Annotated in this window: 51 protein-coding genes, 1 tRNA gene and 1 pseudogene (2 of these 53 running past the window's edge); 35 read left to right on the forward strand and 18 right to left on the reverse strand. The window is 66.7% G+C overall.

The window, feature by feature from the left end; translation table 11 throughout:
- The 3 genes and pseudogenes from ACJH6H_RS00285 to ACJH6H_RS00295 all read left to right on the forward strand — a co-directional run.
- A pseudogene (locus ACJH6H_RS00285) lies at positions 1–121 on the forward strand (MBL fold metallo-hydrolase); it begins 669 nt to the left of the window's first position.
- Between the two features lie 148 nt (positions 122–269).
- Positions 270–1,259 carry an IS481 family transposase gene (locus ACJH6H_RS00290; protein ID WP_406774000.1) on the forward strand — a complete coding sequence of 330 codons (990 nt, stop codon included), beginning with the start codon at positions 270–272 and terminating at the stop codon, positions 1,257–1,259.
- Between the two features lie 105 nt (positions 1,260–1,364).
- Positions 1,365–2,606: a DUF222 domain-containing protein gene (locus ACJH6H_RS00295; RefSeq protein ID WP_406774001.1), complete on the forward strand. Its 1,242-nt coding sequence runs from the start codon at positions 1,365–1,367 to the stop codon at positions 2,604–2,606.
- Between the two features lie 27 nt (positions 2,607–2,633).
- Here the strand turns inward: ACJH6H_RS00295 and ACJH6H_RS00300 are convergent, their stop codons facing one another.
- The 3 genes from ACJH6H_RS00300 to ACJH6H_RS00310 all read right to left on the reverse strand — a co-directional run bounded on the left by ACJH6H_RS00300 (position 2,634) and on the right by ACJH6H_RS00310 (position 6,552).
- Positions 2,634–5,441 (reverse strand): RND family transporter, encoded by a 2,808-nt coding sequence (locus tag ACJH6H_RS00300; RefSeq protein ID WP_406774126.1) that lies wholly within the window; start codon positions 5,439–5,441, stop codon positions 2,634–2,636.
- Between the two features lie 68 nt (positions 5,442–5,509).
- Positions 5,510–5,908 (reverse strand): MmpS family transport accessory protein, encoded by a 399-nt coding sequence (locus ACJH6H_RS00305; protein WP_029119092.1) that lies wholly within the window; start codon positions 5,906–5,908, stop codon positions 5,510–5,512.
- Between the two features lie 179 nt (positions 5,909–6,087).
- Positions 6,088–6,552 carry a hypothetical protein gene (locus ACJH6H_RS00310; protein WP_029119091.1) on the reverse strand — a complete coding sequence of 155 codons (465 nt, stop codon included), beginning with the start codon at positions 6,550–6,552 and terminating at the stop codon, positions 6,088–6,090.
- Between the two features lie 127 nt (positions 6,553–6,679).
- Here ACJH6H_RS00310 and ACJH6H_RS00315 point away from each other — a divergent pair, with 127 nt between their 5' ends.
- From ACJH6H_RS00315 to ACJH6H_RS00325, 3 genes are read left to right on the forward strand one after another with little or no spacing between them, the layout of a single operon-like run.
- Complete coding sequence (locus ACJH6H_RS00315) at positions 6,680–7,660, forward strand: phosphotriesterase (protein ID WP_064857778.1); 981 nt, start codon at positions 6,680–6,682, stop codon at positions 7,658–7,660.
- 11 nt (positions 7,661–7,671) lie between these two features.
- A complete protein-coding gene (locus tag ACJH6H_RS00320; RefSeq protein ID WP_064857777.1) occupies positions 7,672–8,163 on the forward strand; it encodes a metallophosphoesterase in 492 nt (163 codons plus the stop codon).
- Positions 8,164–8,194: 31 nt separating this feature from the next.
- Positions 8,195–10,072, forward strand: coding sequence for an alkyl/aryl-sulfatase (locus tag ACJH6H_RS00325; protein WP_406774002.1), 1,878 nt, complete (start codon positions 8,195–8,197; stop codon positions 10,070–10,072).
- 18 nt (positions 10,073–10,090) lie between these two features.
- On the opposite strand, the gene ACJH6H_RS00330 is transcribed toward ACJH6H_RS00325, so the two are convergent.
- Positions 10,091–11,536 carry a carotenoid oxygenase family protein gene (locus ACJH6H_RS00330; protein WP_406774003.1) on the reverse strand — a complete coding sequence of 482 codons (1,446 nt, stop codon included), beginning with the start codon at positions 11,534–11,536 and terminating at the stop codon, positions 10,091–10,093.
- Between the two features lie 70 nt (positions 11,537–11,606).
- On the opposite strand from ACJH6H_RS00330, the gene ACJH6H_RS00335 reads away from it, so the two are divergent.
- Positions 11,607–12,269 carry a TetR/AcrR family transcriptional regulator gene (locus ACJH6H_RS00335; RefSeq protein WP_406774004.1) on the forward strand — a complete coding sequence of 221 codons (663 nt, stop codon included), beginning with the start codon at positions 11,607–11,609 and terminating at the stop codon, positions 12,267–12,269.
- 1 nt (position 12,270) lies between these two features.
- Here ACJH6H_RS00335 and ACJH6H_RS00340 read toward each other — a convergent pair whose 3' ends face one another.
- Positions 12,271–13,029, reverse strand: a complete 759-nt coding sequence (locus tag ACJH6H_RS00340; protein ID WP_406774005.1) for an SDR family NAD(P)-dependent oxidoreductase — start codon at positions 13,027–13,029, stop codon at positions 12,271–12,273.
- A 188-nt stretch (positions 13,030–13,217) separates the two neighbouring features.
- Between ACJH6H_RS00340 and ACJH6H_RS00345 the strand changes: the two genes are divergently transcribed.
- The 3 genes from ACJH6H_RS00345 to ACJH6H_RS00355 all read left to right on the forward strand — a co-directional run bounded on the left by ACJH6H_RS00345 (position 13,218) and on the right by ACJH6H_RS00355 (position 16,635).
- Positions 13,218–14,363 (forward strand): TIGR03364 family FAD-dependent oxidoreductase, encoded by a 1,146-nt coding sequence (locus ACJH6H_RS00345; protein ID WP_406774006.1) that lies wholly within the window; start codon positions 13,218–13,220, stop codon positions 14,361–14,363.
- Positions 14,364–14,406: 43 nt separating this feature from the next.
- A complete protein-coding gene (locus ACJH6H_RS00350) occupies positions 14,407–15,105 on the forward strand; it encodes a phosphonatase-like hydrolase (RefSeq protein WP_064857771.1) in 699 nt (232 codons plus the stop codon).
- A 195-nt stretch (positions 15,106–15,300) separates the two neighbouring features.
- Complete coding sequence (locus ACJH6H_RS00355) at positions 15,301–16,635, forward strand: MFS transporter (RefSeq protein WP_406774007.1); 1,335 nt, start codon at positions 15,301–15,303, stop codon at positions 16,633–16,635.
- A 24-nt stretch (positions 16,636–16,659) separates the two neighbouring features.
- On the opposite strand, the gene ACJH6H_RS00360 is transcribed toward ACJH6H_RS00355, so the two are convergent.
- The gene (locus ACJH6H_RS00360; RefSeq protein ID WP_346417050.1) at positions 16,660–17,631 is read right to left on the reverse strand and encodes an IS481 family transposase; all 972 of its coding nucleotides are present in this window, start codon (positions 17,629–17,631) and stop codon (positions 16,660–16,662) included.
- Positions 17,632–17,741: 110 nt separating this feature from the next.
- The gene (locus ACJH6H_RS00365; protein WP_064857769.1) at positions 17,742–18,473 is read right to left on the reverse strand and encodes a GntR family transcriptional regulator; all 732 of its coding nucleotides are present in this window, start codon (positions 18,471–18,473) and stop codon (positions 17,742–17,744) included.
- An 87-nt stretch (positions 18,474–18,560) separates the two neighbouring features.
- Here ACJH6H_RS00365 and ACJH6H_RS00370 point away from each other — a divergent pair, with 87 nt between their 5' ends.
- Both ACJH6H_RS00370 and ACJH6H_RS00375 read left to right on the forward strand, forming a co-directional pair.
- A complete protein-coding gene (locus ACJH6H_RS00370; RefSeq protein WP_064857768.1) occupies positions 18,561–19,169 on the forward strand; it encodes a histidine phosphatase family protein in 609 nt (202 codons plus the stop codon).
- A gap of 9 nt (positions 19,170–19,178) precedes the next feature.
- Positions 19,179–20,201 (forward strand): phosphotransferase family protein, encoded by a 1,023-nt coding sequence (locus ACJH6H_RS00375; RefSeq protein WP_406774008.1) that lies wholly within the window; start codon positions 19,179–19,181, stop codon positions 20,199–20,201.
- A 163-nt stretch (positions 20,202–20,364) separates the two neighbouring features.
- Here ACJH6H_RS00375 and ACJH6H_RS00380 read toward each other — a convergent pair whose 3' ends face one another.
- Complete coding sequence (locus ACJH6H_RS00380; RefSeq protein WP_406774009.1) at positions 20,365–20,760, reverse strand: lipopolysaccharide assembly LapA domain-containing protein; 396 nt, start codon at positions 20,758–20,760, stop codon at positions 20,365–20,367.
- 106 nt (positions 20,761–20,866) lie between these two features.
- Here ACJH6H_RS00380 and ACJH6H_RS00385 point away from each other — a divergent pair, with 106 nt between their 5' ends.
- Genes ACJH6H_RS00385 through ACJH6H_RS00405 form a run of 5 tightly spaced genes read left to right on the forward strand, consistent with a single transcriptional unit; the run spans position 20,867 to position 24,848 of the window.
- A complete protein-coding gene (locus ACJH6H_RS00385; RefSeq protein ID WP_406774010.1) occupies positions 20,867–21,796 on the forward strand; it encodes an ABC transporter substrate-binding protein in 930 nt (309 codons plus the stop codon).
- Complete coding sequence (locus ACJH6H_RS00390; protein WP_406774011.1) at positions 21,793–22,902, forward strand: ABC transporter ATP-binding protein; 1,110 nt, start codon at positions 21,793–21,795, stop codon at positions 22,900–22,902. The genes ACJH6H_RS00385 and ACJH6H_RS00390 overlap by 4 nt, the downstream gene beginning before the upstream one ends.
- On the forward strand, positions 22,887–23,531 hold the full coding sequence (locus tag ACJH6H_RS00395; RefSeq protein WP_061004978.1) for an ABC transporter permease: 645 nt from the start codon (positions 22,887–22,889) through the stop codon (positions 23,529–23,531). Before ACJH6H_RS00390 ends, ACJH6H_RS00395 begins: the two co-directional genes overlap by 16 nt.
- Positions 23,528–24,229: an ABC transporter permease gene (locus ACJH6H_RS00400; RefSeq protein WP_061004976.1), complete on the forward strand. Its 702-nt coding sequence runs from the start codon at positions 23,528–23,530 to the stop codon at positions 24,227–24,229. The genes ACJH6H_RS00395 and ACJH6H_RS00400 overlap by 4 nt, the downstream gene beginning before the upstream one ends.
- Before the next feature lie 4 nt (positions 24,230–24,233).
- Complete coding sequence (locus ACJH6H_RS00405) at positions 24,234–24,848, forward strand: putative glycolipid-binding domain-containing protein (RefSeq protein WP_061004974.1); 615 nt, start codon at positions 24,234–24,236, stop codon at positions 24,846–24,848.
- Here ACJH6H_RS00405 and ACJH6H_RS00410 read toward each other — a convergent pair.
- Entirely contained in the window at positions 24,811–25,755 is a 945-nt protein-coding gene (locus ACJH6H_RS00410) for a prephenate dehydrogenase (RefSeq protein WP_061005072.1), read from the reverse strand. The two genes, ACJH6H_RS00405 and ACJH6H_RS00410, sit on opposite strands and share 38 nt — an antisense overlap.
- 94 nt (positions 25,756–25,849) lie before the next feature.
- On the opposite strand from ACJH6H_RS00410, the gene ACJH6H_RS00415 reads away from it, so the two are divergent.
- From ACJH6H_RS00415 to ACJH6H_RS00425, 3 genes are all read left to right on the forward strand, one after another.
- Complete coding sequence (locus ACJH6H_RS00415; RefSeq protein WP_029119076.1) at positions 25,850–26,368, forward strand: tRNA adenosine deaminase-associated protein; 519 nt, start codon at positions 25,850–25,852, stop codon at positions 26,366–26,368.
- Positions 26,365–26,820 (forward strand): nucleoside deaminase, encoded by a 456-nt coding sequence (locus ACJH6H_RS00420; protein ID WP_061004972.1) that lies wholly within the window; start codon positions 26,365–26,367, stop codon positions 26,818–26,820. Before ACJH6H_RS00415 ends, ACJH6H_RS00420 begins: the two co-directional genes overlap by 4 nt.
- Positions 26,821–27,111: 291 nt before the next feature.
- Positions 27,112–27,202, forward strand: a tRNA-Ser gene (locus ACJH6H_RS00425).
- A 126-nt stretch (positions 27,203–27,328) separates the two neighbouring features.
- Here the strand turns inward: ACJH6H_RS00425 and ACJH6H_RS00430 are convergent.
- Both ACJH6H_RS00430 and ACJH6H_RS00435 read right to left on the reverse strand, forming a co-directional pair.
- Entirely contained in the window at positions 27,329–28,054 is a 726-nt protein-coding gene (locus ACJH6H_RS00430; protein WP_406774012.1) for a hypothetical protein, read from the reverse strand.
- A gap of 227 nt (positions 28,055–28,281) precedes the next feature.
- A complete protein-coding gene (locus ACJH6H_RS00435; protein ID WP_406774013.1) occupies positions 28,282–29,547 on the reverse strand; it encodes a PucR family transcriptional regulator in 1,266 nt (421 codons plus the stop codon).
- 105 nt (positions 29,548–29,652) lie between these two features.
- On the opposite strand from ACJH6H_RS00435, the gene ACJH6H_RS00440 reads away from it, so the two are divergent.
- The 3 genes from ACJH6H_RS00440 to ACJH6H_RS00450 are packed head-to-tail and all read left to right on the forward strand — an operon-like array spanning position 29,653 to position 34,322.
- A complete protein-coding gene (locus ACJH6H_RS00440; protein WP_406774014.1) occupies positions 29,653–31,113 on the forward strand; it encodes a class I adenylate-forming enzyme family protein in 1,461 nt (486 codons plus the stop codon).
- 27 nt (positions 31,114–31,140) lie between these two features.
- Entirely contained in the window at positions 31,141–32,907 is a 1,767-nt protein-coding gene (locus ACJH6H_RS00445) for a DUF3556 domain-containing protein (RefSeq protein ID WP_406774015.1), read from the forward strand.
- Positions 32,907–34,322 (forward strand): NAD(P)/FAD-dependent oxidoreductase, encoded by a 1,416-nt coding sequence (locus tag ACJH6H_RS00450; protein WP_133426130.1) that lies wholly within the window; start codon positions 32,907–32,909, stop codon positions 34,320–34,322. Before ACJH6H_RS00445 ends, ACJH6H_RS00450 begins: the two co-directional genes overlap by 1 nt.
- Here ACJH6H_RS00450 and ACJH6H_RS00455 read toward each other — a convergent pair whose 3' ends face one another.
- The gene (locus ACJH6H_RS00455) at positions 34,323–35,069 is read right to left on the reverse strand and encodes a pirin family protein (RefSeq protein WP_346415881.1); all 747 of its coding nucleotides are present in this window, start codon (positions 35,067–35,069) and stop codon (positions 34,323–34,325) included.
- Positions 35,070–35,118: 49 nt separating this feature from the next.
- Here ACJH6H_RS00455 and ACJH6H_RS00460 point away from each other — a divergent pair, with 49 nt between their 5' ends.
- From ACJH6H_RS00460 to ACJH6H_RS00470, 3 genes are all read left to right on the forward strand, one after another.
- The gene (locus tag ACJH6H_RS00460) at positions 35,119–36,042 is read left to right on the forward strand and encodes a PHB depolymerase family esterase (RefSeq protein WP_346415879.1); all 924 of its coding nucleotides are present in this window, start codon (positions 35,119–35,121) and stop codon (positions 36,040–36,042) included.
- Between the two features lie 114 nt (positions 36,043–36,156).
- Positions 36,157–37,047, forward strand: a complete 891-nt coding sequence (locus ACJH6H_RS00465) for a carbon-nitrogen hydrolase family protein (RefSeq protein WP_346415878.1) — start codon at positions 36,157–36,159, stop codon at positions 37,045–37,047.
- Positions 37,044–38,390 (forward strand): APC family permease, encoded by a 1,347-nt coding sequence (locus tag ACJH6H_RS00470; protein ID WP_346415877.1) that lies wholly within the window; start codon positions 37,044–37,046, stop codon positions 38,388–38,390. Before ACJH6H_RS00465 ends, ACJH6H_RS00470 begins: the two co-directional genes overlap by 4 nt.
- Here the strand turns inward: ACJH6H_RS00470 and ACJH6H_RS00475 are convergent.
- Positions 38,376–39,863, reverse strand: coding sequence for an FAD-dependent oxidoreductase (locus ACJH6H_RS00475; protein WP_212807415.1), 1,488 nt, complete (start codon positions 39,861–39,863; stop codon positions 38,376–38,378). The genes ACJH6H_RS00470 and ACJH6H_RS00475 overlap by 15 nt on opposite strands.
- Before the next feature lie 82 nt (positions 39,864–39,945).
- Entirely contained in the window at positions 39,946–40,968 is a 1,023-nt protein-coding gene (locus ACJH6H_RS00480) for a helix-turn-helix transcriptional regulator (protein WP_346415876.1), read from the reverse strand.
- Positions 40,969–41,403: 435 nt separating this feature from the next.
- Here ACJH6H_RS00480 and ACJH6H_RS00485 point away from each other — a divergent pair, with 435 nt between their 5' ends.
- The 3 genes from ACJH6H_RS00485 to ACJH6H_RS00495 all read left to right on the forward strand — a co-directional run bounded on the left by ACJH6H_RS00485 (position 41,404) and on the right by ACJH6H_RS00495 (position 47,311).
- Entirely contained in the window at positions 41,404–44,151 is a 2,748-nt protein-coding gene (locus tag ACJH6H_RS00485) for an AAA family ATPase (RefSeq protein WP_346415875.1), read from the forward strand.
- Between the two features lie 67 nt (positions 44,152–44,218).
- Positions 44,219–44,500, forward strand: coding sequence for a hypothetical protein (locus tag ACJH6H_RS00490; RefSeq protein WP_212807413.1), 282 nt, complete (start codon positions 44,219–44,221; stop codon positions 44,498–44,500).
- A 54-nt stretch (positions 44,501–44,554) separates the two neighbouring features.
- Positions 44,555–47,311: a LuxR C-terminal-related transcriptional regulator gene (locus tag ACJH6H_RS00495; RefSeq protein WP_346415874.1), complete on the forward strand. Its 2,757-nt coding sequence runs from the start codon at positions 44,555–44,557 to the stop codon at positions 47,309–47,311.
- Between the two features lie 7 nt (positions 47,312–47,318).
- On the opposite strand, the gene ACJH6H_RS00500 is transcribed toward ACJH6H_RS00495, so the two are convergent.
- Positions 47,319–48,872: a PE-PPE domain-containing protein gene (locus ACJH6H_RS00500; RefSeq protein WP_406774016.1), complete on the reverse strand. Its 1,554-nt coding sequence runs from the start codon at positions 48,870–48,872 to the stop codon at positions 47,319–47,321.
- Positions 48,873–49,014: 142 nt separating this feature from the next.
- Positions 49,015–49,506 carry a lipoprotein LpqH gene (locus ACJH6H_RS00505; RefSeq protein ID WP_212807411.1) on the reverse strand — a complete coding sequence of 164 codons (492 nt, stop codon included), beginning with the start codon at positions 49,504–49,506 and terminating at the stop codon, positions 49,015–49,017.
- Between the two features lie 180 nt (positions 49,507–49,686).
- Here ACJH6H_RS00505 and tgt point away from each other — a divergent pair, with 180 nt between their 5' ends.
- The 3 genes from tgt to ACJH6H_RS00520 are packed head-to-tail and all read left to right on the forward strand — an operon-like array spanning position 49,687 to position 53,048.
- The gene (gene tgt / locus ACJH6H_RS00510) at positions 49,687–50,913 is read left to right on the forward strand and encodes a tRNA guanosine(34) transglycosylase Tgt (protein WP_212807410.1); all 1,227 of its coding nucleotides are present in this window, start codon (positions 49,687–49,689) and stop codon (positions 50,911–50,913) included.
- A gap of 42 nt (positions 50,914–50,955) precedes the next feature.
- Positions 50,956–52,185: a cytochrome P450 gene (locus ACJH6H_RS00515; protein ID WP_212807409.1), complete on the forward strand. Its 1,230-nt coding sequence runs from the start codon at positions 50,956–50,958 to the stop codon at positions 52,183–52,185.
- Between the two features lie 23 nt (positions 52,186–52,208).
- Positions 52,209–53,048, forward strand: a complete 840-nt coding sequence (locus ACJH6H_RS00520; RefSeq protein WP_212807408.1) for an SDR family NAD(P)-dependent oxidoreductase — start codon at positions 52,209–52,211, stop codon at positions 53,046–53,048.
- Positions 53,049–53,104: 56 nt separating this feature from the next.
- On the opposite strand, the gene gluQRS is transcribed toward ACJH6H_RS00520, so the two are convergent.
- Entirely contained in the window at positions 53,105–53,992 is an 888-nt protein-coding gene (gluQRS, locus tag ACJH6H_RS00525; protein ID WP_346415868.1) for a tRNA glutamyl-Q(34) synthetase GluQRS, read from the reverse strand.
- 58 nt (positions 53,993–54,050) lie between these two features.
- On the opposite strand from gluQRS, the gene ACJH6H_RS00530 reads away from it, so the two are divergent.
- Both ACJH6H_RS00530 and ligD read left to right on the forward strand, forming a co-directional pair.
- Positions 54,051–55,103 (forward strand): ATP-dependent DNA ligase, encoded by a 1,053-nt coding sequence (locus ACJH6H_RS00530; RefSeq protein ID WP_406774127.1) that lies wholly within the window; start codon positions 54,051–54,053, stop codon positions 55,101–55,103.
- On the forward strand, positions 55,103–56,128 hold the full coding sequence (gene ligD / locus ACJH6H_RS00535) for a non-homologous end-joining DNA ligase (RefSeq protein WP_064859843.1): 1,026 nt from the start codon (positions 55,103–55,105) through the stop codon (positions 56,126–56,128). The genes ACJH6H_RS00530 and ligD overlap by 1 nt, the downstream gene beginning before the upstream one ends.
- A 10-nt stretch (positions 56,129–56,138) precedes the next feature.
- Here the strand turns inward: ligD and ACJH6H_RS00540 are convergent, their stop codons facing one another.
- Positions 56,139–56,285, reverse strand: a complete 147-nt coding sequence (locus tag ACJH6H_RS00540) for a hypothetical protein (protein WP_165605559.1) — start codon at positions 56,283–56,285, stop codon at positions 56,139–56,141.
- 216 nt (positions 56,286–56,501) lie between these two features.
- Here ACJH6H_RS00540 and ACJH6H_RS00545 point away from each other — a divergent pair, with 216 nt between their 5' ends.
- Positions 56,502–56,625 carry the 5' end (the start) of a GAP family protein gene (locus ACJH6H_RS00545; RefSeq protein WP_135355629.1) on the forward strand. 566 nt of this gene lie beyond the right edge of the window, so 124 of the gene's 690 nt are visible here — the first part of the coding sequence; its start codon is at positions 56,502–56,504; its stop codon lies beyond the right edge, outside the window.

Genomic DNA, 56,625 nt, shown 5'->3' on the forward strand with positions numbered 1-56,625 from the left:
TTGGAAGCGCGTGCAGGCCAATCATGAACGGCTGAGCGAACTTTGGGCTTTGGGTGAACCTGATCTGTCCCTCGTCAACGCCCATGATCCGCAGCTGCTGCGGGAAGCGGTCGGCAGCTAGGCCGGTTGGGCGTCGCGATCGGCGCTTGCTCTCTCGCCTAGCTGTACTGACCATGGACGTTAGGTACGGCGTGGCGTGGTGACATGAAGAAGACCTCCGAGTGAAGTGCGAGCTGTCTAGGAACGCACCAACTCTCTCGGAGGTCTTCGTGTCCCACCGTAATGCCCCGCTGTCAGAAACCGGTCGTCTGCGCCTGGCCCGTTGTGTGGTCGATGAAGGCTGGTCGCTACGCCGGGCTGCTGAGCGGTTCCAGGTCGCCGTCACGACCGCCCGGCGTTGGGCCTGCCGATATCGCGAACTGGGACCGGCCGGCATGGTTGACCGCAGCTCTCGACCCCACCGCAGCCCCAACCAGACACCGACCCGGACCGAACGCCGGATCATCAAGGTTCGGGTGACCCGTCGCTGGGGCCCAGCCCAAATCGGTTACCTGCTGGGCATTCACCCCTCGACTGTGCATCGGGTGCTGACCCGTTACGGCATCGCCCGACTGCGTTGGTTGGACCGCCCTACTGGCCGGGTCGTACGCCGCATCGAGTCCGCAGCGGCCGGCGATCTGGTTCATGTCGATGTCAAGAAGCTCGGCAAAATCCCTGCCGGAGGCGGCTGGCGGATGCTTGGCCGCACCAAAGGCGGCCACAACTCCAACCAAGACAAGAGCAGCGGCGTCTTCAACAAATCCCGACAACCGCTGCGCGGCTATCACTTTCTGCACACAGCCATAGACGGCCACTCTCGATTGGTCTACAGCGAGATACTCGCCGATGAACGCAAAGAGACCGCGGCCGCATTCTGGATCCGCGCCAACAATTGGTTCCACCAATGTGGGATCACGGTCCGAAACGTATTGACCGACAATGGCTCTTGCTATCGATCGCACGCCTTCCGTGATGCGCTCGGGGATAAAGTGCACCGCCGCACCAAGCCCTATCGACCCCAGACCAACGGCAAAGTAGAACGATTCCACCGCACCCTGGCCGACGAATGGGCCTACGTACGCCTCTATACCAACGACGCCGAGCGCTGCGCCGAATACCCACGCTGGCTCCACACCTACAATCACCACCGCGGCCACACCGCACTCGGAGGCCACCCACCCGCCAGTCGCGTGCCTAACCTCTCAGGTCAGTACACCTAGCGCGCAGTTACCTAGCCGCCACTTCGCGGCTCGCCCTCTGGCATGCCGGAAAGTTCGGAGCGATATATCCGTTGCCTTTCGAACGTATGTTCGATACGATGTGTTATGGGAATCTCACCGGATCTCAATGCTCTTCTCGATCATCTGCGTGGCGTGGACGTCCCCGACGACATGCCCGCGGGCGACGCCCTGGAGGCGCTGACGTACGTGGTGAAGCTGCGCAATGTGCTCGATCATCTGGCGGCGATGCTGACAGGAGTGCTGGATCGCTGCGGGGTGGCGTCATCGCAGGGGCGGTCGCCGCGGGAGTTGTTGATGGCGTTGGGGTGTGCGCCATCGGTGGCCGAGCGCTTTATCCGGGTATCGGGAGCCTTGTCGGTGTTGCCCACGCTCGCGGCGCATGCCGCCGACGGTGCGATCTCCGGGGAGCATGTCGATGCGATCGTCAAAGGCATCAACCACATCCAAGCCCGCGCACCCGGTGAGGTAGACGAGGAGACCCGGTTCGCGCAGGTGACCGATCTGTTGGGACAGTTCTTCTCCGGCGCCACCCCCGCCGACATCGACAAACGCGCCCGCCGGTTGGGCAACCGGGTCGCCGCCGCTGAAGGTGGGTTGCCGGCCGCCGAGGACCGGTCGATCAACACCGCCGACCACCGCATCACCAGCGACGGGCGGGTGCAGATCCGCGCAGACCTGGACGCCGAAGTCGGGGCCAAATACATCGCGGCGATCGAACAAGGATCAGCGCCGCGGCCCGAACCCGACGGCAGCCCCGACACCCGCACGGCGGGCAGGCGGCGGGCGGATGCCCTGGAAGCGGTGCTGGACATCGCCGCCCGCGGCGGGGACGTCGCCTCAGCGCCGCGCACCCAACTGCTGATCACCGTGCCCGCCGACACGCCAGACCTGGCCACGCTGGAATTCATCGGATCGATCAGCACCATGACCCTGGAACGACTCACCTGCGACACCACCGTCACCACCATGATCGTCGACGGCGAACACGTACCCCTGGACATGGGGCGCGAGAAGCGGCTGTTCCCGGCGCACCTGCGCAAAGCGCTGTATCTGCGGGATCAGTGCTGCATCAAATGCGGCGCACCACCCGGACGCACCCACGCCCACCACATCATCCACTGGACCCACCACGGTGAGACATCACTAGCCAACGGGTGTCTGCTGTGCCCGGCCTGCCACGCCAACGTCCACCACGACGGCTGGGATGTGGTCATGGGACTGGACAAACATCCCTGGCTCATCCCACCAGAGACCGTCGACCCACACCGAAAACCCATCCCCGCATACAACCGCCGCACCATGCGCCTCGACCACGCGGCCGCATAACACCTAAAGCGTTGCGCACCTTGACAACTACACAGTGTTAGCCGGGGTCAAGGTGGCCGGCGTGTACGGCCGGAGTGGCCGCTGCCGGACGAACGTCGGCCACCAGAACCAGGGGCCCAGCAGTCGCACCAGACACGGCACGATGAACGACCGCACCACCAGGGTGTCGAGCAGCAGGCCGATGCAGACCGTCGACCCCATCTGGCCGATGGTCCGCAGATCACTGGAGAGCATGGCCAGCATGGTGAACGCGAACACCAGGCCCGCGGACGTCACGACGCCGCCAGTGCTGCCGAGGGCGCGGATGAGGCCGGTGTTCAGGCCGGCGTGGATTTCCTCCTTGAGCCGGGCGACCAGCAGCAGGTTGTAGTCCGAGCCGACGGCCACCAGCACGATGAAGGTCAGCGGCAGGATCAGCCAGTGCAGGGGTAGCCCGATCAGGTGCTGCCAGATCAGCACCGACAGCCCGAACGCGCCGGCGTAGGAGAACGCCACCGTGCCGGGAATCACCAAGGCGGCCACCAGGGATCGCGTGATGATCATCATGATCAGGAAGATCAGGACGAAGGCAGCGATGGCCGCGATCATCAGGTCGTTCTTGGCGTACAGCTGGATGTCCTTGTTGTTGGACCCGGATCCGCCGATGTAGATCTTCGACCCGGCCAGCGACGTCTCCTTGAGCGCGATCTTGATCGCGTCGGGGAACTGTTCGACGTGCTCGATGCCCTCGGGCCCCATCGCGTTGCCCTCGTGGGTGACGATGAAGCGCGCAGCATGCCCATCGGGCGACATCATCAGTGACATACCGATTTTGATGTCGTCGTTGTCGAACGCTTCGCGGGGAATGTAGAAGAAGTCATCACTGCGCGACGCGTCGAAGTCGTTGCCGACGTTGATCATGTCGTCGAAGGTCTGGTCGGTATTCCGGTTCTGAATGTCGGTGGGGCCGTAGTTGTTCACGATGATCGCGAGCAACGCCTGATTGTCGGCGACCGTCTGGCGCAGCAGCGACACCATCTGCGGCATGAGGCTGTCGATCACCTCGAAGGATCCGACGGCCTTGCCGATGTCGGCCGCCAGGTTGTCGACCTTGTCGATCACGTCGAACAGCGACCGGAACGACCAGCACACCGGGATATCGAAACAGTGTGGTTCCCAATAGAAATACGCGCGGAGCGGGCGCATGAAATCGTCGAGGTTGGCGACCGCGTCGCGCATGTCGTTGGTGACCTGCTCCATGTCCTCGAGGGTCAGCACGGTGTTGTGCAGCTCGTCGGCGAGGGTCTGGGTCAGGTCGGCCGTCTTCTTCAGCACCTCGATGCTGTGCGCGGTGATCTTCGCCTGCTTCGCGGTGTTCTCGTTGTTGTGCTGGGTGAACGGCAGCTGCTGACCGTTGCCGCTGCCCTGTGTGGTGAAAAGGTAAGGAATGGAGGCGTGTTCGAGCGCCCGTCCCATGGGGCGGGTGATGCTCTGCACCATCGCCACACCGGGCAGACGGATCAGGGCCTTGGCCACCCGGTCCAGCGAGATGAAGTCGGCCGAGTTGCGCATGTCGTGGTCGGCTTGGACCATCAGCATCTCGCTGAACAGCTTGCTCTTGGGGAAGTGCCGGTCGGCGGCCTGAAATCCCTGGTTGGCCGGGGCATCTGGCGGCTGGTAGGTACGGTCGTCGTAGCTGACGCGGTAGGTGGGCACAAACACCGCGCCGACCGAGACGACCGCGACACTGGCGACGAGGATCGGCTTGGGCCAGCGCACCACGGCGGTGCCGATGCGCCGGTACAGCTTCGCCTTGACTTCCTGTTTCGGGTCGAAGAGCCCGAAGAGGCTGCCGACGCTGAGCAGGGCGGGTCCGATGGTCAGGGCGCCGGCGATGGTGATCAGCATGCTCACCGCGACGGCGGGGCCCATGGTGTGGAAATAGTTCAGCCGAGCGAACGTCAGACACGCGCAGGCGCCGGCGATGGTCAGACCCGAGCCGACGATGACATGCGAAACACCCTTGTAGGCGGTGTAATACGCGTCCTCACGACTTTGTCCGGCCAGGCGGGCCTCGTGATATCGGCCGATGAGGAAGATGCCGTAGTCGGTACCCGCGCCGAGGGTCAGCGAGATGACCATGTTGGTGGCGAACGACGACAGCGGGATGAAGCCGTAGTGCCCGATCGCCGAGATGACGCCCTTGACCGACAACATCAGCAGGATCACGCCGAAGAACGGCACCAGCATCGTGACGACGGAGCGGTAGACCAGCAACAGCATGAAGATGATCAGGAACATCGTCGCGATGGTGATGTTGTTCAGGCTGGAGTTGGCGATCTCGACGGTGTCGGCCGCCAGCGGCGCCGCGCCACTGACGTAAACCTTCAGTCCGGCAGGCGGATTGGAGTCCTTGACGATCTTCCTGACGGCGTCGACCGAATTGTTGGCCTCCATCTGCCCGATGTCGCCGGCGAGGCGGAGCAGGACGTAGGCGGATTTGCCGTCGAGGCTCTGCGCGCCGGCGGCGGTGATCGGCTTGCCCCACGTGTCCATGACGTACTGGACGTGCGTGGTGTCGGCGTTCAGCGTGCGGACCAGGCCCGCGTAGTAGTCGCGGTCCTGCTCGGTCAGGCCGCGATCGGCTTCCAGCACCAGCATCGTCAGGCTGGTGGAGGTCGACTCGTGGAATTCCTTGCCGATGGCCAGCATGGCCACCTGGGACGGCGCGTAGGTCGGCACCATCGGGCCGGCGAGTTCCTCTGCGACATCTTCGATCTTCGGCACGAAGGTATTGGTGACCACCGCGAGCAGGGCCCAGAAGACGATGATCGGAATCGCCAGCAGGCGAACCATTCTGGGGACGAAGGGGCGCTTTGCCGCGCTGTGCGCCGGGCGGGCGATCGGGGCGGTGTCGGTGTCGGTCACGCGGACTTCACCCGGCAGGCGACGTCGGCGTTGCCGTGCTCGTCGGACTGTTCGTCGCGGACAACGTCATTCACCTTCATCCGGCAGCCGACGGTGCCGCCGTGCACCTGGACCGAGATGCTGCCGGAGACGACGGTGAGGGTCGTGGTCTCGGTGTGCGACCACGGCAGTTCGGTGAGATCGACCTTGTGGGGGTGTCCGCTGATGTCGACGTAGGACAGCAGGCCGCCGGACCCGAGGGTGCCGAACACCTCGTAGGTGAGCGTCTTGGGGGTGAACTCCGGGGGCGCCTGCGGCGGGTTGACGGCCAGCACCGGCCCCGGCTCGGAGAATTCGTGGACCTTGACCATGCACAGCACGCCGACGCCGATCGCGATGAGGGCGATCAACGGCATCCAGGCTCGTGCGAGGAATCGTCGGGCGGTAGAGCGTTGGCTCACTCGATCACCTTTCGACGTCGGCGAGTTGTATATCAATTAACTTGAGATGAATCGGCGTAAACACTATCAGTGATTGGACACGCACGGCTTTCCACATATTCCGTGGAATAGAAAGACGAGGTGAGAGCGTCCAGCTAATTCCCAGAATCCACCAAGGTGACGTTTCCGAGCCGCTTTTTCAGCTTGATCACGCGGAAGATCTGGGTGGTCACATTGATGGACGAGATCATGGCGATGACCCCGAGAAAGGTTCGCTCCGAAGGGGTTGCGCCGTGGAGTTGCTCGAGACTGCCGAGCACGTAGAAACACCCCAGCGAAAAGATCGTCAGGGGAATTGCGAATGTCATCAACGTCCGCTGATTGTCGATCACCTGGGTGGCATATTCGAGCTCTTCAGCGGTCATCGGCTGGCGCTTGCGGACCTTCGTGAGCACCGTCTGCTTGGCCCGGACGTTTTCGGCGATCGGCAACTGCGGTTGTTTCCGCAGGCGCTGGATGTAGAAGAACATCACCGTCGCGGCGAACAGCAGTGTCAGCAGGGCGACGTCGGCCAGCTTGCCGAACAGGTGCCAGTCGGTGCCGAGGAAGTTCCAATCCATGGGGCACTCCTTTGCAGTTCGCAGATGGGTGGGACGTTACCTCAGCTAACTGGCAACACGCGGTACTTGTCAACTCAGTTGATATAGGGTCTTGATGCTCGACCGCTCATGACACAGACTGGCCGTGATGACGCACGTGCAGACCGTCAGGGGCCCGGTGCCCGTCGACCGCCTCGGGGCCACGCTCATGCATGAGCACGTGTTCATCCTGAGTGACGAGATCCGGCAGAACTTCCCGGACTATCCGTCGCGATGGGACGAGGACGCCCGCGTCGCCGACGCGATAGACCAACTGCGCCAATGCAAATCGCGTGGCATCGACACCATTGTCGACCCGACGGTGATCGGGCTGGGCCGGTACCTGCCCCGGATTCAGCGGGTCAACGAGCAGGTCGACATCAACATCGTTGTCGCGACCGGCATCTACACCTACAACGACGTGCCGTTCCAGTTCCTGCACACCGGACCCGGCCTGCTCTTCGACACCCCCGAGCCGATGGTCGAGCTGTTCGTCCGTGATATTCGGGAGGGCATCGGCGGTACCGGCGTGCGCGCGGCCTTCCTGAAATGCGCCATCGAGCATCAGGGACTGACGCCAGGCGTCGAGCGGGTCATGCGCGCAGTCGGCCAGGCCCACGTGCAGACCGGCGCGCCGATCACCGTGCACACCGACGTGCACAGCCGCTCCGGGCTCGTCGCGCAGAGAGTGCTGGGGGAGGAGGGCGTCGACCTCACGAAGGTGGTGATCGGGCACTCGGGCGACAGCACCGATCTCGACTACCTGTGCACGCTCGCCGATGCCGGTTCGTACCTCGGCATGGACCGCTTCGGGCTCGACATCCTGCTGCCGTTCGAGCAGCGCGTCGACACCGTGGCGGAGCTCGCCAGACGCGGATACGCCGAGAAGATGGTGTTGGCGCATGACAGTTCGTGTTTCATCGACTGGTTCTCGCACGAGGGCAAACTGGCCGCGGTGCCCAACTGGAACTTGACGCACATCAGTGACGACGTACTGCCCGCGCTGCGCGAACGCGGCGTCACCGACCAACAGATCACCACCATGCTGGTCGACAATCCACGCCGGTATTTCGGCGGCGAGATCAGTTGAGCCGCAGCGTGATGCGTCTACTACTGATCTCCGACACCCACGTGCCCAAGCGCGCCCGCGACATGCCGGCGCGGGTCTGGGACGAGGTGGCCCGTGCCGACGTGGTGTTGCACGCCGGCGACTGGGTGGACGTCGCACTGCTCGACGAACTCGAGCAGCGAGCGACACGGCTGGTCGCCTGCTGGGGCAACAACGACGGTGCAGAGCTGCGGGCCCGCCTGCCCGAGCGGGCCGACGTGACGCTCGAGGGCGTCCGGTTCACCGTCACGCACGAGACCGGCGCGTCGTCGGGACGCGACGCGCGCATGGCCCGCCTGTACCCCGACACCGACGTACTGGTGTTCGGGCACAGCCATATTCCGTGGGACAGCACCGCGACAACCGGACTGCGGCTGCTCAACCCCGGCTCGCCGACCGACCGCCGACGCCAGCCGCACTGCACCTACATGACGGCCTCGGTCGGCGATGGCACGTTGTCGGACGTAGTGCTGCATAAGCTCTGACCCGCGGGAAATTGACGCTAGGTTGGTCGGCATGGAGCAGAAGCCGCCCACCGATGCCATTGCCGCCGCCAACCGCGCCCACACCGCGACGCTGCCGTTCGCGGACACCCGGGACTTCGAGGACGCCGACCGCGGCTTCATCGCCGCGATGGAACCGTGCGTCGTCACCGCGGCCGACGGAAGAGTGGTGTGGGACAACGACTCCTACAACTTCCTGAACGGCGACGCGCCGGACACCGTGCATCCGAGCCTGTGGCGGCAGTCGCAGTTGTGCGCCAAGCAGGGCCTCTACGAGGTGGTGCCGGGCATCTATCAGGTGCGCGGCCTGGACCTGTCGAACATCAGCTTCATCGAGAGTGACACCGGCATCATCGTCATCGACCCGCTGATCTCCACCGAGACCGCGGCGGCGGCGCTGGCGCTGTACCGCGCGCACCGCGGTGACCGTGCGGTCCGGGCCGTCATCTACACGCACAGCCACGCCGACCACTTCGGCGGCGTGCTGGGCGTGACGTCGCAGGCCGAGGTCGACGCCGGCCACGTCGTGGTCATCGCGCCGGAGGGTTTCACCGAGCACGCGGTACAGGAAAACGTCTATGCCGGAACGGCAATGGCGCGGCGGGCGGGCTACATGTACGGCGCGGCGCTCGACCGCGGTCCGCAGGGGCAGGTCGGCTGCGGCCTGGGACAGGTCGGGTCGACGGGTGAGGTGGCACTGATCGTGCCGACGCTCGACATCAAGGTGACGGGCGAGACCCACACCATCGACGGCGTCGAGATCGAGTTCCAGATGGCGCCCGGCACCGAGGCGCCCGCCGAGATGCACTTCTATTTCCCGCAATTCCGCGCGCTGTGCATGGCCGAGAACGCCACCCACAACCTGCACAACCTGCTGACGTTGCGCGGCGCGCTGGTCCGTGACCCGCACGGCTGGGCGGGCTACCTGACCGAGGCCATCGACACCTTCTCCGGCCGCGCCGACGTGGTCTTCGCGTCGCACCACTGGCCGACGTGGGGGCAGGACAACATCGTCGAATACCTGTCGCTGCAACGGGATTTGTACGCCTACCTGCACGACCAGACGCTGCGTCAACTCAACCAGGGCTACACCGGCATCGAGATCGCCGAAACCTTCCAGATGCCACCGGCTCTGGAGAAGGCCTGGCACACGCACGGGTACTACGGCTCGGTCAGCCACAACGTCAAGGCCGTCTACCAGCGCTACATGGGCTGGTTCGACGGCAATCCGGGCCGCCTCTGGCAGCACCCGCCGGCCGCCGCGGCGCCGCGCTACGTCGCGGCGATGGGCGGTATCGACCGGGTTGTCGAGCTGGCGCAGGCCGCGTTCGACGAGGGTGACTTCCGTTGGGCGGTAACCTTGTTGGACCACGCGATCTTCACCGACGAGCACCACGCCGCGGCCCGGGCGCTGTATGCGGACACGCTGGAGCAGATGGCGTACGGTGCCGAGAACGCCGTGTGGCGCAACTTCTTCCTGTCCGGTGCCACCGAGCTGCGGGTCGGGAACTTCGGTACCCCGACGCAGAGCTCGTCGCCGACGCTGCTCGCGCAGCTGACCCCGGAGCAGATGTTCGACACCTTCGCGATCAACATCAACGGCCCGCGGTCGTGGGACCTGAACCTGGCCATCGACGTGACGTTCGAGGATGTCGCCACCAACTACCGGTTGAGCCTGCGCAACGGGGTGCTGGTGTACCGCAAGGTGGCCGCCGACCCGGATACCGCCCAGGCCACCGTCACGCTGGCGAACAAGTTGCGGCTCTTGGCGTTTGCCGCGGGCGACACCAGCTCGCCGGGTGTCGAGGTGACGGGTGACGCCAGTGCCCTGCCCACGCTACTGGGCGCGATCGACCGGCCCGACCCGGCGTTCAACATCATCACGCCGTAGCCGGGCCGGCCGACCCGGCTAGACGGTCGGCACCCAGTTGCCGTGGAAGCCGGCCGGCACGCGGTGCGGCAGCTTGATGCTCGCGACGTCCTGCAGCGTCTGGGCGTCGAGGATCGCCAGCTCACTGCGGTCGGTCGGCGCGTCGTAGACAAAGCCCATCAGCACGCCGTCGTCTTCGGCGGCGGTCGGCGACGACGGGTGAAAGACGAACTCGCCCAGCTCTTTTCCGGCACCGAAGTGACGGGTCGCGGTGTTGCCGCCGACGAAGTCGTGTTTGAGCAACGTGTCGCTGCCGGCGGCGCCCTCGCTGATCGTCGGCGCGTAGCCGTAGCGGTGACGCTTGCCGACCAGGCGTTCGTCGACGCGCGGGAATTCCTGGGGGTGGTCGTCCACGCGGTCCTCGAGCACCTTGCCGGCGCTGAGGTCGATGGTCCACCGGTCCAGCGTCGGCGGCCCCTCGTTGGGGCCGATGCGGTCTGTGTCGAACATCTTCGGGTGGCGCACCACGTCCAGGACGATCGTGTTGTCGTCGGGGGAGTCGTAGGCGTTCATCGGGTGGAAGACGTAGCACGGTTCGACGTCGAACCACCGCACGTCGGCGTTGCCGCCGTCGCGGGGCATCACGCCGATGCGCGCCGGGTACTTGGGGTTCCACGAGTACGGGAAGCGCCGATCATTCGATCTGAAGCTCGACTGGCGCGCGACGACCGGATCGGGAATCTTGACCCGGCCGATCACCGAGGACAACAGCAGTCGCGCCGGCAGCCGCAGTGCCTTCGGTACCGCCATTTCCGCGATGGTTTTCGCATCGAAGCTCACGGGCAGGTCGTAGAAGATGACGTGGCGCTCGGTCAGCGAGAAATCGTGCATCATCGGGCTGCCGTGGACCTCGATGTCGACGGTGCGCTTGGCCCGGCCATCGGCACCGATCACCGAGTACTGCACGGTGTTGCCACGGGTGAAGCTGTACGAAACCGCGTGCAGTTCACCGGTTTCCGGGTCACGTTTCGGGTGTGCGGTGTAGCCGCCGCTGAGGGTGCCGTCGAAATCGCACGCGCCGACGGTGTCCAACTCGTCGGTCAGCTCGTAACTCGCCCCGCCACCTTCGACCAGCGCCAGGGTCTTGCCGGCGTGGCCCAGTACGTTGGTGTTGGCGCCGATGCCGAACGGGCTACCGTGCCCGGGCGGCGTGCCCTCGCCGAGCGCGGCCGTGGTCAACGGCCCACGCACCCAGCGATTGCGGTACCACTCGGCCTTGCCGTCGCGGAGGCGGATGCCGTGCACCATGCCGTCACCGAGGAACCAGTGGTAGAGCTCGGGGTCGATTTCGCCGATCGGGTTGGGGCCGTTGCGCAGATAGCGGCCGTCCAGGTAGTCCGGGATCGTGCCGGTCACGGACAGCTCGGTCAGGGTGTACTCGTCGTGCAGTGGCGCGAAGGCGCCTTCCAGGTAGCGGTTGGTCATCCCAGAACCTCCATAACAGTGTTATTGGCCGCGGTTACTGGTATAACACTGTTATGAGAGGTCTGCAAGGGTGAGCGAAGAAATTCGTCGGCAATTGATCGAAGCCGGCATCGTGATACTCGAACGCGACGGTCTCCAGGCGCTGACGGTGCGCAAGCTCGCCGCCGAGGTGGGTACGTCGACCATGGTGGTGTACACCCACTTCGGCTCCATGACCGGTGTGGTCGACGCCCTGTCGGCCGAGATCTTCGCGCGGTTCGGTGCGGCGCTGGCAGCCATCCCGCACACCGATGACCCGGTGGCGGACTTCTTCTCGATGGGCGCCGCCTACCGCCGGTTCGCGCTGAAGAATCCGCAGCACTACCAATTGATGTTCGGCACGACGGTCCCGGCATCGTTGTCGAGCGTCCGCAGCGATCTGACGGTGACCGGCCATGCCACATCGCGCGACGCGTCCTTCCAGACGCTCTGCGATTCGGTGCGCCGGATGGCCGAGGCCGGGCGCATCCGTGACGACGGCGAAGCCGCTGTCGCAGGCCGGATCTGGAGCATGTGCCACGGGGCGGTGATGCTCGAGATGGCCGGATTCTTCGGCGCGGAAGGCCACGGGCTGCGGGATATTCTCACCCCGATGACCGTCGATTTCCTCGTCGGAATGGGTGACGACCGCGAGCGCGTCAACGAGTCACTCGCCACCGCGGCCGCCGCGCTCGTGGCCAGTGGCCACTTGTGAACTAAGCGAAACCGCCGTCGGCGCGCAGGATCGAGCCCGTGGTGAAGCTGGACGCGTCGGACATCAAAAAGAGTGCGGCGCCGACGATTTCGCGAGGATCGCCGGCGCGCTGCAGCGGCAGCGAGCGGAAGGCACGCGACGTATCCGCACCCCATGCCTTGCTGATGTCGGTGAGGAACGGCCCGGCCATCAGAGTGTTGACCCGCACCGTCGGGCCGAACGCTTTCGCGAAACCCTCTGTGAGCGTGTTCAATCCGGCCTTGGCGGCGGCGTACGGCAGCATGTAGGCGTCCGGGCGCAGTGAGCCCGACGAACTGATGTTGATGATCGAGCCGCCGCCGTCGGCCACCATCCGCTCGCCGATCAGTGCCGACAACCGGAACGGCCCCTTGAAGTTCAGGTTCACCACGGCGTCGAACAGCTTCTCGGGCACCGAGCCCAGCGACTCGTACAACGGCGACATCCCGGCGTTGTTCACGAGTACGTCGACCTTGCCGAACGCGTCATAGGCGGCATCCACCAGGCCGTCCAGCTCGTCCCAGCGGCCGACGTGCACCTGATGGGCCAGCGCGACCCGGCCCGTCTCGGCGACGACCTCGGCAGCAGTGGCCTGACACGACTCCAGGTTCCGGCTGGCGATGATGACGTCGGCACCGCAGTGGGCCGCCGCGAAAGCCATCTCTCTACCGAGGCCGCGGCTGCCCCCGGTGATCAGGACCACCCGGTCCGTGAGGTCGAACAGTTCGTCGGCGTACCCCATGGCGGCTCCTTCGGTGCTGGGGCGGCGTGCTGGTGCCCATGTTGTCACGGCGGCCGTCCTGTGGTGGGTAGTGCGCCGTCGGCATTGTTTCCCGCACGTTCACACGCCGTTACACTTATATATACGAGTATAGAAATCGCCCATAACTTGTATTGACAACTATGGCGATGTGCCGCACTGTTATTGCCATGCCAAATCAACGGAGCTACGACGTCGTTGTCGTAGGAGCTGGAATCGTCGGCCTTGCCCACGCCTATCACGCCCACCGTCGCGGACTGGCCGTCGCGGTGATCGATCACGCGGCCGGCGTGGTCGGTGCGTCGGTGCAGAACTTCGGCCACGCGTGCATCACCGCGCAGAACGGTGTCGCACTGGACTACGCCCGGGCCGGTCGGCAGCACTGGCTCGAGCTGTCTCGACAGGCCGGGTTCTGGTCGAAGCAGGCGGGCACCTACTGTGTGGCCCGCCACGAGGACGAACTGGCCGTCATGCGTGAATTCGCCGACGTCCGGCCCAGTGGTGACGTGCACGTGCTCAACCGTCAGCAGATGGTCGACCGCGTACCGGTGCACGATCCACGCGTCGTCGGAGGCATGTACCTGCCGGGCGACCTTCAGGTCGACCCGCGCACCGCGGTGCCGTCCATCGCGCGGTGGCTGGAATCGCAGGGCGTCGACTTCCATTGGCGTACCGCGGCTTCCGGCTTCGGACCGGGCGTCGTGCACACCTCGCGCGGGCCGATACGCACCGAGACCACCTTCGTCGCGGTCAACTATGACATCGACCGGCTCTTCCCTCAGCTGGCCGAGCGGGACGGATTGCTGCGCTGCCGACTGCACATGATCCGGGCCAGGCTGCCGCTGGCGTTCACGCTTCCGGCGCCGCTGTTCACCGGGTGGTCGTTGCTGCGGTACTCGGGTTTCGAGGACCTGCCCAGCGTCGGGGCCGTCGCGCGGCGACTGCGGGACGAGCACCCCGACGCGGTGGACATCGACCTGCACCTGATGTTCACGCCGCAGCCCGACGGCTCGCTGTTGATCGGCGACACCCACATCCGGGAAGTCGCGGCGGCGCCGTTCCAGTCCGAGCAGGGCTTCGACATCCTGCTCGACCAAACCCGAAAACTCTTCGGCGTCAACCACATCGAAGTCACCGAACGCTGGCAGGGCGTCTACTGCTCGGCCCCGGGACAGGAGTTCCTCATCGAGGAGCCGGTGGAACGCACCCACGTCGTGACGGTCACCACCGGGATCGGCATGACCACCGGCCTGGGCCTGGCGGCCGCCGCCGTCGACCGGGTGCTTTCGCCGAGCAGCATCCCCGCAACTGTCTGAGCCACACCAAAACCCAATCGCCGCAAGAGAAAAGGACGCAATAATGGAAAGCCAGTCAGCCCCCGGAATCAGCCTCGTCGTGTTCGACATGGCCGGTACGACGGTCGAGGACACCGGCCTGGTACAGCAATCGTTCCTGGCTGCCGACAGTCATGCCGGTCTGTCGAAGACCGAGGCGGACCGCGCGGAGATGCTGCGCTACGTCGCCGACACCATGGGGCAGTCGAAGATCGTCGTGTTCCGCCACCTCAGCCGCGGCAACGAAGAGCAGGCGCAAGCGGCCAACAAGGAGTTCGAGCGCTGCTACGCCCAATTGGTCGCAGACGGCAACTGCAGCCCCATCCCGCAGGCCGAACATGTCATTACATCTTTGCGGTCCCGCGGTATCAAGGTCGCGCTGACCACGGGCTTCGCCCGGGAAACCCAGCAGGCCATCATCGATGCGCTGGGTTGGCAGGACCTCGCCGACGCGGTGCTCTGCCCCGCTCCCGGCGTCCGCGGGCGGCCCTATCCCGACATGGCGCTCGCCGCCCTCATGCAGACCGAGACCGACTCGGTGCAATCGATGGTGGTCGTCGGCGACACCTCGTCGGATGTCATCACCGGCCTGCGCGCCGGAGCGCGCGCTTCGGTCGGCGTGCTGACCGGCGCGCACAACGCCGCGCAGCTGTCCGCTGCCGGCGCCACCCACATCCTGGACAGCGTGGCCGACCTGCCCGGTTTGGTGGCAACCCTGGGCTGATTCGACGACGCACTCCGCGGTGGTCGGGCGCCGCACCCTCGGCCCCGACCAACCCCGCGCCTCTCACTCTAACCTCTCGCGCTCTCGCGCCAAAACCCTTGCCTTGCCGACGATCTCGCTGGCGTTGCTACGCCTCTGGTCGGCCCATCTTCGCTCCGCGCTCCCTTACCCCGCACCCAGTGGAAGTGAACAGCCATGTCGCAGACCCTGCTGTCCAAGTCGCGCACCACCAATCCGAAGTACCAACGCTGGCGTATCCGCATCTTTGCCATCACCTGGATCGCTTATGCCGGTTTCTATTTCACCCGGCAGACGTTCTCTGTCGCCAAGCTCGGCATTCTCGAAGACCCCGTCCTGCACCTCCAGCTGACCAAGAGCGTCATGGCCAACCTCGACGCCGCGTATCTCACCGCCTACGCCGTCGGCCAATTCGTCTGGGGCCAGGTCTCCGACCGGTTCGGCCCACGCGTCGTCGTGCTCGGCGGCCTCGCCATCTCGACGGTCGCGACCCTGTTCATGGGTCTGCTGCCGGCCGTGGTCTTCCTGCTGCCCTTGATGATCGTGCAAGGCCTGGCTCAATCGACGGGCTGGTCGGGCACATTGAGCAACATGTCCCAGTTCTTCTCCGTCGGGGAACGTGGCCACGTCCTGGGGCTGTGGAGCACCAACTACGCCTTCGGTGGACTCGTCGCCGCGCCGGTCGTCGGGTGGTTCGCCTACGACCTGTTCGGCAGCTGGCGCGCCGCGTTCTTCAGCGGTGCGGCCATCGTCGCCGTGGTGTTCGTGCTGTTCTTCATCTTCCAGCGCAACAGTCCTGCGGATGTCGGCCTACCGCCGATCGAGGAGTACCGGGCCGCGGAGGACACCGTGGAAGGGGTCGAGCTCGACGCTGCCGCGGAGGACGAGGCAATCGCCGAGCCCAGCTCGTCGTGGCGCGAGTCCCTTGCCGTGGTACTGAAGGATCAGATGGTGAGAACCCTTGGGGCGTCGTACTTTCTGCTCAAGCCCGCGCGCTACGCCATCCTGCTGTGGGGTCCGGTGATCGTCGCCGAACAGCTGCACGACGGTGACAAGTTCACCGCGGTGACCGTCCCGGTGGCGTTCGGCATCGCCGGCGTCATCGCCCCGATCCTGTTGGGCCGCGTCTCGGACAAGGTGTTCAAGGCGCGTCGGGTGCCGGCGAGCGTTATCAGCCTGGCCGTGCTGGTGGTGGTGCTCATGCTGTTCGGGCCGCTGACCGCGACGGGCAATGTGTGGATCATGGTCGGCGTCCTCGGCCTGATCGGCCTGACCGTCTACGGCGCCGATGCCATGATCTCGTGTATCGCGGCCGTAGACTTCGGTACGTCCAAGCACGCCGGCACGGCCACGGGAATCATCAACGGCTGCGGCTCGGTAGGCGCCATCCTCGGTGGCCTGCTGCCGGGTTACCTGGGCACCTCGGCACTGTTCTACGGCTTCGCCGGGGCCGCGTTCATCGCCATGCTGCTGTTGATTCCCTACTGGAATCGGATGCCGGTGGCCGACTAGCTGTCGTGACCTGACACGTTGTTGTCAGGCGGCGAGCCGGCTGATGGGTGGTTTTCCGCCGTGGGCGGAGTGGCCTCGTTGAGTGTTGTAGTGATGGAGGAATCGGTCAAGGCCTTGTGTGCGTTGACTGTTGGAGGTCCATGGGCGGGCGTAGGCCCATTCGGTGAGCAGGGTCCGGTTGAAGCGTTCGGCTTTGCCGTTGGTCCAGGGGCAGCCGGGTTTAATGAAGCGGCGTTTGAGCTGCCACGCTGAGCACACCCAGCCCCAGTTGGTGCCGCGGCGGTAGACCAAGGCATTGTCGGTCAGCAGTCGCCGCGCGCGCACGCCGTGGCCGGCGAACCAAGCCAAGGCTCGGTGCAGAAATGCTGCGCAGGTGAGGTCTTTTTCGTCGGTGTGCACTTCGCTGTAGGCCAGCCGGGTGCGGTCGTCGATGGCGGTGTGGATGTAGTCGTAGCCGATCTTGGTTTTCTTGTGCCGGTTGGCAACTGACACTTTGGCCTCGCGTCCGTGCAACCGCCAACCCCCACCGTCAGGGATGCGGCCGAGCTTTTTGACATCGACATGGACCATGGCCCCCGGGGTGCGATGTTCATAGCGGTTCGCTGGGCGCCGCGAGGTACGCACCGATGCGCCGGTGATCGGATCGATCGACGACAGATGCGGCACCTGATGGCGCGCGAGGATCCGTCCGATCGTCGACGGATTCAGATTCAGTTCCGCTGCCAGGACCACCGCACCGCGCTTGCGGCGGGCCCGTGCGGCCAGCACCTTCTTCTCGACCCGGTCGCTGGTGCGCCGGGGCATGTGATGCGGGCGTGATGATCGGTCGGCCAGTGCCGCTTCACCGCCTTCGGCGTATCGGCGCAGCCACTTGTAGACCGTGGACCGTGAAATGCCGAGTTGCTCGGCCACATGCGCCGCTGGCCACCCCGCGGCGACACGCTCAACGATCAGGCGACGAGCGAACAGGTTGGTACGGGCGTTAGCGTGAGACACGAGGACCTCCTACGGGTGAATGCCAGACACATCCACTCCGTCAGGAGGTCCTCCCCATTTCAAGCAGGCACGCCGTCAACAACCTCCCGGGTCACGACAACTAGCCACCGTCAGGCGCGGACGTCGATGGTGCGGGCGTTGACGATGCTGAAGGCCACCACGTCGGGCCGGTATCGGTCGTCGGAATATTCGAAGGCCACCCCGAACTGGTCGCGTGAGGTACGACGCTCACGCAGCAGGGGGCTGCCCCGCTCGATGTGCATGTTCTCGGCGTCGACCTCGTCCGCGGCGACGGCGTCGAGCACGTGCTCCATGGCGTCCCACTGGACTCCGCGGTCGGTCAGGTAGTCGGTGATGGAGCCGGAGTCGGTGTCGAATTCGAACAGCAGCGAACCCACCGCGTCGGTGAAACTGCTCCGTTCGATCATCGCCGGCTCGCCGTCGAGCAGACGCACACGCAGCACCTCGACGACGAAGTCGTCGGTGGTCAGGCTCAGCGCGGCGGCCGCGGTCTCGCTGGCGCGTCTACGCGAGATCTCCAGGGTCCGGCTCCCTGCGGTGCGGCCGTTGCGCTCGGCCCACTGGGTGAACGGCGTGAACGTGTCCAGCGTCTGGCGGACGTCGTGGCTCCGGACGGTGGCGGGCTTGCCCCGCGAAATACGGATCAGGCCTTCGTTTTTCAAGGTCGCGAGGGCCTGGCGGACGGGCCCTCGCGACACGTCGAACTCCGCGCACAGCGCGCTCTCGGCGGGCAGTGACTCACCGATCTGGTACTCGTGCCGCGTGATCCGCTGCCGCAACACCGCCGCGACATGCTCATGGCGCGACCGGGAGCCGACCATCGGTGTACCGCCTCTCGGTGTCTTGTCATGACAACTTAGCTGCATAGTATTGCCCGTCAGCGCACTACCGCTGTGGAGGAAACCGCTATGCAACTGCTTCTGATCCGTCATGCCCTGCCGCTGCGCAACGAGCCCGGTGAGGGCGCCGACCCCGACCTCTCCGAGGAAGGCATCGCGCAGGCCAACCGGCTACCCGACGCGCTCAAGCGGTTCCCGATCACGCGGCTCATCAGCAGCCCGCAGAAGCGCGCCATCCAGACCGGCCAGCCGGTGGCGGCCGCGCTCGGGCTGAACATCGAGATCGACGACCGGCTCGCCGAATACGACCGCGACATGGCGCAGTACATCCCGATCGAGCAGATCGCGGCCGAGCACCCCGAGGAGATGGCCCGGCTCATGACCGGCCACCTGCCCAGCAGCGTCGACGAAGAGGCGTTTCTCGCCCGCATCACCGAGGCCGTCACCGACATCGCGAGCGAGGCCGAGGCCGAGGACACCGTCGTGATCTTCAGCCACGGCGGCGTGATCAACGGACTGCTGCACGACATCGTGCCGACCGAGCGCATCCTGTCGTTCCAGGTCGACTACACCGGCATCACCCGGCTGCTGGCCTCACGCAGCGGCCGGCTGGCGGTCGCCGGCGTCAACAGTGTCGAACACGTGTGGGATCTGCTGCCGCGAAATCAGCGGTGGTAGACAGATCGGGTGGGATCTCTCGACGGCCTTGATCTGACTGCCCTCGACGCGCATCTGCGCGAGATCGGGGTGCCCCGCAGCGGTGAGCTGCGCGCCGAACTGATCGCCGGGGGCCGGTCGAATCTGACGTTCCTGGTCTTCGACGACGCCGCCAAATGGGTGCTGCGCCGGCCGCCGCTGCACGGCCTGACGCCGTCGGCGCACGACATGGCCCGCGAGTACAAAGTCGTTGCGGCACTTGAGGGTACGACGGTGCCGGTGGCGCATCCGGTGACCATGCGCAATGACGACTCGGTACTCGGTGCGCCGTTCCAGATGGTCGAATTCGTGCCCGGCCGGGTCGTGCGCTACTCGGCGGAGCTCGACGCGCTGGGCGATCAGCAGACCATCGACGCTTGTGTCGACGCCTTGATCAAGGTGCTGGCCGACCTGCACGCCCTGGACCCGGAAGCCGTCGGACTCGGGGACTTCGGGAAGGCCAACGGGTACCTGGAACGGCAGGTGCGGCGGTGGGGTTCGCAGTGGGACCTGGTGCGGCTGCCGGATGATCCGCGCGACGCGGACGTGCGCCGGCTGCACGGCCTGCTGGCCGAGAAGCTGCCGCCGCAGAGTCGCAGCGCCATCGTCCACGGCGACTACCGCATCGACAACACCATGCTCGACGCCGTCGACCCGACCAAGGTGCGGGCGGTGCTGGACTGGGAGATGTCGACACTCGGTGACCCGCTGTCGGACGCCGCGCTGATGTGCGTCTACCGGCACCCGATGTTCTCGATGGTGCACTCCGACGCGGCCTGGTCCTCGGACAAGATTCCGCCGATGGACCAGCTGGCCCAGAAGTACTCCGTGGCGGCCGGGCAGCCACTCGATCACTGGGATTTATATCTGGCGCTGGCGTACTTCAAGCTGGCGATCATCGCCGCCGGCATCGACTTCCGCGCCCGCATGGCCGCCGGCGAAGCCGGCCATGACGACCCTGTCGGCGAGGCCGTCGCACCACTCATCGCCGCCGGACTGGCTGCCCTCACCTAGCGCGAGCGCGCGTCCCTTTCTTTACCGCGAGCGTCCGTGTCTGCACGCAACACGCCGGGATATTCGTGCAAAAACGTCGCGCTCGCGGCTGACGAGCGCGACGTTCTTGTGCATAGCGGGCGGCGTGTCGGGTGCAGACACGCACGCTCGCGGGGGAACGAAACTAGAGCCCGGCCTTCAAGTTCTTCCGTGCGGCGAGCCGCAGCTGCAGAATCCGGATGCTCGCGACCGCGAAGGTCAGCAGACCACCCGCGACGGCCGAGAGCAGGATCGCGACACCCTTTTGCATGGTCAGCTGCCAGCCGAAAAGCCGCAGCGTGACGTCGTCGCCGTTCTGCAGGATGAACACCAGCAGCAGGATCAGGATGAGGAAACCGAGGACCAGCGCCGTCCAGAGTGCCGCGGTGCGGGTGAACTTCACCGCCGATTCGGGCGTCTTGGACTTCTTGTCCGGAGTGCCCGGCTTGGGGGACTTGGGCGCGGGCGGTTCGGCGGGCACAGCTGCGGGCTTGGACTCCGGCCCGGTCGGCTCGGGGGTAGACGCGTGATCGCTACTCATACCGTCCATCTTGACGGTTCTGCGGGCCGGATGCCGGGAACTCCGACACCAATTTTCGAATAACGCTAGGGTCGGCCTGAGTGCACGACGCCGGAAGGATGTTCGGGTGGCGCGAATTCTGACCGCTCTGGGGCTGCTGCTCGCTGTCCTGTTGGCGGGCTGTGGCAGTGCGAATCCCCTCGGCGGGGGCAGCATCTCGGGTGATCTCAAGTCGATCGTGGTGGGGTCCGCCGACTTCCCCGAGTCGAAGATCATCGCCGAGATCTATGCGCAGGCGTTGGCGGCCAACGGCTTTACCGTCGGCCGTCAGTTCGGTATCGGCAGCCGCGAGACGTACGTCCCTGCGGTGAAGGACCATTCGATCGACCTGATCCCCGAATACACCGGCAATCTCCTGCAGTACTTCGACCCGAAGACCAAGGCCACCGCCGCCGGTGACGTCGAATTGGCGCTCGCGCGAGCGCTTCCGGGCGACCTGTCGATCCTGACTCCCTCGCCGGCCGAGGACACCGACACGGTCGCGGTGTCCGCGGAGACCGCGAAGAAATGGAATCTCAAGACCATCGGTGACCTGGCTCAGCACTCGGCCCAGGTGAAATTCGGTGCCCCGTCGGAGTTTCTGCAGCGGACCGAGGGCCTGCCGGGATTGAAAGCCAAGTACGGCCTCGACATCGCACCGTCCAACTTCATCGCCATCAGCGACGGCGGGGGACCGGCCACCGTGCGGGCGCTCGTCGACGGGACCGTCACCGCGGCAGATATTTTCAGCACCTCGCCGGCCATCGTGCGGAACAACCTGGTGGTGCTCGAGGATCCGAAGCACAACTTCCTGGCCGCCAACGTGGTGCCGCTGGTGGCGTCGCAGAAGAAGTCCGATCTGCTCAAGACGGTGCTCGACGGCGTCAGTGCGAAACTCACCACGAAGGCACTGATTGACATGAACACCGCGGTCTCCGGAAACAGCGGCGTCGACGCCGACCAGGCCGCCAGAAAATGGGTCCAGGACAATGGATTCGACAAGCCGGTGAGCCGATGATCACCTTCGACAAGGTCACCAAGAGCTACGGCAGCGCGGTCGCCGTCGACGAACTGAGCCTCGAGATCGCCGAGGGGACACTGTCGGTGTTCGTCGGGCCGTCCGGGTGCGGCAAGACCACCTCCATGCGAATGATCAACCGGATGATCGACCCCACCTCCGGAACCCTGACCGTCGACGGTGCCAACGTCGCCACCGTCGACCCGGTGCGGCTGCGCCTCGGTATCGGCTACGTGCTGCAGAGCGCCGGCCTCATGCCGCACCTCAAAGTGGTCGACAACGTCGCCACCGTGCCGGTCCTCAAAGGCGAATCACGCCGCAGTGCAAGGAAAAAAGCGCTGGGCGTGCTGGAGCGCGTCGGGCTCGACGTCAAGCTAGCCGACCGCTACCCGGCTCAGTTGTCGGGCGGGCAGCAGCAGCGGGTCGGAGTGGCAAGGGCGCTGGCTGCCGACCCGCCGATCCTGTTGATGGACGAACCGTTCAGCGCCGTGGACCCCGTCGTCCGCGAAGATCTGCAGACCGAAATCCTGCGACTGCAAAGCGATCTGCGCAAGACCATCGTCTTCGTCACGCACGACATCGATGAGGCCGTCAAACTGGGCGACCGCGTCGCGGTGTTCGGACCCGGCGGCACCCTGCAGCAGTACGACGCACCGCAACGCCTGCTGTCCAACCCCGCCAACGAGTTCGTCGCGGGCTTCGTCGGCGCCGACCGCGGCTATCGCGGCCTGCAGTTCCGGGACGCCGACGGACTCAAGCTTCGCGACATCCGCACCGTCGCCGAACCGGCAGTCGACGCGCTTGACCTCACCGACGGCCAATGGGCCCTGGTGGTCAACGCCGACGGCACGCCGTACGCGTGGATCAACGCCCACGGTGTGGGTCTGCACCGGCACGGAAAGTCCTTGTACGACAGCACCATCGCCGGTGGCTCGCTGTTCCGGCCGGACGGCACGCTGCGGCTGGCGCTCGACTCGGCCCTGTCGTCCCCGTCGGGTCTGGGGGTGGCGGTCGATGAGCGGGGCCGCGTCGCCGGCGGTGTGAGCCTCGATGACGTGCTGGCAATAATCAAGAGCGGCAAGGGTGAGCAGTGCGATACCTGCTGAATCACCTGGAAGGCGCGTGGCTGCTCACGCAGATACACCTGCGGCTGGCCCTGCTGCCGCTGCTCATCGGCGTGCTGATCGCCGTGCCGCTGGGCGCCTATGTGCGGCAGCGGCCGCGGCTGCGCCGGTTCAGCACCATCACCGCCAGCATCGTCTTCACCATCCCGTCGCTGGCGCTGTTCGTGGTGCTGCCGTTGATCATCCCGACGCGGATTCTCGACGAGGCCAACGTTCTGGTCGCCCTGACGCTCTACACCGTCGCCCTGCTGATGCGGACCGTGCCCGAGGCGCTCGACGCGGTGCCCGCGGATACCCGGGAAGCGGCCACGGCGATGGGCTACCGGCCGCGCACCCGGTTCCTGAGAGTCGAACTGCCGCTGTCGATTCCGGTCCTCACGGCAGGGATGCGGGTGGTCGCCGTCACCAACATCTCGATGGTGTCGGTGGGTTCGGTGATCGGCATCGGCGGGCTGGGCACCTGGTTCACCGAGGGGTATCAGGCCGACAAGAGTGACCAGATCATCGCCGGCATCATCGCGATCTTCGTGCTGGCGGTGATCGTCGACCTCGTCATCCTGAGCGTCGGACGCCTGGCCACCCCCTGGACCCGGGCGAAGGCGCCGGCATGAACTTCCTGCACCAGGCCCTCGCCTACATCTTCACCGCGGCGAACTGGACCGGCCCGGCGGGTCTCGGCATGCGGATGCTGGAACACCTGGAGTACACCGGAATCGCGGTGCTCTGCAGTGCGCTCGTCGCCATCCCGGTGGGCATGTACGTCGGGCACACCGGCCGCGGTACGGCCCTGGTGGTCGGCGGCGTCAACGCCCTGCGCGCCCTGCCCACCCTCGGCGTCCTGCTGCTCGGCGTCCTGCTGTGGGGACTGGGACTGGTCCCGCCGACTGTCGCGCTGATGCTGCTGGGCATTCCGCCCCTTCTGGCTGGGACGTATGCCGGGATCGCCAACGTCGATCCGGTGGTGGTCGACGCCGCCCGCGCCATGGGCATGACCGAGCGTCAGGTGCTGCTGCGCACCGAGGTGCCCAATGCCATGCCGCTGATCGTCGGCGGGCTACGGACTGCGACGCTGCAAGTGGTGGCGACCGCGACCGTCGCCGCGTACGCGAGCCTGGGCGGGCTGGGCCGGTTCCTGATCGACGGCATCAAGGTGCGCCAGTTCTACCTCGCCCTCGTCGGTGCCCTGCTCGTGGCAGCTCTCGCGCTGGCTCTCGATGCCGCCTTGGCGTTGGCTGTGCGGGTCTCGCGGCCGGGTCCGGCCGGAGTTGCAATCGTGACTGCGAAGCCGGGCCTTCGTCGCCTACGGTAGACGGGTGAGCGCACCGCAGTCCGATGCCAGCCCCGAAGCTGCAGAACCCGCCTGGCCGGCGATTCTGACCTGGCGCGCGCAGGATGTGTCGCGCATGGAGTCGGTCCGGGTCCAGTTGTCCGGCAACAGGATCAAGGCCTACGGCCGCATCGTGGCCGCGGCCACAGACATACATCCGGCGTTCAGCGCGTCCTATGACCTGGTGACCGACGAGAGCGGCGCGACCAAGCGCCTGTCGCTCACCGTCACCCTCGCGCAGCGCGAGCGGCAGCTGTCCATCGCGCGTGACGAAGAGAACATGTGGCTGGTGCAGGACCACCAGAACCAGGCCCGGCGGGCGGCCTACAACGGCGCCCTGGACGTCGACGTCGTCTTCAGCCCGTTCTTCAACGCGCTGCCCATCCGGCGTACCGGCCTGCACAACCGCACGGCGTCGGTGTCGCTGCCTGTCGTCTACGTCCGGGTGCCGGATCTGACGGTCGAATCCGTCACCATCGGCTACAGCAGCGACGGGCCGGGCAAGCCGATCAAGCTGGACTCACCGGTTGCCGACACCGCGATCACCGTCGACGATGACGGCTTCATCCTCGACTACCCCGGACTGGCAGAGCGGATCTGATCACCCCGCCCGCGCGGCCTTGGGCAGCCAGCTCTTCGCGCCAGCCCTCGGCCCCGATGGTCGTCGCGAGGATCTGTGGCCGGCTGAAGTTGTCGTAGCGCACCCGCGCGGCATGGCCGCCTTCCACCAGCTCGGCCACCGATTGGGCCTCGACCAGCGACGAGCGGGCCTGGCTCAGCAGTTCCATGGCCCGGTCGAGCATCACCGTCAGCTCGGTCGCGTTGGCCTCGCACATGGCCCGGACCAGGTCGGGCGCGGTGGCCGCGACCCGGGTGCCGTCCCGGAACGATCCCGCGGCCAGCGCGAATGCCAGCGGCACCTCACCGGCGGTCGCGGCCAGGGCCTCGGCCAGCAGGTGCGGCAGATGCGAGATCGCGGCCGCCGCGGCGTCGTGTTCGTCCGAGCGCGCGGGCACGATCACCGCGCGGCAGTCCAGCGCCAGATGCATCACCTGGGTCCACACCTCGGGGTCGACGTGGTCGTCGACGCTCACCACCCACGGTGCCCCGGCGAACAGATCCGCGGTGCCGGCCGTCCAGCCGGAACGTGCGGTGCCGGCCATCGGGTGTCCGCCGACGAATCGGTCGAGCAGGCCGTACTCCTGAACCTGTTGCAACACATTGCCTTTGACGCTCACCACGTCGGTGAGCGGGCAGTCCGCGGCGTCGTCGCGGATGTGCTCGAGCATGATCGGCAGCGCGGGCACCGGCACCGCCAGGACGATCAGCGCCTCGGTCGACGCGGCGCGCTTCAGCGCGGCCGTGAGATCCTCGGTCGCATCGAAGCCGTCGGCCGTCGCCGCCCGGACCGCATCGATCGAGCGGTTGTATCCGAACACCTCGCGGCCCGCGGCCTGTCCGGCCCGCATCAGCGAACCGCCGATGAGCCCCATACCGAGCACACACACCGGAGTTGTCACCTTCCAAGGTTTGCATACGGCCCCGGTCTGGTACATATGGGACCGCTGGTCAAGTGGCAGAGTGCGGACTAGCGTTATCCGCATGGGAGTACAGCGCGCGCAGGCACAGCAGCAGGTTGCCGATCTCCCCGACGGCTTCGGAGTCGCGGTCGTCCGGGAGGACGGCGCATGGCGTTGCGTCCCGCTGAAACGGGCCGCGCTGGTCGACCTGGCCGCCGCCGAGACCGAGCTTCGTGAACTACGTTCCGCCGGTGCGGTTTTCGGCCTCCTGAACGTCGACGACGAGTTCTTCGTGATCGTCCGCCCGGCCCCCTCCGGGGCCCGGCTGTTGCTGTCGGACGCCACCGCGGCGCTGGACTACGACATCGCGGCCGACGTGCTGGAGAAGCTGGACGCCGACCTGAGCCTGGAAGAGCTCGAAGAGGACGACCCGTTCGAGGAAGGCGACCTCGGGCTGCTGGCCGACCTGGGTCTGCCCGAGGCGGTGCTCGGCGTGATCCTCGCCGACGACGAGTACGCCGACGAACAACTCAGCCGCATCGCCCAGGAGATGGGCTTCAACGACGAACTCGTGGCGGTATTGGACAAGCTGGGGCGGTGAGCTCCGCTGATGAACGGCTGATCCGCCTGGCGCTGGAGGCCGCTGAACTCGCCGGTGCCGACGACGTCCCGATCGGTGCGGTGGTCTTCTCTGCTGACGGGGTCGAGCTGGCCCGGGCCGCCAATGCGCGCGAATCCCTGGGTGACCCGACCGCGCACGCGGAAATCCTGGCGCTGCGCGCGGCTGCCGCGGTCCACGGCGACGGCTGGCGGCTGGAGGGTGCGACGCTGGCCGTCACCGTCGAGCCGTGCACCATGTGCGCCGGCGCGCTGGTGATGTCCCGGGTGGCCCGCGTGGTGTTCGGGGCGTGGGAACCCAAGACCGGCGCCGTCGGCTCGCTGTGGGACGTGGTCCGCGACCGCCGGCTGACGCACCGGCCCGAAGTTCGCGGCGGGGTCCTGGAGGCCGAGTGCGCGGCGCTCATGGAGGGGTTCTTCGCCCGGCAGCGCTGATTTCCAGGATTCCTCGCTGCCACATCAGAGAAGTACGTGAGTTCAGTCGAATGGGCGATCAGCCTGTTGCGACTGAAACCAGGGACCTGTCGCAGCGGGAAAAGGTACCTGGTTTCAGTCAAAGCGGCTTCGAGCGTCCAGTGAGTGAAGCTACGGACTTTCTGGCCCGAGGCCCGTGCGGGTAGTCCCAAAGGCACCCAACTAGAGCTCAGGTCACGGACGCAAGCCTCGTTTCGGCGTCACGCGACCAGCGATTAGGGACTGGGGCCCGGGTTCGGTAAGCTGCCACACGGTGGCGTGTCCGAGCGGCCTAAGGAGCACGCCTCGAAAGCGTGTGTGGGGTAACCCCCCACCGAGGGTTCAAATCCCTCCGCCACCGCCATAGAGCCCCTCACCTGTCACCGCAGGTGAGGGGCTTTTTTGCGACCAGCAGGAGCCCGCGCGCTGAGATCCGGGAAACACAAAGGCCAGGCGCCCATCTCGGGTGCCTGGCCTATGTGATCAGGAACTAGCGGCCGAAGGTGAAGGCCGAGCCGCCGTTGACGTTGGAGCCGCCGACCGGGGTCGCGACGCCGGCGCCGGAGTTGCTGCCGGCCTGGACGCCGTCGGGGCCGATCTCACCGGAGGTGCCGGTGTTGAAGCCGCTGCCGCCGACCGGGGTGTTGACGGCCGCGCCGCCGCCGGTACCGCCACCGAACGTCGGGATGAAGTCGGCCGGGGCAGGCGCGGCGAACTCGTTGGCGGCGCCGGCGTTGAAGCCGCTGCCACCGAACGGCGTGTTCACACCCGCGCCGCCGCCGGCGTTGGCGCCGCCGCCGAAGTTCGGGATGAAGTCAGCCGGGTTGGGCACGTTGAAGTCGGTGGACGCACCGGTGTTGAAGTTGCTGCCGCCGAGCGGGGTGTTGATCGCCGCGCCGGTGTTGGTGTCGAAGCCCGCACCACCGAAGCCGGCGTCGGTGCCCGTGGCGGTGTTGAACTCACCGCCGCCGAGCGGCGTGTTCACACCGGCGCCGCCGCCCGCGTTGCTGGAGGCATCGAAGGGGTGCCAGAAGGGGTTCTCCACGCCGAAGCCGGCGCCGCCACCGGCGTTGCCGTTGCCGATCGGGGTAGCGACCGCGGCGCCGGTTTCACCGGAAACCTCGTCGTCGGCCCAAGCCGGGGCCGCGACGGCGAGCGGGACCAGCGCCAGGGCCGATGCCGCAGCAAATCCGATCAAACGTCCTGAGTTGCGCATTAGTGATACTCCAATCATGGTTCTCTCGCGTGTGGCCAGGTGAACCTACTGGGTCGTACTCGGTTCCTCCGACCACTACCCTGGTATCGCCGGCCACGGCGCATCCGTTACAGCAGTGAACCAGCTGGTTAACACGCCATGATTTGCTGTCAGTCTCGATTTGATCACTCGTGCTGTGAATATGCTGGCAGTTGACGCTGGCGCCGGTCTTGCTGGCGGGCGGCCCGCTAGTCGTCGAGCAAAACCGCGGCCTCGTACCAGTGGCACAGCAGCAACGCCATCTCGACGTCCAGCCGGTCGTCGCCGAGCGGCCGTCCCCGCCGTTCCAGCGCCCGCCCGACGCGGTACTTGACGGTGTTGAAATGCACCACCAACTCGTCGGCCGCGGCTGTGTAGCTACCGCCGTGTCGCAGGAACACCTGCAAGGTCTCCCGCAGCCGGGCGTCATTGGCACCGGTCCCGGCCAGTGGCCCGAGGACCGTGTGGACGAACTCCCGTGCGTCATCCTGGTTCTCGCCCAGCAGCGCGGCCGCGGCAAAGCCCGGGTCATCGGCCGCGGTGACACCCGTCAGGTCCGCCGTCACCGCGACACTGTGCGCGCGCAGGGCCTGCCGGTGCGACCGGCGGAAGCCGTCGACGCCCGGCAGCGGGGTGCCGACGGCGACGGCAGGGGCGCTCGGCTGGGAGTCCGTGAACTGTCGCAGCTGTGCGGACGCGCCGTCCGCGGTGGCGCCCGACAACGGCAGCCAGCCCCAGCCGGTCCGCTGATCGGCGGCCAGGAACAGCGGACTTCCCTGGGTGCCGACATGATCGGCGGCCGCGCGCAGGAACTGTTCGAGTCTGGCCAGCGCGTCGTCGTGCCCGGTGACCTGGCCACTACCCGCGGGCCACCACAGCACCACGGCCAGATGATGGCGGCGCATCGGATAGCGGATCGCGGCCGTGACGGCTTCGGGGTCGGAGTCGTTGCCGGACAACACTTCCCGCACCCGCAGCGCCTGTGTGCTGTTGCGGTTGGCGAGCCAGCGGTCGCGCTCGTCCTCGTAGACCGTGACGACCTGCTGTGAAATCCAGTCGATGTAGCGGAACGTCACCGACGTCATGCGCTCGTAGATGGCCAGGCAGGTCTGGGGCGCGAACCCGGCGCGGTTGATCTCCTCGGCCGCGACGTCGAGCACGAGCGCGTGGCCGATGCGGTAGGCACGCGTGAGGGCGTTCATCGGTACCCCGCGCTGCGCGAGCCGGCGCGCGTACTCGAGGGCAGCGGTTGGCGCTTCGATGTTTTCCAGAGATATGTCGTAGCGCAGCGCGTGGAAGATGGTCTCGACGTTGCCGCCGACACTGGCGCGGAGCAGTTCGATGATCTCGGGGTCGCCGCGCAGTTCGGTGATATCGCTGGCCAGACGGTGCCCGACCGAGCGCGCGACCTCGGCCTGGCGCGCGATGAGGCGGGTCATGATCGTGGTGTTGGCCTCGCTGACCGCCTGATCCATGTGCCGACTGTAGAGCCAGAGTTTGTGTCGAGCGTACAAATCGGCCGACAAAGTTGATCGGCGCACGACGGAGTGGTGCACACCACAAACTCCTACTTTTATGGCATGAACCTCGCCACCCTGCCCGACCGTCGCGCTGCCGCGGCGCCCCACGCACCGGCCGTCGCGGACGACCAGACCGACCTCGACAATGGCGCATTTCTCGATGCCGTTCAGCGCGCCGCCGGGGCGCTGCATCAGCGCGGTGTGCGCGCCGGCGATGTCGTCGGCATCATGCTCCCGAACCGCGCGGCCTTCGTTGTCGCGCTGTTCGCCACCTGGCGGCTCGGCGCCGTCGCGACGCCCATCAGCCCGACCCTGGTGCCTGCCGAAGTCGCCTATCAGGTGACCGACGCCGGCGCGGTCGTGCTCGTCGTCGACCGTGACGTCGACTCCGACGTCACAGTGCTGCACGTCGACGACATGGGTGGCGAGCCCCGCACCGCCGATCCCGTGGCCGGCAACGACGATGACCTGGCCCTGCTGATCTACACCAGCGGCACGACCGGACGGCCCAAGGGCGTCATGCTCGACAACGCCAACCTGAATGCCATGTGCGCCATGGTGATCGAGGGCTTCGAGCTGACCGACGCCGACCACAGCCTGCTCATCCTGCCTCTGTTCCACGTGAACGGCATCGTTGTCAGCGTGCTGTCGCCGCTGCTCGCGGGTGGCCGCACCACCATCGCCGGCCGGTTCAACCCGGAGACCTTCTTCGCCCGACTGGAATCCAGCCGCGCCACCTACTTCTCCGCGGTGCCAACCATTTACACCATGCTGCTGGGTCTGCCGCCCGAGGTGCAGCCCGACACCTCCGCGGTGCGGTTCGCCGTGTGTGGCGCCGCGCCGGCCAGCATCGAACTGCTGGAGGGTTTCGAAAAGCGTTACGGCATCCCACTGGTCGAGGGCTACGGGCTGTCCGAGGGCTCGTGCGCCAGCACCGGCAACCCATTGAACGGGCCGCGCAAAGTCGGCACCGTCGGAATCCCGTTGCCGGGACAGGAGATTCGCATCGTCGACCTGGCCGGTGCCGAGGTCCCGCAGGGTGAGCTCGGCGAAGTGGTGATCAAGGGCCCCAACGTCATGCGCGGCTACCTGAACCGCCCCGAGGAGACCGAGAAGACGCTGAAGGACGGCTGGCTGCACACCGGCGACGTCGGGCGGTTCGACGAGGACGGCTACCTGGTCCTGGTCGACCGGGCCAAGGACATGATCATCCGCGGCGGCGAGAACATCTACCCCAAGGAGATCGAGACGGTCGTGCACCAGCTCGCCGGGGTCGCAGAGGCCGCCGTGGTCGGACGCGCGAGCGGGCTCTACGGCGAAGAGCCGGTGCTGTTTGTCTCCGCACACCCCGGTGCCGAACTCGACGTCGACAGCATTGCCGCGCACCTGCAGGCGTCGCTCTCGAAATACAAACTGCCCGTGGATATCACAGTTCTCGAGACGCTGCCGAAAAATCCCGTCGGCAAGATCGACAAGCCGTCCCTGCGCAAAACCCTCACCGCCGCCGATCCGCGAATCTAGCCTGATACCAGCAAAGGAGCTCACGTCATGGGATTCATCGAACCGACCTTGCCGAAGGTCGACCTGGAAGAGTTTCTCCGGATGCCGCTGCGCGAGCGGTTGCGAATCATGTGCCTCAAATGGGTGGACGAGGGGTACGGCGCGCCGCGCATGATCCACGTCCTCTACATCGTCAAACTTGTGTTCTTCTATGCCATCGGCGGTGTCGCGATCGCCACGTGGACGTCGCACTTGCCGGCGTTCTGGCACGTCTCGCAGTGGTGGGACCAGCCGATCGTGTACCAGAAGGTGATCCTGTGGACGGTGCTGCTCGAGCTCATCGGGTTCGCGGGCTCCTGGGGCCCGCTGGCCGGTAAGACCAAGCCGATGACGGGCGGCTTCCGATTCTGGGCCAAGCCCAACACCATTCGGCTACGGCCATGGAAGGCGGTGCCGTTCACGAACGGCGACCGGCGTACCTGGTTCGACATCGTCGTGTATCTGGCTTTGATGGCGACCGTGTTCGTCGCCATGGTATTGCCCGGCGTGCCCAGCGAATCACTGGCGAAAGCACTGCCGGACAACATTTCCGGACTGGTCGACCCGGCCCTTTTCGTCGCGCCGATCATCCTGTTCGTGCTGATCGGGCTGCGCGACAAGACGATCTTCCTGGCCGGCCGCGGTGAGCAGTACCTGCCCGCGCTGATCTTCTTCGCCACGCTGCCGTTCGTGAACATGATCATCGCCGGCAAGCTGCTGATCGGCACGGTGTGGTTCTGGGCCGGCGTCTCGAAGTTCGGTCTGCACTTCACCAACGTCATCCCGCCGATGGTGAGCAACAGCCCCGCGATCCCGTTCAAGTGGCTCAAGCGGGCCCACTACCGCAACTTCCCCGAGGATCTGCGCCCGTCGCACCTGGCCACCTTCATGGCCCACGGGCCCGGCAGCATCGTGGAAATCGCAGCGCCGCTGGCCCTTCTGTTCTCACCGTGGCCGTGGCTGTCCATCGCGGCCGCCGCCATCATGGTCAGCTTCCACTTGTTCATCATCTCGACGTTCCCGCTCGCGGTGCCGGTGGAATGGAACGTGCTGTTCGCGTACGCCACGATCTTCCTGTTCCTGGGCTTCCCGAACCAGGACGGCTACGCGGTGTGGGACATGAGCCCCGGTTGGCTGGCCATCGTGCTCGCCGCGGCGCTGTCGTTCTTCCCGATCCTCGGCAACCTGCGCCCCGACCTCGTGTCGTTTCTGCCGGCCATGCGGCAGTACGCCGGCAACTGGGCCTCGGCGGTGTGGACCTTCACGCCCGGTGCCGAGGAGAAGCTGAACCGCGTCACCCGGTCGTCGCCCAACTCGGCCGACCAGTACGTCGCCTTCGGCTGGGACCCACTCACCGCCGAGGTGTTCACCCAGCAGGTGACCGCGTGGCGGGCCATGCACAGCCAGGGCCGCGGGCTGTACTCGGTGCTGCTGAAGTGCCTGCCCGACATCGACACCCGCGTCGTGCGGGAAGGCGAGATGTCCTGCAACACCATCATCGGCTTCAACTTCGGTGACGGGCACCTGTACAATGAGGATCTGATCCGGGCCATCCAGTCAGAGGCGCAGTTCGAGCCGGGCGAGTTCGTCATCGTCTGGGTGGAGTCGCAGCCTATCCACAAGATGACGCAGGAGTACAAGGTGATCGATGCGGCGCTGGGCGTCATCGAGCGTGGCACGTGGAACGTCAAGGACCTGGTCGACGAGCAGCCGTGGCTGCCCAACGGGCCGATCCCGCTCAACGTCACCTGGCAGCGGGCCGGAGCCCTGCACTGATGAGCACCGCGGTTGTGGTCGGCGCCGGGCCCAACGGGCTCGCCGCCGCCATCACCTTGGCCGCCAAGGGCATCGACGTCACGGTGCTGGAGGCGACCGATCGAATCGGCGGCGGCATCCGTTCGAGTGAGTACGTCCTGCCGGGCCTGGTGTTCGACGACTGCGCGGCCATCCACGTGATGCCGGCGGGCTCCAAGTTCATCAAAGACCTCGGCCTGGATCGCTATGGCCTGCAGTGGAAGTGGACCGACGTCGACTGCGTCCACCCGCTCGACGACGGTACCGCCGGCGCCCTCTATCGTTCGGTCGAGACGACGGCGGCCGGACTCGGGGCGGACGGAGCCCGCTGGCAGCTGCTGTTCGGTGGACCGTCGCGCGGGTTCGACAAGCTGTCCGACGACATCATGGGGCCGCTGGTCCGGGTGCCGCGACATCCATTGGGGCTGGCCCGATTCGGGGCGCCGACGGTGCTGCCCGCGGCAGCGCTGGCCCGGATCTTCCGCACACCGCAGGCCCGGGCATTGTTCGGGGGTGTTGCCGCACATACCTTTCAGCCGCTGCACCACCCGCTCACCTCGGCGATCGGGCTAGGGATCATCACTGCCGGGCATGCCAACGGCTGGCCGGTGGCCGCCGGCGGATCGCAGGCGATCACCAACGCGTTCGAAGCGGTGCTGACCGAACTGGGCGGCAAGATCGAGACGGGCGTGCGGATCACCGCGGGGTCCCAGTTGCCGCCGGCCGACATCACTGTCTTCGATCTGTCGCCCACCGCGATCGCCGGGATTCTGGGGGACCGGTTACCCGAGCGGGTGCGCCGCGCCTTCGGTCGATTCCGTTACGGTCCAGGCGCTTTCAAGGTCGACTTCGCGGTGGATGGTGACATTCCGTGGACCAACGCGGCGGCCCGCCGCGCCGGCACCGTGCACCTGGGTGGCGATTTCGCCGAGATCGCCTCGACGGAACGGGACATCCACGCGGGCCGGATGCCGCAGCGCCCCTTCGTGCTGGCATTCCAGCAGTACCTGGCCGACCCTGGCCGTTCCGTCGGGACCGTCAACCCCGTCTCCACGTATGCCCATGTGCCCAACGGCTTCAGTGGCGACGCCACCGAGGCGATCATCGCGCAGATCGAACGCTTCGCTCCCGGATTCTGTGAGCGCATCGTCGGGCAGGCCGTGCGGTCCACCACCGAGATGTCGGTGTACAACCCGAATTACGTGGGTGGCGACATCAACACCGGTGCGAAGGACATCCGGCAGCTGGCCTTCGGGCCGCGAACGACGTTGTCGCCGTACACCATCGGGGTTCCCGGCATGTACATCTGCTCGGCGGCCACGCCGCCGGGTCCTGGCGGGCACGGTATGTGCGGGGCCAACGCCGCCGCCGTCGCACTGGCTCGGTTGGGGCGCTAGCTACACGTTCACCGCGATGGTGTGCATCTCCCAGATGAGCACTTCTGTGCCGTCGGCGCCCGCGGTGATGCGCTGCCCGCCGGTCGCGGTGAGTCGCACGGCATCACCGGTGCCCAGCAGACCGGAGCCTTCGAACTCGGCCGCTCCGCGGGTGACGAAGACGTGGCCGTACGGTGCGTCCGGCACCTGTACGGTGCTACGGGCATCCAGCCGCGCGACGTGCAAAGTGGCATAGCTGTTGCCGAAGGTGATGGCGGCGTCGTCCCGGTACTTGCGCATGCCGGATGCCATGGGAATCAACGTGTTTCCGGCGAGCTCGGCGCTGATGTCGGCTTCCTGGTAACTGGGCGCGCCGCCGAGATCTTCCGGCGGAATCCACATCTGGACGACCCGCAGGGGCTGACGGTCCTGCCGCCCGGCGCCGTTGCGCTCCGAGTGCCGCAGGCCGGTGCCCGCACTCATCCGCTGCGCCAGACCGGGGTAGATGGTGCTCTCGTTGCCCAGCGAATCCTTGTGCACCAGTGAGCCTTCGAGTACCCAGGTGATGATCTCCATATCTCGGTGGTCGTGCGCGTCGAAGCCCTCACCGGGGTCGACGGTGTCCTCGTTGTTGATCATCAGCAGGCCGTGCGCGTTGGCCGCCAGATCGAAGTTGCCGGTCGCCGGGAACGACTGCCACGATTCCAGCCACTCGTTGCGCCAGTGCCAGCGTTCGTCAGCGCGGATGACGCGAATTGCCGAAGTCACCGCTCAATTCTGGCAGGCGGGGGTCGGATGCGAGGTGCACCATGGACGCATGAGCCGCCGGCTGCTGTGGGCACTGAGTGCCGTCATGCTCGTCTTCGCGCTGCCGGCGCTCGCCGGCTGCGGCACGCGCCCGGCCTCCGGTGCCCCGACAAACGCGTCGAGTCAGTCGGTGCAGTCCGGTGGCCTGACCCGCACCTTCCACCTCTACCGGCCCGACGGGCTCAGCGGCCCGGCACCGCTGGTCGTCATGCTGCACGGCGGGTACGGCGACGGGGCGCAGGCCGAGCGCGCCTACAACTGGGACGCCGAGGCCGACGCCGGCCGGTTCGTCGTCGCCTATCCCGACGGCATGGATCGCGCCTGGAACGCCGGGACCTGTTGCGGGATACCGAAGAACCGCGACATCGACGACGTCGGGTTCATCACCGCCATGGTCGGTGTGATCGAAGCGCAGCTGCCCATCGATCCGGCCCGGGTCTACGTCGCCGGGATGTCCAACGGCGCGATGATGGCGCTGCGCCTCGCGTGCCAGACGGACCTGTTCGCCGCGGTCGCCCCCGTCGCCGGGACGCTGTTGACCGACTGTTCGCACGCCGCACCGACCTCGGTGCTGCAGATCCACGGGACCGCCGACGACCGCGTCCCGTTCGACGGCGGGCCGGGCAAGGCCCGGACGCTCACCGGTGCGCCCAACGTCGACGGGCCGTCGGTGCCCGCGGTAAACGCGACGTGGCGGGGCATCGACGCGTGCGGTGCTCCGGTGACATCGACTGCCGGCGCCGTGACGACACAGGCCGCCGACTGTCCCGGCGGCCGCACCGTCGAACTCATCAGCATCGCCGGCGCCGGCCATCAGTGGCCCGGCGGCGTCCCGAGCCCGTTGGCGCAACGACTTGGCGACCTGCCGCCGCCGTCGACGGCGCTGAACGCGACCGACGTCATCTGGCGGTTCTTCGACGCGCATCATCGCTGAAACCACGCCGGTGTACGGAATGTCGAATGGGCACACGCAAAATCCCCAGATTGTCCGAGCGTTGAACTGTGTCCCGGCGCACACTAGGGCCGTGACCGCCGACGGTGAGGTGAGATGAGCAGACATTGGCGGGTTGCCCTCGTCCAGGCCAGCCCACTGCAGGGCGACGATCCGGTGGCCGAACTGACTGCGGAGCTCGCGACGATCCGCGCTGAGCACCCGGACACCCAGATGGTGGTGTTCCCCGAGATTCACCTGCTCGGCGCGAGCGACGGCGCCGACCACCCTGCGGCCTATTTCGACGCGGTTGCCGAGCCGCTCACCGGACCGCTCGTGCAGCGGCTCGGCGCCGTGGCCGCCGACGCCGGCGTCTGGCTGGTGCCCGGTTCGATCGCCGAGCGCGGCGACGACGGCCGGGTCTACAACACCGCTCTCGTCTTCGACCCCGACGGTCGTCTGGTCTCGTCGTACCGCAAGGTGTTCCCGTGGCGCCCGCACGAACCGTGGGCATCCGGCGCTGGTTTCACGACCTTCGATGTACCCGGTGTCGGCCGGATGGGCGTCAACATCTGTTATGACAGCTGGTTCCCGGAGGCGACCCGGCAGATCGCGTGGCTCGGCGCGGAGGTCGTGTTCAACATCGTCAAGACGACGTCCGACGACCGCGCGCAGGAACTCGTCCTGGCCCGCGCCAACGCGATTACGAACCAGGTCTACTACCTCAGCGTCAACGCCGCCGGGCCACTCGGGCGCGGGCAGAGCATCTACGTCGGACCCGAGGGTGAGGTACTTGCTGAGGCGGCCCACGCCGAGCCGGAGGTCACGTATCTGACGATCGACCTCGACCGGGTGACGGCGGTGCGGACCCATGGCACCGCCGGGGTCAACCGGGTGTGGGAACAGCTGCACGCCGATGACGACCCCATCGAACTGCCCGTCTACGGCGGCCAGCTCGTGCACCAGCGGTGGCAGCCGCAGACCGTCAACCCCGAAGGACGCTCATGACCGAAACCGCGCAGCAGACCGGCGAGGCCGGCCACCTCAACGCCACCCTCGGCCTGGGTGGCGTGACGCTGTTCGGCCTCGCCTACATGGCGCCGATCATCGTCCTGGGCATCTTCGGCGTGATCGCCGAGGCGTCCGCGGGCGCCAGCGCGGGTTCCTATCTGCTGGCCACCGTGGCCATGCTGTTCACCGCCGCGAGCTACGCGAAGATGTCGGTGCACTATCCGGTCGCGGGCTCGTCGTACACCTACGTCCGCAAGGCGCTGGATTCGCGGCTCGGGTTCCTGGTCGGCTGGACGATCCTGCTCGACTACCTGTTCCTGCCGCTGGTCATCTGGTTGATCGGCGCCGCGTACCTGACCGGTGAATTCCCGTCGGTACCGGCGTGGGTGTGGATCGTGCTCTTCATCGTTCTGACGACCGCGCTGAACATCCTCGGACTCAAGGTGGCCGACAAGGCCAATCTGGTCCTGATGGCCCTGCAGTTCCTGGTGATCGCCCTGTTCGTCGGTTTCGCGGTGGCCCACATGGTCTCTCACCACGGCGCCGGCTCGCTGCTGTCCGGCACACCGTTCAGCGGCACCGGCGGTTTCTCCGCGATCGCCGCGGGCGCGGCCATCGCGGCGTACTCGTTCCTCGGGTTCGACGCCGTTAGCACGCTCACCGAGGACACCAAGAATCCGCAGCGCAACATCCCGCGCGCCATCATGCTCGTCGCGCTCATCGGCGGCGTGGTCTTCGTCGCGGTCGCCTACGTCCTGACGCTCGTCCAGCCTGGCGGCACGTTCACGAATGCCGATTCGCTCGCCGCCGACACCGCCCGGACCATCGGCGGGGCGCTGTTCGCCGCGTTCTTCGTGACCGGTCTGATCATCGGCCAGTTCACCTCGGGCCTGGCCGCGCAGGCCAGCGTGTCCCGGCTGCTGTACGCGATGGGCCGAGACTCGGTGTTGCCCAAGAAGTTCTTCGGCAAGCTGTCGCCCCGGTTCTTCACGCCCGTCTTCAACATCGTGCTGTGCGGGCTGATCGGCCTGGGGGCGGTGTTCCTCAGCGTCGCGACGTCGACGTCGTTCATCAACTTCGGCGCCTTCACCGCCTTCACGCTCGTGAACCTGTCGGTGATCGGCTACTTTGTCCGGCATCGCCACGAGAAGCGACTGAATCCCTTGACGTACGTGGCGATTCCGTTGATCGGCGCGATCGTCGACGTCTACCTGCTCACCCAACTCGGCAGTGCGGCACTGACTCTCGGGGTGATCTGGATGGCGATCGGCGTGGTGTACCTACTGGTCCTCACCCGCGGTCTGCGGGTCCCGCCGCCGGAGCTGTCACTGGCTGAGTAGGCGTGCGCTGTTCCTCTCGAGCGGGGCGCAGTGGACGTCGAACCGCCGCGCGACGGTATCCAGGGTGCGCTGCAGGTGCGGACGCCGACGGCGGTGGGTTGCCAGGAACTGGGCCGTCCCGACGAGCTGACGTGGCATCGGATACCACTTCGCGAAGTCCAGCCCGCAGTCCTGAAAAACCTTGGCGGGCAAAGCATCCGTCAAGAGGCTGAGATTGTGCAGCGCCAGCGTCATCAAGGTGTGGGGGAACACCGCGTTGCACTTGCGCCGCAGGTCGATCATGTCGAGCTCGTAGAGCGGCACCTCGGTGAGTTGGCCGGTGAACATCAGATGGGGCAGGAAGTAGCCCATGAACGTCGTCAGATGCAGTGTCGCCGCCCTGCTGTTCAATGACAGCACCCGGCCGCTGGGCGACGCGTAGGGCTCGTACGGCCCCGAACGCTTCAGCAGGTACCCGGTGCAGTTGACGATCCAGCTGTCCGGATCGATCTCCCGGACGGCGCCGCTGCGCAACTGCAGTTCGGTCCGCCCGTCGCGATCGACGGCATCCACGAAATGGTCCATGACAATGTCGGCCAGACCGGCGGCGATGGCGTCGCGCTCCGCCGTCGACAACAACCCGAGCAGGAAATTGCCGGTCTCGGGCGTCACCCACACCCCGCAGCGTTCCCGCCAGCGGCGGGCCACTTCTTCTTCGTTGGTGCCGTCGAACAGCCGCGTCAGGTCGTCGACCAAGGCATTGAACGTCAGTCCACCCCACCATCGCTTGCCGCCGGTCGGGAACAGGCGGTCGCGGTGCGCGAAGTAGGTTCCCGAACCGGCCAGCAGATTCACCTCGCGTCCGGGGTGACGGGTGATCAGTGCGTACGCGGTGTCCATCGCGGTCTTGCCGCTGCCGATCACCCACACCGGCGCGCCGCTGGCGTCGATGTCACCGCCGCGCATGTCGCAGTAGTTCGGTGACACCGAGTGGACGCTGGTGCTGGACACCGGCAGCGGGTCGTTCGGTTCGACGTCGGCTGCGGTGGCCTTGATCAGATGCTTGGCTTCGATGACCATGCTCCGGCCGTCGTCGGAAGCACATTGGATGCGGACCACGCCGTCGGCCTCGGCATCGGATTGCATTGTCCAGCCGTAATATTCGTCCACCGCGATGCGCCGGCGCAGCACGTCGAGGCAATGGTCGAAGTGCGCCAGCACTTCGTGTTTGGTGGCCAGGTGCGACGGTTCGGCGCCCAGTGTCCACCCGATGTTCCCGACGGTGAAGAACGGGTGTGGCTGGTGCAGGCGCACGTAGTCGTAGGTGTCGACCCACATGCCGCCCGGTCGGTGCCGACGGTCCAGCAGGATCACCCGCTGACCCGGCGACAGGTACTGGGAGGTGGTGAAAAGGGCGTTCAGACCGGCGATTCCGGCCCCGACGATGCAGACGTCGCAGCGCTGGATTCCAGGTCCGGTGGTGTCGTTGCCCATGAGGCCTCCTTGTTCCTTGGAAAAAGGCTCCGGCATCGGGCCCGCCGGTGCAATCAGTCGATTGGCGTATTTCCTTGGCGCACTACAGGGATATGGCGAGCAGCGTGCGCACGAGCTCGGCCTGGCGGTGGGTGCCCGTCTTGTCGAAGATGTGTTGCACGTGGGTTCGGACAGTGCCGGCAGACAGGCACATGCTCTCGGCGATGGGCTTGATGCCGTCGCCCTGTATCAGCCTGATGGCCACTGCCGCTTCGGCCGTCGTCAACCCGTACAGGCGGCGCAGCATCTCGGTGTCCGGTTCCGGGTGTCGCTCGGGATCGAGGATGAGCACCAGCGCCCGCGATTCGGCGAGCGGAGCCGTCACGTGCTGGAACGGCAGCACGTGAATCACGTACGGGCGCAGGCCCGATGGGCGCGGGCACAACAGCGAGGTGCCGCCCCGCACCACCGATCCGGTCTGCCCGAGTGCGGCGTTGATGCCGTGGCGCAGCGCTGCGTCGGCGGGCGGGTGCGCGAACTCGAACGAGCCTTCCCGGATGGTCAATCCGTCGTGCCGGCGGACGATGTTCTCGGCCGCGGTGTTCAGGTATCGCACCGACAACGTGCAGTCCACGACGGCCATCCCGATGCGCGTGACGTTGTCCATCGCCGACGAGATGTTCCGGATTTGATGGGTGGCCGCGCTGAGGTCGTGCTGGATGCGCAATGCGCGCTGGAAGTGGGGGACCAGTGCCTCTGTGAGGTGGACGCGGTCCGGGGTGTCGAACGGGTCGGAACGTTTCTCGGTGGCGACGAGCCAGGTGGCAGGCTGCGGTCCATCGGTCAGGCGGACGAACAGCCCGTCGTCGAGTCGGTGCGGCCGCATCCAGTCCATGAGGAACTCTGCCTTCGGCTGCAGCTCGGCGAGTTCCTGGCAGCTGTGCACATACCCGACTGGCCCGTTCTCGACCGCCTCGAGGAGGTAGTCGATGTGGCGGTAGTACTCGGCGTACTCGGCCAGGGCGTCGGTTGGGATGGTGACGCTCTGGGGTGCGCGGCTCACGCCATCGGCCAAGACGAGGGCAGCCCCACCGGTTGCCTCGAACATGGTGTGGAGTTGGGCCATTGTCGCGGTCCATCGCTCTGGCTGGACCGCGGAATCGTAGATCGAGGAGACTACGCGTGAGAAGTCCTCGACCGTGACCACGGCCGACGCTCCCTGAGATGTGTTGCGGTCACGTCTGGCGCCTTTCGCGACGTGATCCCCCCATAAATGGACAGGTGCTGCGGAAATCGTAATTCAAGACCAATGGTATGTAAAGTGTTGGCTGGGTGAGCGCTGAGAGTGGCTCGGCGGCGCCGAGCGTGCGGACAGATCGCGATTAGCGGGGGATCGCGATCTGTGCGCACTGCGCTTCAGGGCTATTCCCAAGCGACTTCACAGCGCATAATCTCCGGTGTGCCAGAAAACCCACGGCTGGGCGTTACTGTGATGGATGAAGTGCATGGTCATGGCGTTTGTTGGATTTGCCCACTGACTGTCGGCAGATAGGCCGAAAGAATGCCGTCCGAGTTGCTGGGCCGTCCGGCCGAAGCCGAGCTCGTCGGCAGTTTTCTCGGTGGCGCGGAGCCCGGGGCGTTGCTGGTCGACGGTGAAGCCGGGATCGGCAAGACAACGGTGCTGCTGTCGGCGGTCGACCGGGCCCGCGAACTGGGATTCACCGTGTTGTTCGCCCGCGCCGCGGACACCGAATCAGCCCTTGCGTACGCGGCGCTCGCAGATCTGCTCGCCGATATCGAACCGGCGACACTGGACTTCTTGCCGGTTCCGCAGCGCCGCGCTCTCGATCGCATTCTGCTTCGCGCCGCCGACGACGGTGCCGGCACCGATCCGCGGGCCGTGGCGGCCGCCTTGCTCGCGGTCATCATGCGGCTGGCCGAACGCGCGCCGGTTCTGCTCGCGCTCGATGACGCCCAGTGGCTCGACACCTCGAGCATCCATGCGATCGCGTTCGTCGCGCGCCGGCTCAGTGGGCCCGTCAAGGTGATCGGCACCGTCCGGACGGCCGTCGGCGCGGACCCGGCACTGTGGCTACAACTGCGCCGGCCCGAGGCGCTGCAACGGATTCGGTTGGGGCCGTTGAGCATCGGTGCCTTGCACGCGGTGCTGTCACATCGGCTGCGGCGCTCGTTCTCCCGGCCGACGATGCTGCGGATCCACGAAGTGTCCGGCGGAAATCCGTTCTATGCCATCGAATTCGCCCGTGGCCCCGCCGAAAACCTGCAGTCCGGCGCGCTGCCGCCGTCCTTGACCGAGTTGGTGCGGCAGCGGGTCGACGGGCTCGAGCCCGACGTGCGTGAGGCGCTCCTGGCGGTCTCGTGCCTGGGCACCCCGACCGCGGAACTGGTCGGGCGGGCGATCGGAGTCGACGCCGACGACGTCTTCGCCAGGCTTGCCGATGCCGAGGCCCGCGGCATCATTGCAGTGGACGGCGCCCGTGTCCGGTTCAGTCATCCGCTGCTGGCGCACGGGGTCTACCGTGCCGCGTCCCCCGCCGCGAGACGTGAAATGCACTGTCGTCTGGCGACTCTCGTCGACCACGCCGAGCTGAAGGCCAGGCATCTGGCGCTGTCCGGCGCACCCGGCGACGCCGAGATGCTGAGCGCGCTGGACGTGGCCGCGGTCGCTGCGCATCGCCGAGGTGCCCCGGCCGCGGCCGCGGAATTCGTCGAGCTGGCGGTCGATCTCGGTGGCGACACCCTGCAGCGGCGAATGATGTTGGGAGCCTTGCACTTCAGTGCCGGTGATGCCGACCGGGCGCGCAGCGTTCTCGGTGACGTCATTGCGTCGGGGCCGCCCGGAGATGTCCGTGCCAGGGCCCTGTTCCTGCTGGGGTTGTTCACGCTGCAGGACGGCAGCACGCGGCACGCCGTGGACCTGTTCCGCGAGGCACTCCACGCCATCGCGAACGATCAGGTGTTGCGCGTCGAAACCTTGGTGCCACTGGCCTTCGCCGAACTCAATCTCGGCCGCGTCGAGCGTGCCGCCGAGTGGGCCACGGAAGCGGTGGCCGCCGCTGATCGGCTGGATGTGTCGCCACTGCGCAGCATCGCGCTGGCCATGAAGGTCCTGGTGGGCTTCCTGTCCGGGCACGGTGTCGATGATGCGGCGATGAGTCGGGTGCTGGAACTGTCGGACCCGGAGTCGGCGCGCGCTTCGCTGATGAATCCCGAGGTGCTGCGGGCCCAGCTGCTGGCCGGGTCCGGCCGGCTCGGTGCTGCCGGCGACCAGCTCTCGGCCATCCGGCGCGAGTACCTCGACCGTGGCGAGGAAGGCCGACTGACATTCGTCGACTTCCACCGTGGTCTCAACGCGATCTGGCAGGGCCGTTTCGCCCAGGCGGCACAGATTGCCGACGAGGCGACGCAACGTGCCCACGAACTCGACCGCGACATACCTCACGCTGTGGGGCTCATGTTGCGGGCAGCAGTGGCCGCGCACACGGGCAAAGAGCATCGGGCTCGAAATGACGCCCTGGCGGCGCTGGACCTCGCCCTGGGTTGTGATTCCGCGTTGGTCGCTGTGTGGCCGCGGACCACACTGGGCTTCTTGGAGGTCTCGCTGGGCAATTACGACAACGCGGTGGCCACGCTCCAACCTCTGCTGCCATCGGTGCCGGCCATGCCACAGGCCACGGAAATCTATGTCACGCCGTTCCTGCCGGACGCCGTCGAGGCATTGATCCAAGTGGGGCGGCGCCGCGAAGCCGGGCCGTTGATCGACGCGCTGGAGAGCAACGGGCGAAGGCTGGACCGGCCGTGGATGCTGGCCTGCGGTGGACGTTGTCGGGCGTTGTTCCTGGCCGACGAGGGTGATCTGGCAGGCGCGAGCGAGACGGTTCGGCGTGCGCTCGTCGAGCATGACCGGTTGCCGATGCCGTTCGAGCGGGCGCGGACCTTGCTGGTCCTGGGACAGCTGCAGCGTCGTCAGCGGCATCGGGCCGCGGCGCTGGAGACCCTCCAGCAGGCTGCCGCGGACTTCGAGAAGCTCGGTGCCACATTATGGGTCGAACAGGCCCGTCGAGCCGCCGGTCGCATCGATCCGCGGGCGCACCCCGATGAAGTGCTGACGGCGTCCGAACACGAAGTTGCCGAGTTGGTGGCGTCGGGGATGAGCAACCGTGAGGTCGGCGCGGCATTGTTCGTGAGCGCGAAGACGGTGGAGGTCCACCTGTCGCGGATCTACCGGAAACTGGGTATCCGGTCGCGGGCAGAGCTGGGCTGGCGCATTGCTCGGCCGCAGGAATAGACCCGCTGACGAAGAGTTAGGGAGAACCCTTATATCGCTCGCGCGGTCCATGTCATACGTTGCGTTCATGCTTCCGGTGGAGCCGTGCTACCTCGTCGAGTGGTACCACCCGAGTTTCATCGGGCCGATGCTTGCTGAAGCGGCCGCGACGCTTGCTGCGGCAGCCCTGTCGCTGTCCACCACCGAGGCATCGGTACGCGTCGCAACCGTGATTTCGGTGCCCAACGACGAGGTGGCTTTCGGGATTTTCGTGGCCGACTCCGCCGACATCGTCACCCGGACATGTGACCGGGCCGGGTTTCCCGCGCAGCGTCTCAGTGTGGCGAAAGACATCGAGTTTCCGGGCTGACGCATAGTTTCCGTAGGGGTATCCCCAAGGAATTTCACAGCGCATAATCGCGGTGTGCTGGGAAATCGCCTGGACGAGCCGCGAGTGATCGGCGAGTTCCTGGCCTCGTCACGGTGGCCCGCCGCCTTGCTTCTGGAGGGTGAGGCCGGCATCGGGAAGACGACGCTGTGGTTGTCGGTGATCGATCAGGCACGCACCTCGGGCGTCCGGGTGTTGTCAGCGCGTACGGCTGCGGCCGAGTCGGTGTTGGCCTACGCCGCGCTTGCCGATCTGTTGGGCGCCGTCGAGACCGCAGTGTTGACGGATTTGCCTGCCCCGCAGCGGATCGCGATGGACCGGGTGTTGTTGCGCGGGGCGGGTGACGATGATGAGGCGACGGATCCGCGGGCGGTGGCGGCCGGCTTCCTGTCGGTGATCGAGCGGCTGGCTGATGAGTCGCCGGTGATCATCGCGATCGACGATCTGCAATGGCTGGACACCTCGAGCCGGCAGGTGGTGGCTTTCGCCGCGCGGCGACTGGTGGGCCGGGTCGCCGTGGTCGGTACGGTCCGCACCGAACCTCTACGCGGTGCCCCGGTGTCGTGGCTGCAGCTGCCGAGAGCGGACGCGATCACCCGGATCCAGTTGTCGCCCTTGAGCCTTGGGAAATTGCACGGTCTGCTCGCCGAGCGGCTGGGGCTGAGTCTGCCCCGGCCCACCATGGTCCGGATTCACGAGATTTCCGGTGGCAACCCGTTCTATGCGCTCGAACTGGCCCGCACGATCGGTACTCCGACGTCGACAGGCGAGATGTCATGGCCGGGCTCGCTCGCCGAGTTGGTCCAGGACAGGATCGGCAGCGTCGGCGCTGACGCGCGCGAGGCGTTGTTGGTGGTGGCGTGTGCTGCCACCCCGTCGGTGGAACTTGTTGCCCGCGTGACGGATTTGCCGGCGGACGGCGTCGTGGCGCTGTTGGAGGACGCCGAGGCCAATGGGATCGTCGGGATCGAGGGGCAGCGAATTCGCTTCACGCACCCACTGTTGGCGGCCGGGGTCTATGCTGCCGCGACCCCGGCGCAACGGCGTGCGACGCATCGCCGGCTGGCTGCGGCCATCGACGATCCGGAGCTGCACGCCCGTCATCTCGCGCTCTCGGTCACGCGGGGCGATCCGCACACGCTGGAGGCCCTGGACATCGCCGCGGAGAGAGCGCTCATCCGGGGTGCCCCGGCCGCCGCGGCCGAATTGCTCGATCTGGCAGCCGGACTCGGCGGCGACACCCCCGAGCGCCGGATCCGCCAGGCGAGCCACCACTACAACGCCGGCGACGCCGACCGCGCCCGAGCGCTGCTCAATCGGACGGTGGGAGAAGCTGTCCCGGGACCGGTTCGGGCGCAAGCATTCAGCTTGCTCGGCGCCATCGAGATCGTTGATCGAAGTCACAGCGGGGCAGCTCGACTGCTCGAGTGTGCTCTCGATGAGGCCGCAGCCGATCTGGCGGCGCGGGTGCAGATCTTGGTGCCGATGTCGTTTGCGCTCTACAACATCGACCAGCACGCGCTCGCGGCACGCCGAATCGACGAAGCCACCGATTGTGCAACCCGGCTCGGGCAGCCCGGGTTGCTGAGTCAGGCGCTGAGCATGCGGACCTTGGTGCGATTCTGGCTGGGCGAGGGCGTCGACGAGGAAAGTCTGCAGCGGGCAATCGATTTGGACGACGGAGACGCGGCCACGTCGGCATTCTTCCTGCCCCGCATGCACAGGGCCACCTTGTGGTCGTGCACCGGGAAACTCGATGCGGCACGCGCCGAGTTCCGCGCCATCAGGCAGCAGTGCATCGACGGCGGAGTGGAGACCGACCAGAACTTTGTCGCGATCAACGCCGTCCACAACGAGATCTGGCGCGGGGACCTTGCCGCCGCCACGCTGCTGGCAGACGACGCCATGGAACGCGCCGTGCATCTCGGCGGCTTCCACCACACCGCGGCCCTGGTCATGCGCGCGCGGTGCGCCGCGTATGCGGGGAGGGAGGACACCGCGCGTGACGCGGTCCGCGACGTCCTTGCCACCGTGCCCCTGTCCGAGTGCTTCATCTTGACCGGATGGGCGATCATGGCCCTCGGCTTCCTGGACCTCTCGCTGGGCAACTACGACGCCGCGCTGGCCGCGCTCGAGCCGTTGTTGTCGACCTTCGCGCAGCGGCCCGAGGCGACGGAGATTTACGTCGCCGAGTGGGTGCCTGATGCGGTGGAGGCGTTGGTGGGGTTGGGTCGATTGGCTGAGGCCGAGTCGTTGGTGGTGGCTTTGGAGGCCAATGGCCGGCGGTTGGGCCGTGGGTGGATGTTGGCGGTCGGTGGGCGGTGCCGGGCTCTGGTGTTGGGTGCGCTGGGCCGTGTGGATGAGGCGGTTGCGGTCGCTGAGTGTGCGTTGGTCGAGCATGACGGGTTGTCGATGCCGTTTGAGCGGGCGCGCACGGTGTTGGTGTTGGGGCAGTTGCAGCGTCGTCAGCGTCGGCGGGCGGTGGCGGTGGTGACGTTGCAGGAGGCGTTGGCGGCGTTCGAGGGGTTGGGTACGCCGTTGTGGGCGGAGCAGGCGCGGCGTGCGTTGGGTCGGATCGATGAGCGGTCTGATCGGGGTGCGGTGCTGACGGCTTCGGAGCGTCGGATTGCCGAGTTGGTGGCGTCGGGGATGAGTAATCGTGAGGTGGCGGCGAAGTTGTTCGTCAGTGCCAAGACGGTGGAGGTGCACTTGTCCCGGATTTACCGGAAGTTGGGGATCCGGTCGCGGGCCGAACTCGGTTGGCGCATCACGCGGCCCGAACCGACGTCCTGACGGCGGCTCAGGCCGCGGCTGGGCTGGGCTCGGTCTTGGGGGTGTCCTTCGCTGCGGCCGTGGCACCCGTCTTCGGCCCGGTCTTCGGGGCATCTTTCGGGGTGTCGGCGTCCGCGGTGGGCGCGTTCTTCTTTTTCTTCGGCTTGGTGACCTTCACCGGCGGTGCGTCGGGATCGGTCTTCGGCTTCGTCGACTTGGCCGGTGGCGTGTCCGGATCTGCTTGGGGCTTGGTCGATTTCGTCTCTGGCTCGGTGGCGTCGGCCGACTTCTGATCGGTGTCGGTGGCCGGCGTCGCGGCGGGCGATTGCGCCGGCTGGCTCTTGGCGTCGGCCTTCGGGTCCGCCTTGACGTCGGTCTTCGGGTCGGTCTTCACGTCGGTCTTGGTGTCGGTGTCGTCGACCTTCGTGCCCGCCGCGGGCTTGTCCTCGACCGTCGCCGCCACGGGCGCCAGAGTCGCGGTCTTCTTGGCGGAGACATCCAGAGTGGTCACCGGGGGAGTGACCGCTGGTGTCGCCGCCAGGGGCGGCAGGTGCAGTTCGGCCCGGATGTCGTCGACGAAGTTGTTGGCGCCTTCCTGCAGGGCACCGGGTATCGCGTTCAGCGTCTCGACGATCTTCGACAGCGGCGTGAACAACGAGAACGGTGTCTTCTTGGCCGGATTCAGGTTGTCGCGGTCGGTGTAGCCCATGTCGACCAGCACCCGCAGCAGCGGCTCGACAGCGTCCAGCAGCGGTTTGACCAACGGTGTCAATCCGATGGCTCCGGCGCCGATGCGCAGCGGCACCAGCAGCGGCAGATCGGGAGTCCTGATGAACACGTAGGTGTCCGTGCCGCCGGCGCCGTTGTCGGGCACGACGGTGATGATGGCGGGCGTGGTGCCGGGGATGTACGAGTCGTAGTACGCATCGGGGTGTGCGTACATCACGCCGAGCAGGCTGTTGGCCAACGAGAGTGGATTGAAATAGGCCGGGAAGTCGGCGTACGGGTCGTACTCACGCGTATAGAACGTGGTGTCGTAGGGCGACGGTGCGGACGGGCCCTGATTGTTGACGATGAAGGGCACATTCATGCCGGGGAACCGCTCGAAGATGCCGCCGTTGCCGGCGAACGGCGAGCCGATCATCACGAACGACAATTGCGATGGCGCGGGGCCGGTGCCATTGGCCAGCAGCCGACGTTTGGCCCACTCGGCGCCCAGACTGCCTTCCGAATAGCCGGCGACGATCAGCTGCTCGCCAGGCCGGGACGTGATGGCGTCGTACACCTTCGGCCCGGAGACCGTCGTGCTCGGCGACAGCTGGATCGACGCCGGGTAGTTGATGGGCAGGTAGGCGTAGCCGGGCGGCACGACGGTGTGGTTGAGCTTGGCCGGGATGTTGGCCGACGTCGGATCGCCCCGGCCACCGATGCCGATCACGGTGTTCATCAGGCCGACGACGAAGCTCGACGTGATGTTGGTGGCCGGACTCACGAGCAGTGCACAGCACAGCGCCAGCAACAGGAATACGCGCGGCACACCGCGGACGGCGGGACTTCTGGTTGGCCACTTCTGCACTGACATCGGCGTTCCCCCGGCTAGGCGTGAACCGGACGGTACTCCCGCGACCAGGCCTTTAGGCGGGAATTTGCAACTTCTCCTGCAACGCAGAACGGGTGGTGTTCCGGCAATCCGGAACACCACCCGTGTCTGTCGTGAGTACCTGCTAGGGGCAGGTCACCTCGATCTCGAAGGGCTTCTTGGTGGGCTCCATCGGGTTGGCCATGTCGACGCCGGTGGCGGTGCCGCTGACCTTGTAGGTCTTGCCGTCCTTGGTGGCCTTGGCCTCGCCGCCGGGGACACCGTCGGTGTAGCCCAGCGTCACGCCGTTGACCGCGCCCAGGCCGACGGTCTTGACGACGGGCGGGTCGGCGTCGGTCAGGGTGACGCCCAGGCCGCCCGAGGCGTTGCCGATGGCGATGACCACGTTGCCGGCCGCCGTGGTGCAGCCGATCTGGCCCTGAACGTCCTGGGCCTTGCCGTCGATGCTGACCTTTGCGGTGCCGGAGCCTGCGGTGGAGTTACCCGCAGCCGACGACGCCGAGGCCGACGCGGTGGCCGACGAGCCGGACGACTTCTTGTCGTCCTTGGAACAGCCGGTCAGGCCGGCGGCCAGAACCGCGGCACCAGCGACCGCGACAACCAAACCACGCTTCATAACTTGTGCTCCTAATTAGTGCGAACCGTCCGGACGGCGGGTCATCCAGTGCATTATGGGGTTCGCCAACGGGCCTTTCACCAAATTCACAGAAAATCCCTGTAACCGTCCTGACCTGTTTGTTTCCGCGTAGTTAGCCGGCATTCGGGTGTCGGGTCGGGGAATTGATTGAATACACCGGTGAGTCAGCAGTTCTTCGAAGTCACCGCGCAGCTGCCGGAACGGCGTGGCCGGGCCGGGGTGATCCACACGCCGCACGGTGACATCCAGACCCCGGCGTTCATCGCCGTCGGTACCGCGGCGACGGTCAAGGGCGTTCTGCCGGAGACCATGAAATCACTTGGGGCGCAGGCGCTTCTGTCCAATGCCTACCACCTGTACCTGCAGCCGGGGCCTGATGTGGTGGACGAGGCGGGCGGGCTCGGTGCTTTCATGAACTGGCCCGGGCCGACGTTCACCGACAGCGGCGGCTTTCAGGTGATGTCGCTCGGGGTGGGCTTCAAGAAGGTACTGGCCATGGACACGGCCCGGTTGCAGGCCGACGACATCATCGCCGAGGGAAAAGAGCGGCTGGCCCACGTCGACGAGGACGGGGTGACGTTCCGCTCGCACCTCAACGGTGACAAGCATCGGTTCACGCCCGAGGTGTCGATCGGCATTCAGCATCAGCTGGGCGCCGACATCATCTTCGCCTTCGACGAGTTGACGACCCTGGTGAACACCCGTGCCTATCAAGAACGTTCGGTGGAACGGACCCACCGGTGGGCGGTGCGGTGCCTGGCCGAACACCGCCGCCTCAGCATCGAACGCGCGGGCAAGCCGGCGCAGGCGCTGTTCGGGGTGGTGCAGGGCGCGCAGTACGAGGACCTGCGCCGGCAGGCCACCAAGGGGCTCGTCGGCATCGTCGACGAGGACGGGCACGGCTTCGACGGCTACGGCATCGGTGGCGCCCTCGAGAAACAGAACCTGGCGACCATCGTCGGCTGGGTCACCGACGAACTGCCCGCCGACAAACCACGGCATCTGCTCGGCATCAGTGAGCCCGATGATCTGTTCGCCGCCATCGAAGCCGGCGCCGACACCTTCGACTGTGTGTCGCCGTCGCGGGTCGCCCGCAACGCCGCGATGTACTCGGCGACCGGTCGCTTCAACATCACCAACGCCCGGTTCAAGCGCGACTTCAATCCCATTGACGCCGAATGCGATTGCTACACGTGCGCCAACTACACCCGGGCGTATCTGCATCATCTGTTCAAGGCCAAGGAGATTCTGGCGTCCACGCTGGGCACCATCCACAACGAGCGCTTCATCATCCGGCTCGTCGACCAGATCCGCGCTGCGATCATCGCCGGTGAGTTCGACGAGCTGCGGGACCACGTGCTGGGGCGCTATTACGGGTCCCGATAGCTGGCCACCTGCGACGATCCCGGGCTGTGCACAATTGGCGGTATGACTGGTGCACCTGGAGTGATCGACCCGCAAACGCTGCTTCTCGGGTTGATGGATCCGGGCAACCGGGCTGACCCGTACCCGCTGTACGAACGATTCCTCGAGGCCGGGCCGCTGGCGCTGCCCGACGCGAACCTGGTCGTGTTTCCCGGTTTCGCCGAGTGTGACGAGGTGCTGCGGCACCCGGCATCGGCCAACGACCGGTTGAAGTCGACGGTGACGCAGAAGCAGATCGCCGCAGGGCAGCGGCCGGCCCGCCCGTTCGGTGAGCCGGGCTTCCTGTTCCTCGATCCGCCGGATCACACCCGGCTGCGCGGGTTGGCGCAGAAGGCGTTCGCGCCCAAGGTGATCAAGGCCCTCGAGGCCGACATCGTGACCATGGTCGACGGGCTGCTCGACGGCGTGACGGGCACGATGGATGTGGTGGCCGACCTGGCCTATCCGCTGCCGGTGGCGGTGATCTGCCGGCTGCTCGGTGTGCCGATGGCGGACGAGCCGCTGTTCAGCCGGGCGTCGGCGCTGCTGGCAGGTGGGCTGGACCCCTTCGTGGCAGCGGGTGACGAGCCGGCGGAGGACAACACGGACCTCATGGAGGCCGGTCTGTGGCTGCGCGGGTATCTGCGGGAGCTCATCGAGGAGCGGCGCAGCTCGCCGGGGGAGGACCTGATCTCCGCGCTGATCGCCGCTGAGGAGGACGGCGACCAACTCACTTCCGAAGAGATCGTGGCGACCTGCAATCTGCTGCTGATCGCGGGGCACGAGACGACAGTGAACCTGATCGCCAACGCCGCGCTGGCGATGCTGCGCAACCCGCGGCACTGGGCGGCGCTGGCAGCCGATCCGTCGCGAGCGTCCACGATCGTCGAGGAGACGTTGAGGTTCGATCCGCCGGTGCAACTGACCAGCCGCGTCGCCGTCGAGGACATCGAGATCGGTGGCGTGGCGGTGCCCAAGGGCGACATCATGATGCTGCTTCTGGCTGCCGCACAACGGGATCCGCGCATGTACGACCGGCCCGGCGAATTCGACCCGGACCGCGGCGTGATCAAGCACCTGGCCTTCGGCAAGGGCCCGCACTTCTGTCTCGGCGCGCCGCTGGCCCGGTTGGAGGCGTCTGTGGCGCTGTCGGCGCTGGCGGCACGATTCCCCGACGCGCAGTTGGCGGGTGAATCGGTTTACAAGCCCAACCTGACGCTGCGGGGCCTGGCGACCCTGCCGGTCACCGTCTGATCCCGGCCATTACCCTCGCGAACATGCCTTCAGTTCTCGTCACCGGTGCCGGCCGCGGTATCGGGCTGGCCATCACCCAGCACCTCGCCGCCACCGGGTGGGATGTCATCGCCGGAGTCCGCACCAAGGCCGACGCCGCCGCGGTCGTGGCGCTGGCACCGCAACGGATTTCGGCGGTGATCCTCGATGTCACCTCCGACGAGGATGTCGCGGCGCTGTCGGCGGCGTTGCCGGACCGGCTGGACGCCGTGGTGAACAACGCCGGCATCGTGGTCGCCGGTCCCGTCGAGACGCTGACCCCCGCGGACTGGCGGAAGCAGTTGGACGTCAACGTGGTCGGTCAGTTCGCCGTGACGGCGGCGGTGCTGCCCAAGTTGCGGGAGTCCCGAGGCCGCGTGGTGTTCATCTCCAGCGTCAACGGCCAGCTGTCGACACCGATGGTGGGTGCCTACGCGGCGTCCAAGTTCGCACTGGAGGCCGGTGCCGAAGCGCTGCGCATCGAGATGCGGCCGTGGGGTGTTCCGGTCGTGGTCGTGGAGCCCGCTCAGACCGATACGGACATGTGGCGCAAGGCCGACGACATGGTCGCCGAACTGGAGTCGGGAGTCTCGCCCGCGCATCACGCGCTGTACAGCCGGCATATCGCCGGCTTCAAGAAGACGGTGCCGCTGTCGCAGAAGATGGCCGTCGACCCGGCGAAAGTCGTTGCGGTGGTGGAGGAAGCGCTCACCGCCCGGCGGCCCAGGCCGCGGTACATCGTCGGGCTGGGACCCAAGTTGCAGGCCGCGCTCATGACGAACATCCCGGCATCGGTACGCGGGTTCTTGCTGGCCCAGGTCTTCGGAGTGCCGCGGCGGGTGTAGGCCCGGGCCGAAACTGAGCTCATGTGTCACATCCGCTTCGATATTGGCACACAAGCTCATTCTCGGCGGGTAGCCGTGAAGATCCACGGCTCGCGTGGCAGCCTGGCCGGGTCGAACTGCGCCAGCATGCCGTCGAGCGTCGTTGCGGTGTAGCCCAGCGACGTCGCGATCTGTGCCAACGCCGCCTCCGTGCCGATCTCCGAAACCGTCACCGCGCCATCGCGTTTGGCCAGCCGCTTGCCCTCGGCGTTGAGAACCAACGGAACGTGCGCGTAGACGGGCTGCGAATAGCCCAGCAGTGCAGCCAGATACGCCTGTCGCGGCGATGACGGCAGCAGGTCGTCGCCGCGGACCACCTGGTCGATGCCCTGGGCGGCGTCGTCCACCACGACGGCCAGGTTGTAGGCCGGGACGTTGTCGCCGCGGCGCAGCACGAAGTCGTCGACGACGCCGGTGTAGGTGCCGTGCAGCAGGTCGGTGACGGTGTATTCGTGTGTGTCCGAACGTAATCGGATGGCCGGCGGTCGTCCGGCCGCGCGGCGCTGGGCACGCTCGTCGTCGCTGAGGTTGCGGCAGGTGCCCGGGTACGCGCCTTCGGGCGCATGCGGAGCGCGCGGCGCCTGCAGGATGTCCTTTCTGCTGCAGAAACATTCGAACGTCAGGCCGCGCGCGGTGAGGTCATCGACGACGGCGAGATACCGGCCCTCATGGGTGGCCTGGTATTCGGGCGGCTCGTCCCACGTCAGTCCGACGGCCGCCAGGTCGTCCAATTGCCGCTGCGCCACATCGGGGAAGGTGCGGTCGTCCAGATCCTCGACTCGGACGAGGAACCGCCGGCCCGTCGACCGCGCGAACAACCACGCCAGCACCGCGGTCCGCACGTTGCCGATGTGCAGATCGGCAGACGGGCTCGGCGCGAACCGGCCGGCGGGGGATTGGGACACGACCGCAATCTAACGCGCCGCGCGATGAGATTGCCCACCCGCGCCGGTCTACGTGAGTATGGAGAGTGTGGACTTACCCGTGCAGCCACCGATAGACCCGATGCTGGCCAAGGCCGCCGTGAAGGTGCCGGACGAGGCCGGGCTGTGGTCCTACGAGCCGAAATGGGACGGGTTCCGCGCCCTGGTGTTCCGCGACGGCGACGAAGTGGTGCTCCAGTCGCGCAACGGAAAAGAGCTGGGAAGGTACTTCCCGGAGTTGCTTGCGGCGCTGCGGGACGAGATCGCGCCGCGCTGTGTGCTCGACGGCGAGGTGGTGGTGCCGCGTGAGATCAACGGCCGCATCCGGCTCGATTGGGAATCGCTGAGCCAGCGCATCCATCCCGCGGCCAGCCGGGTGCGGATGCTCGCGGAACAGACGCCGGCGCACTTCATCGGCTTCGACGCACTGGCCGACGGCGACCGCAGTCTGCTGGCCGAGCCGTTCCGCGTCCGCCGCACCGCCTTGCAGGACCTGGTGAGTGAGAAGCAGTGGTGTCACGTCACGCGGACCACCGAGGATCCCGAACTGGGCGCGCACTGGCTGACGACGTTCGAGGGCGCGGGACTGGACGGCGTGATCGCCAAGCGTCTCGACGGCGCCTACCTGCCGGGCAAGCGGGAGATGATCAAGGTCAAGCACGCCCGCGACGCCGATTGCGTGGCCATCGGCTATCGCATCCACAAGAGTGGTGAGGGCATCGGTTCCATCCTGCTCGGGCTCTACACCGACGGTGGCGATCTCCATATGGTCGGTGGCGCAGCGTCTTTCACCGTCAAGGACCGCATCGCGCTGCTGGCGGAACTCGAGCCGCTGCGCACCGGTGACGCGCAAGACGGTGAACCGAGCCGCTGGAATTCGGCCGCCGACAAGACCTGGATTCCGATTCGTCCGGAGCGGGTATGCGAGGTGGCATACGACCAGATGGAGGGAAACAGCGTGCATGGCAGACGGTTCCGGCACACGGTGAAGTTCCGGCGCTGGCGCCCGGACCGGGATCCGGAGAGCTGTACCTTCGACCAGCTCGACGTGCCGCTCAACTATGACCTCTATGACGTCCTGGAGAACTCGTGATGGCAAGCACCGCAGAAGAACTCGACGTCGACGGCGTCGGCGTCCGGTTCACCAACCCGGACAAGGTGTACTTCCCGCAGCTCGGGAGCAAGGGCACCAAGCGCACCATGGTCGACTACTACCTGGCGGTCGCCGACCGGATGGTGGCACTGCTGCGGGACCGGCCCACTCATCTGCAACGCTTCCCGGACGGCATCGAAGGTGAGGAGATCTACCAGAAGCGGGTGCCGGTGAAGCATCCTGACTATCTGAAGACCTGCACGGTGACCTTCCCCTCGGGCCGCACCGCCGATGCGCTCAAGGTCACGCATCCGTCGGCCATCATCTGGGCCGCGCAGATGGGCACCATCACGCTGCACCCGTGGCAGGTGCGCTGTCCGGACGTCGAACACCCCGACGAGCTGCGCATCGACCTCGATCCGCAGCCGGGGACCGGGTTCAAAGAAGCCCGGGAGATCGCGACCGGGGTGCTCAAACCGATCCTCGACGAACTCGGCCTGACCGGTTATCCGAAGACGTCGGGCGGCCGCGGCGTCCACGTCTTCGTCCGGATCAAGCCGGAGTGGGACTTCATCGCCGTGCGGCGGGCCGGCATCGCGCTGGCCCGCGAAGTGGAGCGGCGCGCGCCCGATGCGGTGACGACGTCGTGGTGGAAGGAAGAGCGCGGCGAGCGGCTGTTCATCGACTACAACCAGAATGCCCGGGACCGGACCTTCGCCTCGGCGTACTCGGTGCGCAAGACACCGATCGCGACGGTGTCGACGCCACTGTCGTGGGCGGAGCTCGCCGATGCCGACCCCGACGACTACACCATGGCCACCGTGCCGAAACTGCTTGCGCAGCGCGATGATCCGTGGGCCGATATCGACGACGTGGCGCATTCCCTGGAGCCGTTGCTCGACATGATGCAGGCCGACGAGGACCGGGGACTGGGTGATCTGCCGTATCCGCCGAACTATCCCAAGATGCCTGGCGAACCCAAGCGGGTGCAGCCGAGCAAGGACCGGGACCTCAAGGACTCCTAGGACCGCGTGATCACGGGGAACACGTGTGCGCCGCGCCCTGCGGGCTGGGCAGTGCCTGGAGATCATCGGTGCCGCAGCCGAGCGCCGTTGCCGAGACCAGCAGTGCCAGCGCGGCGAGGTACCGGAGGGGCTTTCCATGCCACGAACGGGTATTCACCTGGTGTCCTGATGAGTCGCTGACGCCAGGTGAAATATTTTGCTGGTTTCGCACGATGCCACCTCCTCAGTATGAATATCGCCTAGTTACTGGCAACCTACCGGTAGGCACCGTTTGGTAGCCAGAAATCGCCGAACAAGTTCGCTGAGATCGTACATTGGCGCATATTGACGATCGCGGCGGCTCCGGGCCGATCCACTGGGTAGATTGCTGCCCATGACTGGAAGTTGGGGCACCGTGTTGACCGGGCTCGTTCCGCTCGGACTGGTGGTGGCGCTGTCGCCCATCACCGTCATCCCGGCGGTGTTGGTCCTGCAGGCGCCGCGACCCCGGCCGACGG

This window comes from Mycobacterium sp. SMC-21 (assembly GCF_045310825.1).
Lineage (GTDB): Bacteria > Actinomycetota > Actinomycetes > Mycobacteriales > Mycobacteriaceae > Mycobacterium.

Coding starts and splice junctions, on each gene's coding strand:
- ACJH6H_RS00295 (WP_406774001.1), top strand. CDS start 1,365: ATGGGAATCTCACCGGATCTCAATGCTCTTCTCGATCATCTGCGTGGC.
- ACJH6H_RS00300 (WP_406774126.1), bottom strand. CDS start 5,441: ATGGTTCGCCTGCTGGCGATTCCGATCATCGTCTTCTGGGCCCTGCTC.
- ACJH6H_RS00305 (WP_029119092.1), bottom strand. CDS start 5,908: ATGCCGTTGATCGCCCTCATCGCGATCGGCGTCGGCGTGCTGTGCATG.
- ACJH6H_RS00310 (WP_029119091.1), bottom strand. CDS start 6,552: ATGGATTGGAACTTCCTCGGCACCGACTGGCACCTGTTCGGCAAGCTG.
- ACJH6H_RS00315 (WP_064857778.1), top strand. CDS start 6,680: ATGACGCACGTGCAGACCGTCAGGGGCCCGGTGCCCGTCGACCGCCTC.
- ACJH6H_RS00320 (WP_064857777.1), top strand. CDS start 7,672: ATGCGTCTACTACTGATCTCCGACACCCACGTGCCCAAGCGCGCCCGC.
- ACJH6H_RS00325 (WP_406774002.1), top strand. CDS start 8,195: ATGGAGCAGAAGCCGCCCACCGATGCCATTGCCGCCGCCAACCGCGCC.
- ACJH6H_RS00330 (WP_406774003.1), bottom strand. CDS start 11,536: ATGACCAACCGCTACCTGGAAGGCGCCTTCGCGCCACTGCACGACGAG.
- ACJH6H_RS00340 (WP_406774005.1), bottom strand. CDS start 13,029: ATGGGGTACGCCGACGAACTGTTCGACCTCACGGACCGGGTGGTCCTG.
- ACJH6H_RS00345 (WP_406774006.1), top strand. CDS start 13,218: ATGCCAAATCAACGGAGCTACGACGTCGTTGTCGTAGGAGCTGGAATC.
- ACJH6H_RS00350 (WP_064857771.1), top strand. CDS start 14,407: ATGGAAAGCCAGTCAGCCCCCGGAATCAGCCTCGTCGTGTTCGACATG.
- ACJH6H_RS00355 (WP_406774007.1), top strand. CDS start 15,301: ATGTCGCAGACCCTGCTGTCCAAGTCGCGCACCACCAATCCGAAGTAC.
- ACJH6H_RS00365 (WP_064857769.1), bottom strand. CDS start 18,473: ATGGTCGGCTCCCGGTCGCGCCATGAGCATGTCGCGGCGGTGTTGCGG.
- ACJH6H_RS00370 (WP_064857768.1), top strand. CDS start 18,561: ATGCAACTGCTTCTGATCCGTCATGCCCTGCCGCTGCGCAACGAGCCC.
- ACJH6H_RS00380 (WP_406774009.1), bottom strand. CDS start 20,760: ATGAGTAGCGATCACGCGTCTACCCCCGAGCCGACCGGGCCGGAGTCC.
- ACJH6H_RS00390 (WP_406774011.1), top strand. CDS start 21,793: ATGATCACCTTCGACAAGGTCACCAAGAGCTACGGCAGCGCGGTCGCC.
- ACJH6H_RS00400 (WP_061004976.1), top strand. CDS start 23,528: ATGAACTTCCTGCACCAGGCCCTCGCCTACATCTTCACCGCGGCGAAC.
- ACJH6H_RS00415 (WP_029119076.1), top strand. CDS start 25,850: ATGGGAGTACAGCGCGCGCAGGCACAGCAGCAGGTTGCCGATCTCCCC.
- ACJH6H_RS00430 (WP_406774012.1), bottom strand. CDS start 28,054: ATGCGCAACTCAGGACGTTTGATCGGATTTGCTGCGGCATCGGCCCTG.
- ACJH6H_RS00435 (WP_406774013.1), bottom strand. CDS start 29,547: ATGGATCAGGCGGTCAGCGAGGCCAACACCACGATCATGACCCGCCTC.
- ACJH6H_RS00440 (WP_406774014.1), top strand. CDS start 29,653: ATGAACCTCGCCACCCTGCCCGACCGTCGCGCTGCCGCGGCGCCCCAC.
- ACJH6H_RS00445 (WP_406774015.1), top strand. CDS start 31,141: ATGGGATTCATCGAACCGACCTTGCCGAAGGTCGACCTGGAAGAGTTT.
- ACJH6H_RS00450 (WP_133426130.1), top strand. CDS start 32,907: ATGAGCACCGCGGTTGTGGTCGGCGCCGGGCCCAACGGGCTCGCCGCC.
- ACJH6H_RS00460 (WP_346415879.1), top strand. CDS start 35,119: ATGAGCCGCCGGCTGCTGTGGGCACTGAGTGCCGTCATGCTCGTCTTC.
- ACJH6H_RS00465 (WP_346415878.1), top strand. CDS start 36,157: ATGAGCAGACATTGGCGGGTTGCCCTCGTCCAGGCCAGCCCACTGCAG.
- ACJH6H_RS00470 (WP_346415877.1), top strand. CDS start 37,044: ATGACCGAAACCGCGCAGCAGACCGGCGAGGCCGGCCACCTCAACGCC.
- ACJH6H_RS00475 (WP_212807415.1), bottom strand. CDS start 39,863: ATGGGCAACGACACCACCGGACCTGGAATCCAGCGCTGCGACGTCTGC.
- ACJH6H_RS00480 (WP_346415876.1), bottom strand. CDS start 40,968: ATGGCCCAACTCCACACCATGTTCGAGGCAACCGGTGGGGCTGCCCTC.
- ACJH6H_RS00485 (WP_346415875.1), top strand. CDS start 41,404: ATGCCGTCCGAGTTGCTGGGCCGTCCGGCCGAAGCCGAGCTCGTCGGC.
- ACJH6H_RS00490 (WP_212807413.1), top strand. CDS start 44,219: ATGCTTCCGGTGGAGCCGTGCTACCTCGTCGAGTGGTACCACCCGAGT.
- ACJH6H_RS00500 (WP_406774016.1), bottom strand. CDS start 48,872: ATGTCAGTGCAGAAGTGGCCAACCAGAAGTCCCGCCGTCCGCGGTGTG.
- ACJH6H_RS00505 (WP_212807411.1), bottom strand. CDS start 49,506: ATGAAGCGTGGTTTGGTTGTCGCGGTCGCTGGTGCCGCGGTTCTGGCC.
- ACJH6H_RS00515 (WP_212807409.1), top strand. CDS start 50,956: ATGACTGGTGCACCTGGAGTGATCGACCCGCAAACGCTGCTTCTCGGG.
- ACJH6H_RS00520 (WP_212807408.1), top strand. CDS start 52,209: ATGCCTTCAGTTCTCGTCACCGGTGCCGGCCGCGGTATCGGGCTGGCC.
- ACJH6H_RS00530 (WP_406774127.1), top strand. CDS start 54,051: ATGGAGAGTGTGGACTTACCCGTGCAGCCACCGATAGACCCGATGCTG.
- ligD (WP_064859843.1), top strand. CDS start 55,103: ATGGCAAGCACCGCAGAAGAACTCGACGTCGACGGCGTCGGCGTCCGG.